Source organism: Curtobacterium sp. MCPF17_011, from assembly GCF_003234145.1.
GTDB lineage: Bacteria > Actinomycetota > Actinomycetes > Actinomycetales > Microbacteriaceae > Curtobacterium.
In genome coordinates, this window is sequence record NZ_QKSK01000009.1 from 57,672 (window position 1) to 115,342 (window position 57,671).

At 70.3% G+C, this 57,671-nt stretch carries 45 protein-coding genes (2 of these 45 cut by a window edge); 11 read left to right on the forward strand and 34 right to left on the reverse strand.

Annotated features, from left to right (window positions below; all coding sequences use genetic code 11):
* From DEJ25_RS12330 to DEJ25_RS12340, 4 genes are all read left to right on the forward strand, one after another.
* Window positions 1–1,340 carry the 3' portion of a glycosyltransferase family 2 protein gene (locus DEJ25_RS12330; protein WP_111044862.1) on the forward strand. The gene continues 100 nt to the left of window position 1, outside the view, so only the last 1,340 of its 1,440 coding nucleotides appear in the window; the start codon falls outside the window, past its left edge; it ends in the stop codon at window positions 1,338–1,340.
* Window positions 1,340–3,913, forward strand: coding sequence for a glycosyltransferase family 2 protein (locus DEJ25_RS12335; protein WP_111044863.1), 2,574 nt, complete (start codon window positions 1,340–1,342; stop codon window positions 3,911–3,913). Before DEJ25_RS12330 ends, DEJ25_RS12335 begins: the two co-directional genes overlap by 1 nt.
* Window positions 3,914–3,991: 78 nt before the next feature.
* The gene (locus tag DEJ25_RS16755) at window positions 3,992–4,147 is read left to right on the forward strand and encodes a hypothetical protein (RefSeq protein ID WP_181421520.1); all 156 of its coding nucleotides are present in this window, start codon (window positions 3,992–3,994) and stop codon (window positions 4,145–4,147) included.
* Window positions 4,148–4,169: 22 nt separating this feature from the next.
* Window positions 4,170–5,240, forward strand: a complete 1,071-nt coding sequence (locus tag DEJ25_RS12340) for a glycosyltransferase (RefSeq protein WP_111044864.1) — start codon at window positions 4,170–4,172, stop codon at window positions 5,238–5,240.
* Here DEJ25_RS12340 and DEJ25_RS12345 read toward each other — a convergent pair.
* A complete protein-coding gene (locus DEJ25_RS12345) occupies window positions 5,226–5,912 on the reverse strand; it encodes an SGNH/GDSL hydrolase family protein (protein ID WP_181421519.1) in 687 nt (228 codons plus the stop codon). The two genes, DEJ25_RS12340 and DEJ25_RS12345, sit on opposite strands and share 15 nt — an antisense overlap.
* A gap of 39 nt (window positions 5,913–5,951) precedes the next feature.
* Complete coding sequence (locus DEJ25_RS12350) at window positions 5,952–7,613, reverse strand: glycosyltransferase family 2 protein (protein WP_181421518.1); 1,662 nt, start codon at window positions 7,611–7,613, stop codon at window positions 5,952–5,954.
* A 114-nt stretch (window positions 7,614–7,727) separates the two neighbouring features.
* Between DEJ25_RS12350 and DEJ25_RS12355 the strand changes: the two genes are divergently transcribed.
* Window positions 7,728–8,837, forward strand: coding sequence for an acyltransferase (locus DEJ25_RS12355; RefSeq protein ID WP_111044865.1), 1,110 nt, complete (start codon window positions 7,728–7,730; stop codon window positions 8,835–8,837).
* A gap of 75 nt (window positions 8,838–8,912) precedes the next feature.
* Here the strand turns inward: DEJ25_RS12355 and DEJ25_RS12360 are convergent, their stop codons facing one another.
* The 3 genes from DEJ25_RS12360 to DEJ25_RS12370 are packed head-to-tail and all read right to left on the reverse strand — an operon-like array spanning window position 8,913 to window position 13,160.
* Entirely contained in the window at window positions 8,913–11,558 is a 2,646-nt protein-coding gene (locus DEJ25_RS12360; RefSeq protein WP_110903109.1) for a CDP-glycerol glycerophosphotransferase family protein, read from the reverse strand.
* A 55-nt stretch (window positions 11,559–11,613) separates the two neighbouring features.
* Window positions 11,614–12,342 carry an ABC transporter ATP-binding protein gene (locus tag DEJ25_RS12365; protein WP_110903108.1) on the reverse strand — a complete coding sequence of 243 codons (729 nt, stop codon included), beginning with the start codon at window positions 12,340–12,342 and terminating at the stop codon, window positions 11,614–11,616.
* Entirely contained in the window at window positions 12,339–13,160 is an 822-nt protein-coding gene (locus DEJ25_RS12370; protein WP_110903107.1) for an ABC transporter permease, read from the reverse strand. Before DEJ25_RS12370 ends, DEJ25_RS12365 begins: the two co-directional genes overlap by 4 nt.
* Window positions 13,161–13,336: 176 nt before the next feature.
* On the opposite strand from DEJ25_RS12370, the gene DEJ25_RS12375 reads away from it, so the two are divergent.
* Together DEJ25_RS12375 and DEJ25_RS12380 are read left to right on the forward strand one after the other, a co-directional pair.
* Complete coding sequence (locus DEJ25_RS12375) at window positions 13,337–14,707, forward strand: glycosyltransferase family 4 protein (protein ID WP_110903106.1); 1,371 nt, start codon at window positions 13,337–13,339, stop codon at window positions 14,705–14,707.
* A complete protein-coding gene (locus tag DEJ25_RS12380) occupies window positions 14,704–16,161 on the forward strand; it encodes a glycosyltransferase family 2 protein (RefSeq protein WP_111044866.1) in 1,458 nt (485 codons plus the stop codon). Before DEJ25_RS12375 ends, DEJ25_RS12380 begins: the two co-directional genes overlap by 4 nt.
* 114 nt (window positions 16,162–16,275) lie before the next feature.
* Here DEJ25_RS12380 and dnaE read toward each other — a convergent pair whose 3' ends face one another.
* The 21 genes from dnaE to DEJ25_RS12485 all read right to left on the reverse strand — a co-directional run bounded on the left by dnaE (window position 16,276) and on the right by DEJ25_RS12485 (window position 41,224).
* Window positions 16,276–19,758, reverse strand: a complete 3,483-nt coding sequence (gene dnaE, locus DEJ25_RS12385; RefSeq protein ID WP_375334561.1) for a DNA polymerase III subunit alpha — start codon at window positions 19,756–19,758, stop codon at window positions 16,276–16,278.
* A gap of 165 nt (window positions 19,759–19,923) precedes the next feature.
* Complete coding sequence (locus tag DEJ25_RS12390; RefSeq protein WP_110903103.1) at window positions 19,924–20,847, reverse strand: RluA family pseudouridine synthase; 924 nt, start codon at window positions 20,845–20,847, stop codon at window positions 19,924–19,926.
* Window positions 20,848–20,871: 24 nt separating this feature from the next.
* The gene (gene lspA / locus DEJ25_RS12395; protein WP_181427433.1) at window positions 20,872–21,561 is read right to left on the reverse strand and encodes a signal peptidase II; all 690 of its coding nucleotides are present in this window, start codon (window positions 21,559–21,561) and stop codon (window positions 20,872–20,874) included.
* Window positions 21,562–21,563: 2 nt separating this feature from the next.
* Window positions 21,564–22,244, reverse strand: a complete 681-nt coding sequence (locus DEJ25_RS12400; protein WP_110903101.1) for a DivIVA domain-containing protein — start codon at window positions 22,242–22,244, stop codon at window positions 21,564–21,566.
* A 216-nt stretch (window positions 22,245–22,460) separates the two neighbouring features.
* Window positions 22,461–22,757 (reverse strand): YggT family protein, encoded by a 297-nt coding sequence (locus DEJ25_RS12405; protein WP_258366247.1) that lies wholly within the window; start codon window positions 22,755–22,757, stop codon window positions 22,461–22,463.
* Window positions 22,758–22,875: 118 nt separating this feature from the next.
* The gene (locus DEJ25_RS12410; RefSeq protein ID WP_110903100.1) at window positions 22,876–23,460 is read right to left on the reverse strand and encodes a cell division protein SepF; all 585 of its coding nucleotides are present in this window, start codon (window positions 23,458–23,460) and stop codon (window positions 22,876–22,878) included.
* Window positions 23,461–23,502: 42 nt separating this feature from the next.
* Window positions 23,503–24,204, reverse strand: coding sequence for a YggS family pyridoxal phosphate-dependent enzyme (locus DEJ25_RS12415; RefSeq protein WP_181421515.1), 702 nt, complete (start codon window positions 24,202–24,204; stop codon window positions 23,503–23,505).
* Window positions 24,205–24,319: 115 nt separating this feature from the next.
* A complete protein-coding gene (ftsZ, locus tag DEJ25_RS12420; protein ID WP_110903099.1) occupies window positions 24,320–25,486 on the reverse strand; it encodes a cell division protein FtsZ in 1,167 nt (388 codons plus the stop codon).
* 177 nt (window positions 25,487–25,663) lie between these two features.
* Window positions 25,664–26,944: an FtsQ-type POTRA domain-containing protein gene (locus DEJ25_RS12425; RefSeq protein WP_111044868.1), complete on the reverse strand. Its 1,281-nt coding sequence runs from the start codon at window positions 26,942–26,944 to the stop codon at window positions 25,664–25,666.
* Window positions 26,941–28,371, reverse strand: coding sequence for a UDP-N-acetylmuramate--L-alanine ligase (murC, locus tag DEJ25_RS12430; protein WP_111044869.1), 1,431 nt, complete (start codon window positions 28,369–28,371; stop codon window positions 26,941–26,943). Before murC ends, DEJ25_RS12425 begins: the two co-directional genes overlap by 4 nt.
* Window positions 28,368–29,480 carry an undecaprenyldiphospho-muramoylpentapeptide beta-N-acetylglucosaminyltransferase gene (gene murG, locus DEJ25_RS12435; protein WP_111044870.1) on the reverse strand — a complete coding sequence of 371 codons (1,113 nt, stop codon included), beginning with the start codon at window positions 29,478–29,480 and terminating at the stop codon, window positions 28,368–28,370. The genes murC and murG overlap by 4 nt, the downstream gene beginning before the upstream one ends.
* On the reverse strand, window positions 29,477–30,796 hold the full coding sequence (gene ftsW, locus DEJ25_RS12440; RefSeq protein WP_111044871.1) for a putative lipid II flippase FtsW: 1,320 nt from the start codon (window positions 30,794–30,796) through the stop codon (window positions 29,477–29,479). The genes murG and ftsW overlap by 4 nt, the downstream gene beginning before the upstream one ends.
* Window positions 30,759–32,288 carry a UDP-N-acetylmuramoyl-L-alanine--D-glutamate ligase gene (gene murD / locus DEJ25_RS12445; RefSeq protein WP_111044872.1) on the reverse strand — a complete coding sequence of 510 codons (1,530 nt, stop codon included), beginning with the start codon at window positions 32,286–32,288 and terminating at the stop codon, window positions 30,759–30,761. The genes ftsW and murD overlap by 38 nt, the downstream gene beginning before the upstream one ends.
* The gene (mraY, locus tag DEJ25_RS12450; RefSeq protein WP_110903093.1) at window positions 32,285–33,388 is read right to left on the reverse strand and encodes a phospho-N-acetylmuramoyl-pentapeptide-transferase; all 1,104 of its coding nucleotides are present in this window, start codon (window positions 33,386–33,388) and stop codon (window positions 32,285–32,287) included. Before mraY ends, murD begins: the two co-directional genes overlap by 4 nt.
* The gene (gene murF / locus DEJ25_RS12455; protein ID WP_111044873.1) at window positions 33,385–34,851 is read right to left on the reverse strand and encodes a UDP-N-acetylmuramoyl-tripeptide--D-alanyl-D-alanine ligase; all 1,467 of its coding nucleotides are present in this window, start codon (window positions 34,849–34,851) and stop codon (window positions 33,385–33,387) included. The genes mraY and murF overlap by 4 nt, the downstream gene beginning before the upstream one ends.
* Complete coding sequence (locus tag DEJ25_RS12460; RefSeq protein WP_110903201.1) at window positions 34,848–36,470, reverse strand: Mur ligase family protein; 1,623 nt, start codon at window positions 36,468–36,470, stop codon at window positions 34,848–34,850. Before DEJ25_RS12460 ends, murF begins: the two co-directional genes overlap by 4 nt.
* Window positions 36,471–36,505: 35 nt before the next feature.
* Window positions 36,506–38,275: a penicillin-binding protein 2 gene (locus DEJ25_RS12465; protein WP_110903091.1), complete on the reverse strand. Its 1,770-nt coding sequence runs from the start codon at window positions 38,273–38,275 to the stop codon at window positions 36,506–36,508.
* 34 nt (window positions 38,276–38,309) lie between these two features.
* Window positions 38,310–38,990, reverse strand: coding sequence for a hypothetical protein (locus DEJ25_RS12470; RefSeq protein ID WP_110903090.1), 681 nt, complete (start codon window positions 38,988–38,990; stop codon window positions 38,310–38,312).
* 1 nt (window position 38,991) lies between these two features.
* A complete protein-coding gene (gene rsmH / locus DEJ25_RS12475) occupies window positions 38,992–39,945 on the reverse strand; it encodes a 16S rRNA (cytosine(1402)-N(4))-methyltransferase RsmH (protein WP_110903089.1) in 954 nt (317 codons plus the stop codon).
* Window positions 39,946–40,049: 104 nt separating this feature from the next.
* On the reverse strand, window positions 40,050–40,481 hold the full coding sequence (gene mraZ, locus DEJ25_RS12480) for a division/cell wall cluster transcriptional repressor MraZ (protein WP_110903088.1): 432 nt from the start codon (window positions 40,479–40,481) through the stop codon (window positions 40,050–40,052).
* 344 nt (window positions 40,482–40,825) lie between these two features.
* On the reverse strand, window positions 40,826–41,224 hold the full coding sequence (locus DEJ25_RS12485; protein ID WP_110903087.1) for a DUF3040 domain-containing protein: 399 nt from the start codon (window positions 41,222–41,224) through the stop codon (window positions 40,826–40,828).
* Between the two features lie 84 nt (window positions 41,225–41,308).
* On the opposite strand from DEJ25_RS12485, the gene DEJ25_RS12490 reads away from it, so the two are divergent.
* Complete coding sequence (locus DEJ25_RS12490) at window positions 41,309–42,427, forward strand: polyprenyl synthetase family protein (protein WP_110903086.1); 1,119 nt, start codon at window positions 41,309–41,311, stop codon at window positions 42,425–42,427.
* A gap of 84 nt (window positions 42,428–42,511) precedes the next feature.
* On the opposite strand, the gene DEJ25_RS12495 is transcribed toward DEJ25_RS12490, so the two are convergent.
* A complete protein-coding gene (locus DEJ25_RS12495; RefSeq protein WP_258366246.1) occupies window positions 42,512–42,868 on the reverse strand; it encodes an Rv2175c family DNA-binding protein in 357 nt (118 codons plus the stop codon).
* Window positions 42,869–43,122: 254 nt separating this feature from the next.
* On the opposite strand from DEJ25_RS12495, the gene DEJ25_RS12500 reads away from it, so the two are divergent.
* Both DEJ25_RS12500 and pknB read left to right on the forward strand, forming a co-directional pair.
* Complete coding sequence (locus DEJ25_RS12500; RefSeq protein WP_258366492.1) at window positions 43,123–44,361, forward strand: LysM peptidoglycan-binding domain-containing protein; 1,239 nt, start codon at window positions 43,123–43,125, stop codon at window positions 44,359–44,361.
* A 104-nt stretch (window positions 44,362–44,465) separates the two neighbouring features.
* On the forward strand, window positions 44,466–46,505 hold the full coding sequence (gene pknB, locus DEJ25_RS12505) for a Stk1 family PASTA domain-containing Ser/Thr kinase (protein ID WP_111044902.1): 2,040 nt from the start codon (window positions 44,466–44,468) through the stop codon (window positions 46,503–46,505).
* A gap of 88 nt (window positions 46,506–46,593) precedes the next feature.
* On the opposite strand, the gene DEJ25_RS12510 is transcribed toward pknB, so the two are convergent.
* The 3 genes from DEJ25_RS12510 to DEJ25_RS12520 form a co-directional block, all read right to left on the reverse strand.
* A complete protein-coding gene (locus tag DEJ25_RS12510) occupies window positions 46,594–47,940 on the reverse strand; it encodes a class II 3-deoxy-7-phosphoheptulonate synthase (RefSeq protein WP_110903198.1) in 1,347 nt (448 codons plus the stop codon).
* A gap of 121 nt (window positions 47,941–48,061) precedes the next feature.
* Complete coding sequence (locus DEJ25_RS12515; protein WP_110903197.1) at window positions 48,062–48,787, reverse strand: 1-acyl-sn-glycerol-3-phosphate acyltransferase; 726 nt, start codon at window positions 48,785–48,787, stop codon at window positions 48,062–48,064.
* A gap of 24 nt (window positions 48,788–48,811) precedes the next feature.
* Complete coding sequence (locus DEJ25_RS12520; RefSeq protein ID WP_110903196.1) at window positions 48,812–49,765, reverse strand: ROK family glucokinase; 954 nt, start codon at window positions 49,763–49,765, stop codon at window positions 48,812–48,814.
* 122 nt (window positions 49,766–49,887) lie between these two features.
* Here DEJ25_RS12520 and DEJ25_RS12525 point away from each other — a divergent pair, with 122 nt between their 5' ends.
* Entirely contained in the window at window positions 49,888–51,792 is a 1,905-nt protein-coding gene (locus DEJ25_RS12525; protein ID WP_258366493.1) for a long-chain fatty acid--CoA ligase, read from the forward strand.
* A gap of 120 nt (window positions 51,793–51,912) precedes the next feature.
* Here DEJ25_RS12525 and DEJ25_RS17060 read toward each other — a convergent pair whose 3' ends face one another.
* From DEJ25_RS17060 to DEJ25_RS12540, 4 genes are all read right to left on the reverse strand, one after another.
* The gene (locus DEJ25_RS17060) at window positions 51,913–52,044 is read right to left on the reverse strand and encodes a hypothetical protein (protein WP_258366243.1); all 132 of its coding nucleotides are present in this window, start codon (window positions 52,042–52,044) and stop codon (window positions 51,913–51,915) included.
* A 155-nt stretch (window positions 52,045–52,199) separates the two neighbouring features.
* Entirely contained in the window at window positions 52,200–54,137 is a 1,938-nt protein-coding gene (locus DEJ25_RS12530) for a hypothetical protein (RefSeq protein WP_111044875.1), read from the reverse strand.
* A 212-nt stretch (window positions 54,138–54,349) separates the two neighbouring features.
* Window positions 54,350–54,844, reverse strand: a complete 495-nt coding sequence (gene def / locus DEJ25_RS12535; RefSeq protein WP_111044876.1) for a peptide deformylase — start codon at window positions 54,842–54,844, stop codon at window positions 54,350–54,352.
* Between the two features lies 1 nt (window position 54,845).
* On the reverse strand, window positions 54,846–57,671 hold the 3' portion of the coding sequence (locus DEJ25_RS12540; RefSeq protein ID WP_111044877.1) for a pyruvate carboxylase. The gene runs 585 nt beyond the window's last position; only the last 2,826 of its 3,411 coding nucleotides appear in the window; its start codon lies off the right edge, out of view — the gene reads right to left on this strand; the stop codon is at window positions 54,846–54,848.

Here is a 57,671-nt window from a genome sequence, read left to right on the forward strand (position 1 = left end):
ACCGCGTGCTCCTCGTGAACGACTGCGGCCCGGACGCGGACGCCATCGAGCGCGCCCTGCTGGAGCGCACCGGCGAGCGCCCCGGGTTCCGGTACGAGCGCAACGACCGGAACTTGGGCTTCGTCGGGACGTGCAACCGTGCCGTCACCGAGCTCGACACCGGCGCTGACGCCGTCCTGTTGCTCAACAGCGACGCGGTGCCGACCGCCGGGTTCCTCGACGCCATGCTCGCGGTCCTCGACGAGGACCGCACCGGTGTGGTGACGGCCCGCAGTGACAACGCCACGATCGCGAGCATCCCGTACCGCCTGGCGAACCGTGGCGCGGCCCGGACCGAAGCCCGGACGCGTGCGGTCTGGGGTGCCCTCGCCCCGCTGCTGCCGGTGTCCCAGGTGATGCCCGTCGCGATGGGGTTCTGCTTCCTCACCCGTCGCGAGCTCGTCGCGGAGCACGGGCTCTTCGACGAGGCATTCGCCCCCGGCTACGGGGAGGAGAACGACTACTGCCTGCGCATCGCGGAGCACGGCTGGCTCGCCAAGATCGCGAACCGGGCCCTCGTCCTGCACGCGGGCGGCAAGAGCTTCTCCGGCAACCGCAACGCCCTCCGTGCGGCACACCAGCGCGAATTGGAACGGCGGTACCCGTTCCTGCCGGACGCGGTCGCTGCGTACCAGCGACACGGCATGACCGCGACGGAGCGGTTCGCCGACGCACTCGTGCCCAGTGGGTCGGCGCCGCGCCTCGCAGTGGACCTGCGGCACGTCGCGGACGCCGGCGCACTGGCCCGCGACGTCGATGCGGTCTTCGGGGACGATTTCGCCCTGGAGGCACGGCTCCCCGCCGGCACGACGGCTCCCGCCACGTGGACCGTCACCACGGCGGACCCTTCGCCCGACGACCTGGTCACCGTCGCCGTGCTCGTGGACCCGACGCCGGCCGAGGTCGTCGCCGCGAACCGTCGCGCGCTGCACCTCGTCGTCGTCCGGTCCGCTCCCCCGGCGGTCCCCTGGTCCTCGCGGGCACACCGGTCCGGTGCCGACACCGTCGCGGCCGTCGTGGACCGTTTCGCCGAGGTCGTCGCTCCCGGCGAGCTCGCCGCGGCGCGGGCGGGCCTCGACGCCCGGATCGCCGCTCCGCTCGCAGACCGGTCGGCGGCGCTCGAGGAACGGTGGTCGGCCCTGCTGCCCCTCGACGTCACCGCCGCCGACGTCGTCGCGGACAGCGACTCCGACGAGGTCGGACGACTGCGCCGCGAGCTCGACGACCTGCGCGGCAGCCGGTCGTTCCGCACCGGACAGGCGATCGCCAAGGTCGCCTCGCGTCTGCCGGGTCGCCGCTGATGGCCGACCGTGGGGGCATCGGCCGGGTCGCACGGCGGTTCGCCCGGCAACTGCGGGGGCCCGAGAAGCCCCTGACCGTCGCCGACCGACTCGACCGCTGGGCACGACGCATCGCCGAGTTCGGCGTGCTCGACCGCGAGTACCTCGAGGCGCAGACGGGACGGACCTTCGCGACCGACGAGGAAGCGACCGCCTTCTACGTCCACAACGACGGGCAGCGGGGTCTGTCGCTCAGCCCGCTCATCGAGCACGAGTGGATGCGCGAGCACCAGCCGGCACCCGCGATGTCCTGGTACGACGCGCTGCACCAGGAGGGACCGGAGCTCTTCCAGACCGGACCGCTCTTCGACGCCGGCGTGTACGCCGCCTCGGTGCCGGCGCCGCACCGCCCGGCGTCCACCCTCGATGCACTGCGTCAGTTCCTGCGGAACGCGACGGACGCGACCGCGCTCCCCGTGCCTCCCGGCCGTCGTGGCCCGGCACCGACCTGGGGAGCCGCACGCGCCGCCGCGATGCAGGGCGCTCGCGAGTTCGCCGCCGCCCAGCACCGGACGCGCCGTCGCTACCGGTCGTCCTGGGACGGGCCCGAGACGCTCGACCTGTCGGCGCGCTACCCACGTGGGGACGCCCGCCGCGACGCCGAGCAGCCGCTCGTCTCCGTCGTGCTGCCGGTGTACCGACGGGCCGACGTCGTCGGCGCAGCGATCGACTCGGTCCTCGCCCAGGAGCACACCACCTGGGAGCTCCTGGTCGTCGACGACGGGTCGGGCGACGACACCGTCGACGTCGTCCGCGCCCGTGCCGCCGGCGATGCGCGCATCCGGCTGCTGGAACGGGAGAACGGCGGAGCCGCCGCGGCACGGAACACCGGACTGGCCGCCGCGACCGGCTCGTTCATCGCCTTCCTCGACGCCGACAACACCTGGCGTCCGCAGCACCTCAGCGCCGCCCTCGCGGCCCTGCTCGAGGGCGACGCACCCGGTGTGCACACGGGGCTCCGGATGACCGGGGCGAACAACGCCGATGACGCCACCGCCCCGGTCGAGACGTTCCGCGGCGAGGACGGCACCCGCGAGGACCTGCTCGCCGGCAACTTCATCGACCTCAACGCCCTCGTGGTGCGTCGTGACGTCGCCGACGCCGTCGGCCCCTTCGACGAGGACCTGCGCCGGTGGATCGACTGGGAGTGGCTGCTCCGCATCGCAGCACACGCTGCGGTCCCCGAGTACGTCCCGGTGATCGGGGTGGACTACGACAACGTCCGCGACCCCCGCCGTGTCTCGTCGGGCCAGCCGGCCTCGTGGCAGGAGGTCGCGCTCGCGCGGCACCGCATCGACTGGGACGCTCTCGCCGCGGCCGCCCCCGACCGGGTGCGTGACCGGGTGTCGGTCGTGATGCCGGTCTTCCGCGACTGGACGATGACCCGGCGGGCCGTCGACACCGTGCTCGGCGCCGCCGACCACGACGGCGACGACGTCGAGGTGGTGGTCGTCGACAACGGCTCACCGCGCTCGGTCTCCGCCGTCCTCGACGCCTGGTTCCGCGGCGACCCGCGGGTGGTGCTCCAGCGGGAGGACCGGAACCGCAACTTCGCGCTCGGCAGCGACCTCGGACTCGCACGCACCACCGGCGCGGCCGTCGTGATGCTCAACAACGACACCGAGGTGACACCCGGCTGGCTCCGACCCCTCGTCACGGCGCTCGACGACCCGACGGTCCTCGGTGTCCAACCGCTCCTCGTCTACCCGGACGGTGTCGTCCAGGCCGCCGGCACCGTCTTCGGCGGCGACAAGGTCCTGCCGTGGCACTTCCTCGCCGACCACCCGCGGTACGACGCGGACCGTGCGTTCCGGACCCCGGCCTCCCGGCGGTTCACGGCGATCACCGCGGCGGCCGCGGCCTTCCGGGCCGACGACCTGATCCGCTGGCACGGCTTCGACCCCGTCTACGCGAACGGGCTGGAGGACGTGGACCTGTGTCTGCGCGCCCTCGCCACCGCCGAGCCGGGGGCCGCGTTCGTCGTCGAACCGGCCTCGGTCGTCGTCCACCACGAGAGCCGGACACCGGGACGGGACGACGCGCGGATCGAGAACCGCCGCGTGTTCGACGAGCGGTGGCGCGGGCGCTACCCGGACGCCGATGCGGCCGACCGGTACGAGGGCGTTGGGCTCCAGTACCTCGGAGTCGAGCCGGGCCTGCCCAAGGGACACGCCGTGATGGTGCGGTCGTCGCGGCCGGTCGTCGTCCGCGAGCCGGGCGCCACGGGTTTCCGGGTCGCGCTGAAGCACGACGGGACCCGACCCGCGGACGTGACCGCGCTCGTCGGTGCGCTGGAGAGCGCGGGACATGCCGTGCAGGTCGACATGCCGACGTCCTGGTACCGGGGGGCCAGTGGGCTCGACGACGTGACCGTGCTCGTCGCCGGGAGCGATTCGTCCTGGGTACCGCAGCCGGGGGCTCGCAACGCCGTGTGGCTCGCCGCGGGAGAGCGTGTGGCGGACGGGGACTTCGCGGTCGTCGTGGCGGAGCCCAGCGCGGAGGCGGTCGTCACGGCACTGGCACCCGTCCCCTGAACGCGGGCTTGTCAGACGTTCACCGCGTTCCGAGGACTCTGATGTCTCCCGTTCACCTCGGGCGCGCATCATCGAAGCATGTCGCTCCTCTCCGATGTGATCCGGTCGAACTCCACGACCCAGTGCGTCGTCTGCGGTGCGGTCATCAGCAAGCGCGATGCACTCGGCCTCGACGGACTGGCGTTCTGCTCGGTCCTGCACGAAGCCGAACACATCGTCGCCACGCTCGACTGACCGTCGCCCGTAGGATCGGGCGGTGTCCGATCGCCAGCTCGCGGTGTTCCCCGCCTACCGCGACAACCCCTACCTGAACCTCATGCTGCTCGCGCCACGCGCGCGGAGGTGGCACGTCCGCGAGAGCCTCCGGCTCGAGGTGCTCGAGCAGCACCTCGGCCGACTCGGCGCCGGCGACGTCTTCCACATGCACTGGACCGCGCCGATCGCGCAGCGTGCCGACGACGACCTCGACGCAGCACGGGTCCGGCTCGACCGCTTCCGCTCCGCAGTCGACGCGGCGCGCGAACGTGGCACCCGGCTCGTCTGGACCGTGCACAACATCCTGCCCCACGACGCCCGGCACCTCGACCTCGAAGTCGAGCTGGATCGGTACCTGGCCGAGGTCGCCGACGCCGTGCACGTGATGAACGTCGCGACCGCTGCGGCGGTGGCACCGCACTACTCGCTCGACCCGGCTCGAGTCGTGCACATCCCGCACCCGAGCTACCAGGGCGTCTACCCGAGTTCGATGACGCGGGACGACGCTCGCGCGTCATTCGGCCTCGAGCCCGACGACCACGCCGTCCTGGCGTTCGGGCAGATGCGCCCCTACAAGGGCCTCGACGTGCTCGTCGACGCCGTCCGACGCCTGCCCGCCGACAAGCGCCCCGTGCTGCTGCTCGCCGGCCGGACGTCGGACGAGGATCGGGTCGAGATCGACCGGCTCCTCGGCGACGACCTCCGCGCCGTCCGCGAGCACGACCACGTCGACGACGTCGACGTCCAGCGATGGTTTCGCGCAGCGGACACCGCGGTGTTCCCCTACCGGCGCGTGCTCAACTCCGGCAGCCTGCACCTGGCGGCGTCGTTCGGCGTCCCCGCGGTGCTGCCGGACGAGGCGCACCTGCGAGCGGAGTTCGGGGACGAGGGGTGGATCCGGTGGTTCGACACGGGTGATGCGGCGGGGTCGCTGGCTGCGTTGCTCCGTGAGCCCGGTGTCAGTTCCGAGGGAACTGCGGAGTTCAGCCAGCGGCTGGCGCCGTTCGCACGGTCAAGGCGGTACGCGGAGTTGCTCGACGACGTCTGCGCTGCTGCTTCAGCCTCGCGCTGACAACATCGGCCGGATCTGCAGGATGATCCGGCGGAAGGACTCCCCGAGGACAGCGTATTGTTCGGGGCCCGCGGGGTGCATGCCGTCCACACTGAATCCCTCGACCCAGTCATCACCATCGCGGGCACCACGCCACGGGTCAGCCCACATCCAACCGTGGTCCTCCGTGAAGGCCCGGAGGGCGGTGTTGTAAGCGAGAGCGGCGGGCTCATGCGTCCGGTACGGCGGGATCGCCGACACGAGCACCGCCCCCGGCCGGATCGTCGATGCAATCTGGTCGTAGTAGGTCGCTTCCTCGGCCATCGTCTTCCCTGTCCGCACGGCGTTCGTTCCCGCCAGGATCACGAGGACGTCGACACCGGCGATGGGTTGCACTGCCGACGCCATCTGGCCGGGAAGAGCACCCGAGCGAGCCCATCCGCCGACGAACTCGATCCCGTCGCCTTCGGCGTACGTCATCCAAGACTCGTCGTCCAGTCCGTTCCCGAGGAACAGCGATCGCCCAGCGCTGAGTGAATCGCCCACGACGGCGACTCGCAGCGGCTCAGCCCGGGCCCGGTCCGCGGCCCGCGGTTCGGCTTGCGGCGGGTCGAACACCGGAAGAACGTCACCGGCCAGGAGCAATGTCACGAGGACGACGAAGGCGGAGCCGAAAGTCAGGAAACGCCGCACGTGACCATTGTGGGACACGCAGCTGACCAGTGCGCCACGTCACCTGAGTTTGCGACCCGCCCGTGCGAGTAAAGATGCGAGACCTCGGCGACGAGGAATGCGTCGATCCACGAGGAATCGCCAGCCGTTCTTCCGGTCGGCGAGCGGTTGTATCGGGAATGCCTCCCCGATCGGCGGAAGCGGCATGCGTCCGGTCACGACCGGGAACTCGACCTCGATTCCGGCGGCCCCGACGCCGACGGTCCAGCGGCCGCTTCCCAGCCGCCCGGCCTCGATCGTCGCACGCCACGAACCGGATGTCGTCATGACGGGTACGGAGAGTTCCTCCGGACCGGCTTGGAGCACGAGTGAGAATTGTGGGACCGCTCGATCAGCCGGTAGGTCGCCGCCCACTTCCAACCCGGTCTCGGTGGGCGTGGCGTACCGCACGGTGAGTGGCACGAAGTGTCGGAGACCTGACACCGCTGCGACGGTCTCGACGTCTCCTCGGGCGACTGCGTCCGCCATGGCCGATAGGAGACCTGGTTCCGTGCGGGCGGACGGTAGTGTCCGAAGCTCTTGCACGGCTTGTTCGAGCCAATTTCGCGGTACTGCGTCGGCATCGTTCACGAGAGTCGACATCAGGCCCTGTTCCACCAACGAGCCGAGCGTCGTGTGTGGGGATGCATCGTTCCGGAGCGTCAACAGCGCGCTGCGCCAGGCATCAAGGCGACGGAGTCCGTCCCCGGACTGGACCGCGATGACGAACTCACTGGCCGCGCTCCATTGTCCGGAGAGGACGAGATCCCACAGCAGCCGCCGGGCGGGAGCTGCCTTCGCCAGGGCGGTGCCCGGCAGGGCCTGGACGAGTCCCGTCAAAGCGGCGTCCACCGCCGCGATGTCGACGTCAGACGGGCCAGATGCGACGAAGCGGGCGAGATGTGCCCAGCCGTCCGCGTCGAACACCATCTCGGCGTGTTGCTGCCTGACCGCCGGTCGATTCTCCACGAGTCGCGCACAGGCGAGTTCCTGCTCCAGGTAGAGAACCGTCGCGTGAGCGTCCGCGTTCTGGGAGATGGACGAACCGTCGCTTCGATCCCGGTACAAGTACACCTGATCGGGCACGACGTCTACACGACTCGCGTTCACGAATGCCCGCGTCATCGGTTCGATGTCGTCCACGCTTGCGATCTCGGGGAAGCACAGCCCGACTCGGTCCCAGAACGTTCGCCGGATCATGCGGTTCCAGCAAGCCCGGCCGGTGAGGAGCGCGGTTGCGTCGTCAGGCAACACAGCAGTACGCAGGCCGTCGAACGCTTGCCACCGTGCCGTCGGGCTCCACGTCGCCGTTGGCGAGAACTTCAGGTGGTCCCCGATCACCATGTCCGAGCCACTCGCGTCCAGCGCATCGAGCATCACCTGGTACGCACCATCGGGAACGATGTCGTCCGAGTCGGCGAACACCAGGTACTCGCCCGACGCAGCAGCGATCCCTTCGTTCCGCGCAGCTCCGGCAGAGGTGGCATCAGACTGCACGAGGCGGACGCGGCTGTCGGCGGCGGCGAACTGCGTCACCAGCTCCGCTGTGCCGTCAGTTGAACCGTTGTCAACGACGAGGACCTCGCAATCGACGATGCCTTGCGCGAGCACGCTCTCGAGCAGTTCGCCCACCCAGGGCGCGGCGTCACGACTGGGGACGACGACCGACAGCTTCTTGTTCACACCACTCCTCGATGACTCGCGTGGAACCCCGCCCAACCTTAGGATGTGCTGGGTCTTGGGTCTGCCGAGCACCGCGCACTCGTCCGAACTCTGCAGCAAAGGCGCAACTCGTCGATGGTCGAACTCCAAGCCGCCACTCCGTCTCGAGTGGAGCGGTTCTCCCTGTTGGACGGGCTCCGCTTCGCCGCGGCTCTCGCGGTGGTCGCCTACCACTACCTGGCCTTCCCTGAACCGGGCCTCGGTGCGCCCGTCAGCAGCGTCGGCCCGGAGGTCTTCCGCTTCGCCAAGTACGGAGCCTTCGGAGTCGACCTCTTCTTCGTGATCAGTGGGTTCGTGATCCTGATGAGTGGACTCGGACGAAGCGCTGGTGCATTCGTCGCTTCCCGGATCAGTCGGCTCTACCCCGCTTACTGGCTCGGCGTGCTCTCGACGGCCGTCGTCGTGGCTGTTGCGGCGCCCGGGCACCCGGTCGACCTGCGGCAAGTCCTCGTCAACCTGACGATGCTGCACCCGGCTTTCGGCGTCGGGGACGTCGATCCCGTGTACTGGACCCTGTGGATCGAGCTGCACTTCTACGTCATCGTCGGCGTACTCCTGCTCTTCAAGCCCGCCCCCTCGGTCCTCCTCGCGTTCGCTCTCGCTTGGCCGGTCGTTGCCGCCCTTGCGCAGCTCACCGGTTCAGATCTCCTCGCCACGACGTTGATCGCACCACACGCACCGTTGTTCGCAGCCGGGATGGCCGTCTTCTGCATCTACAGGTACGGGTCGAACTCGATCGCGTGGCTGGTGCTCGCGTTCGACACCGCCTTCGCGGTCGCGGCCTCGACACCGAACATCGGCGCCAGCATCGCGCGGAACACCGACTCATCGATGTCCTCGACGGCCGAGACCGTCATGGGGTTGGCTTGCGTGGGCGTGGTGGTTCTGGTCACACTCACTCCGCTGAGTCGCGTCAGCGGGCGCTGGCTCACCACGCTCGGCGCGCTGACGTACCCGCTCTACCTCCTGCACCAGAACATCGGGGTCCTGATGATCCACGCGATGGAGCCAGTCGAGGGAAGGTGGGCAGCCACGGGGGTCACCACCGTTCTCCTCTGCGGAGTGGCATACGTCGTGAGCCGCTACGTCGAGCGACCGGTGGGCCGGGCCCTACGGCGTCGACTCGAAGGAGACCTCGGTGCCCTGGCCGGCGCCACACGACGGCGCTCACGACGAGCGGCCTGAGGATGGCGTCCGTCCCGCTCGCCGACTGCGATCGACGGGCGGGTCAGGCGAGCACCCGTCCGATGACTCGACGTTTCAGTCGCCGAGCGCACGCATCGCGTCGACGACGCGCTCGCTGGAGCGCCCGTCACGTGTCGTGAACGTCTCAGCCGTGCGCTGGCGGTACTCGACGGGCGACTCGTACGCCTCGTTGCTGAGGTGGGTGAGGGCATCGATGACATCGTCCACGCCTCGGACGACAGGTCCGAAGCCGTGAGCGTCGTAATCGAAGTACCCCGGGCGTCCGACGTGCTGCCCGTCGAAGAACGCCTCCTTGTCGAACTGGAAGTACGCGAGTGGGATGTCCAGGAAAGCGGCGTCGAAAGCGAGTGACGAGTAATCCGTGACGAACGCCGCCGTCCGGGCCAGGACGTCCTGCACCCCGTCCTTGGAGAAGTCGAGGAGACGGACATGATCGGGCAGATCGAACTCGGCGAGGTACACGCGCATGTTGGGGTGCGGCATGAACGCGAGGGTCTTCCCGGACTCGCGGGCGAGTGCCTCGAGCCGAGGAGATCCGAGGAGCGCCCGGTACTGCTCTGCGTACTCACTGTTCCGGAAATTCGCGAGCTTCTTCCGCTCGTTCGAGCCTTCCACGCGTTCCCCGAGCAGGTTCTGCCGCCAAGTCGGCATCACCAGGATGATGTCCCGGTCCGCCGCCCCCACCGCCCGCCGTTTCGCGAGCAAGCTGTCGTGCCGAGGGAGTCCGGTCAGTGCGACCTCGTGGGATGAGAACGAGTAAGGCCCCGGTCCGGCGATCGCCCGGTACTCCGCCGGGGTCGTCGTGACGAGTACGTCGATCTGCTTCCAGCTCAGCCACCGAGAGAGGTCGTTGTGGATGACGCCGTGCTGCAGGAAGGTGTACTTGAAGCGTGAACGTCCGTACCGGCGCTGCGGAAGCGGCTGCGTCACGTAGACGTCGGCATGAGACGACGCCAGGTGATCGGCGTGCAACATCAGGAGCTTCCACTCCCACGTGCCGTGCGCGACGAGCCGGAACCCCTCCCGTTCCAGGCGGTCCCAGTCGTTCGAGTCCCTCTTGAGGACGAACCACGCGTTGATCTCCGGCCGGTTCTCACGCACCCATCGGTACAGGTGCTCCGCGTTGTCGTTCGCGTCCGTGTCGCGGTCCATGAACGCCCAGGCGTGGAGGTACTTCCTCCGAGTCGATCGGCTCCGAAGGGCGAACTCGAGCGCCTCGTCGTACAGGTTCGTCTTGCCGACGGCGACCCGGGCACGACGCAGGCTGGCGCGGGCTCGACCCTTCGCATGAGCGAGGAGCCCGTCTTCGTCAGGAGCGTACCGCGCGCTCACATGCCTCCGCTGGCGCATGATGAGCGGGTTGATCTGGCGATTCGACAACCCCTCGGGATGCCCGAGGTCGTCGCCGCGCGCGACGCGCATCATGACTCCGTCGAGGATGATCTTGGTCCGGAGTCCCCGAGCGAGCCAGATGTGACGCTCCCGGATGAGCACACGACCGTAGAACTCGTAGTCGCGCACAGTCTCATGCTGCGCACTTGCCTCGACTCCGTCCACTTCGAAGTGTTCCGTCGGCAGATTCCCGGAGAACCAGTACGAGATCTTGACCAGCTGTCGACCTTCGTCGACCCCGGACAAGCGGACGTAGTCGTGTCGGATCGGAGCGGGCTCGTAGCCTCGGCGGAACGCCTCGCGGACGGGGAAGTCGACCCACATGAGGTCGAAACTGCGGATGGCGTCGTCATCGAGCAGGGAGCGGATGCGCTGTGCGAGTTCATGGAACCGCGGGAGCACTTCCACTGGCGCGCTCGCCGAGAGCGATTGCACGGCGAGTTGTTCCTTGTAGTACCAGAACAAGTCGTACAGCACGGTGTTCTGCAGCCACCGTGGGATGGAACCGAGCTGTGCTTGAGCTGTTTCGAGCGCGTCCAGGTAGCCGTACTCGAGGACGTTCGTGTACTTCTCGCGCAGACGGAAGCTCTTCTCGATGAGGGACGTCCCGTCGCCCCTCACTCGGTAGAGGTACTTCGCGGACGCCATGAGTCCCATGTGGTTGCTCTTGGTGGCCAACATGTACTTCGCGATGAAGTGACCGTCCTCGAAGTTCGGGCGCACCCGGTCGTCGAACCGAAGGCCGTGTTCGCGGACGAACTCCGTCCGCATGAACGAGCTGTTCACGCTGAGCTGGATGATCGGATCGGCGTGGAGGTTGACGATCCGAGACCCGAGGCCGAACTTGCGCCGCTGGGGATGGTTGTCCCGGATCTCACCATCCTCCATCAACCGCATCTGGTGAGCAGCGAGCAGGTTCACGGGGTCCTCCCGCTGAGCATCGCCGTAGAGGCCGATGAACTTCGCGACCTCGCTGAAGTAGTCCGGCTCCAGGACGTCGTCCGGATCGGTGAACGTCACCCATTCGCCGCGGACCCGCTCCAGACCAGTGTTCCGGGCCTCGGCGACCCAGGCGTTCGGCTGCGTGAGTACCTCGACGTGGCCAGGACGGCTGGCGGCCCACTCATGCAGCACCGCGAGGCCGTTGTCGGTCGAGCCGTCGTCGACCAGGATCAGCTGGACGTTCTCGACGCCGAACGTCTGGGTCTCGAGAGAACGGAGGAACGCCGGCAGGTACCGCTCGACGTTGTACACCGCGACGACCGCGCTGATCAGGAACTCATGATTCTCGCTCTGCCCTGCGGACATCGAGGTACCTCCATTGGTCGGGCGTGGTGGCACGCCGCCGATCTCGTGGATCGGGTCAGACAGTTTCGTTGTAAGCGGCCACGACGTCCTCCGTCTTGCCGATCTGCTGGAGCTCGCCCTCGTTCAGCCAGGCGACCTCGTCGCACATGTCCTTCACGGTCGCCATCGAGTGGGAGACGAGGATGACCGTGCGGCCCTCTGCCTTCATCTCCTTGAACTTCGTGCGGCACCGCTTCTGGAACGTCGCGTCCCCGACCGCCAGGACCTCGTCGACGACCAGGACGTCCGGCGTGACGGCGACGGCGACGGAGAACCCGAGTCGGACGTACATGCCCGAGGAGTAGTTCTTCACCGGCTGGTCGATGAAGTGGCCGACGCCCGAGAACGACACGATCTCGTCGAACTTCCGCGTCACTTCCTTCCGGCTCATCCCGAGGATCGAACCGTTGAGGAAGACGTTCTCCCGGCCGGAGAGCTCCGGGTGGAAGCCGGAGCCGACCTCGAGCAGCGACGCCTGCTTGCCGCGGGCGGTGATCGAGCCCTCCTCCGGCCACAGGATCTTCGCCAGGCACTTCAGCAGGGTCGACTTGCCGGACCCGTTCTTGCCGATGAGGCCGAAGGTCGTGCCCTGCGGCACTTCGAACGAGACGTCCTTGAGTGCCCAGAAGTCCTCGTGCACGGACTTCTTGCCACGCATGACCATGCTCTTCAGCGAGTCGTTCCGCTCGTGGTACATCCGGAAGCGCTTGGAGACGTTCTCGACGGTGACAGCAGCATCGTTCACAGGAGTTCGGCCAACTTCTTCTCGTTGCGGGAGAAGACGACGTAGCCGATCGCGAGCGAGACGCACCCGGCGAGTGCGCACGCGACCAGGTCGCCCCATTCCGGCAGTCGGTTGTCGTACATGAGGTTGCGGAAGACCTCGGAGAACCGCTCGATCGGGTTGAGCTTGTAGACCGTGATGATCCACGGGTGCCCGGCCTTGTCCGCAGCGTTCTGGACGAGCGACAGGGGGTAGATGATCGGCGACAGGTACATCCACATCTGCAGGCCGATGCCCACCAGGTGCTGCATGTCGCGGAAGTGGACGTTGACGATCGAGAGGATGAGTCCGATCCCGGCGGAGAACATGGCGAGGAAGACCATGGTCAGGGCGATGACGGGCAGGAACACGAACCACTTCGATCCGAAGACCGCCAGTGCGATGAGCAGGACGCCCATCTCGACGAGCCACGTGAACCCGAATGAACCGACGGCTGCGAGCGGCAGCGTCATCCGCGGGAAGTAGACCTTCTTGATGAGCGAGCCGTTCGCGACGATCGACGTCATCCCGGCGTTGATCACGTTGCGGGCGAAGATCCACGGGAGCAGTCCGCACATGAGCCAGAGCGGGTAGATCTGCAGACCGCTCGGGTCCCCGACCTCGAGCCGTGCCCGGAAGATGAACGAGTACACGATCGTGTAGATCAGCATCGTCGCGAGCGGGTTGATCAATGACCACAGCTGCCCGAAGACGGTGCGCCGGTACTTGCCCTTGACCTCGCGTGCGGTGAGGTTGGCCAGCAGTTCGCGCGACGCCATCAGGTCGTTGAAGTACGTCATGCTTCGGTTGCTGACTCCTCCGGGGCGCAACGGAGCGCTCCTGGTGCAGGTTCGGGGACGAGACATTCTCGCACAGTGCCGCAGACAGCCCCGATCAGGCACGGATCGCAATGCCGGCGGAACGGCGATCTGATGGATTCCTGAAGAACTGTCGGTGAATCCAGTAGTGTCGACAGGTGCTCGTCAGCTTCGCCAACCACTCCACCGCGCCGGTGAACCTCGGCGGCGCAGAGCGGTCCCTCCTCCGTTTCGTCGAGGACTGGGCGGCGACCGACCCCGACTTCACCCCGCACTTCGTCACGAAGGCACCCCGCGGCAAGTTCATCGAGGCGCTCGACGAACGCGGCTGGCAGTACGACGCCTTCCGGTACCGCGGGTGGGCCGTGCCGAGCCCGCAACCGGCCCCCGCGGCCGAACGTGCCGCGTTCGCGACCGTCGACTACGCGGCGGTGAGCGCGATCATCCGCCACTACGAGCGTCAGCGACCGGACCTGGTCGTCACCAACACCCTGGTCGCGCCGTGGGCCTCCTTCGCCGCCGCCGTGCTCGGGATCCCCCAGGCCTGGTTCGTCCGCGAGTACGGCGACCTCGACCACGGTCTGCACTTCCAGACCGGACGGGCCGCGACCCTCGGCGACATCGGCCTGCTCGCCGGCGCGGTCGTGACGAACTCCGGCGCCATGCGTGACCACCTGGCCCGCTACATGCCCGCAGAGGAGATCTCGATCGCGTACCCGTCGGTCGACGTCGCCCGGCTCGACGCCACGCGCGCTGCCGAGCCGTCCGTGCAGCCGTTCCCCCAGGCCGACCCGGGCCTCCGCATCGTCGTCGTCGGCCGCGTGGAGCCATCGAAGGGCCAGCACCGGGTGATCGAGGCGCTCGGCCTGCTCCGTGACCGCGACATCACCGCGAGCGTCTGCTTCGTCGGCAGTTGGAAGCAGCCCGGCGAGGACCAGCGATTGACGGCACGCGCGCGCGAACTCGGCGTCGCCGACCACGTCGTCTTCACCGGCGAGCAGAACGCGCCGGCCCCCTACATCGACGCAGCTGACGTGTGCGTGACGGCGTCGACGATCGAGGCCTTCGGTCGGACCACGGCCGAGTACATGGCCCTCGGCAAGCCCGTGATCGCGACACGGGAGGGCGGGAGCGCCGAGCTCGTCGACCCCGGCGTCACCGGCGCCCTGTTCGATGCTGACGACACCGCCGGGCTGGCCGCGGCACTGGCCGACTACGCGTCGGACCCCGCCACGGCCAGGAGGCACGGTGCGGCTGCCCCGGACCGGCTCGCCGCCGTCACGGGCTCCGGACACGACAACGCCGCCGCGATCGCCCGGCTCACCGCCCTGGTGGGCACGGAGGGCTACCGGCTCCCCCAGGTGGCCCGCTACTGGTTCGAGTTGCCCGCTGCGTACTCGTCCCTCGGCGCGACGAGCGCCCGTGCTGCCGCTGGCCTGCTGGCCTCCCGCCTCCGGAGCCGCTCCGGCGCCGTCGGTCGACTGCTGTCCCGACCGGCCGCGGTGGTGCGCAGGGTGACCGGCCGATGAGCGAGCACCGCCGACCGGTGACGATCGTCGTCCCGGTCTACGACGACCTGCCCGGCCTCGAACGCTGCATCGAGGCCCTGCTCGACACGGTCGACTTCGAGCGCGACCGTGTGCTGCTCGCGAACGACGTCGGACCGAACGTCGACGCCGTCGAGCGACGCCTGCTGGAGCTCGTCGGCGAGCACCCGGGCTTCGAGTACGTCCGGAACGAAGCGAACCTGGGCTTCGTCGGGAACTGCAACCGTGCCGTCCTGGAACTCGACCAGACCGGCAACGACGTGTTGCTCCTCAACAGTGACACGGTGCCGATGCCCGGCTTCCTCGACGAGATGACCGCCGTCCTCGGCTCGGATGACACGATCGGCGTCGTCTGCGCGCGAAGCGACAACGCGACGATCGCGTCCTACCCGTTCGCGCGCCGCAACCCCCGGTCGACGATCGCTCCACGGCGGACCCGCGAGCTCCACGGCCGGACGAAGTACCTCCTGCCCCGCTTCACCGTCGCCCCCGTGGCGATGGGGTTCTGCTTCCTCATCCGTCGGGAGATGGTCGACCGGTTCGGGCTCTTCGACGAGGTGTTCTCCCCCGGCTACGGCGAGGAGAACGACTTCTGTCTCCGCATCAACGAGCACGGCTTCACCGCGGTGCTCGCCAACCGGGCACTCGTCCTGCACGCCGGGTCGACGAGCTTCAGCGGCGACCGAGGACCGTCGCTCCGACTCGAACACGAGCGGATCCTGCTCGAGCGGTACCCGTTCTACGCCGGCGCCCTCGCACTGTTCCTGGCGCGGTACCGTGACGCCGTGGACGTCTTCGCCGACACGTTCCTGCCCGACGACGACGTCGTCCGCGTCGCGCTGCACGTCCCCCTGGACCTCTCCGACGAGGTGCTCGCACGCGTCCGCGCGGTGCTCGCCGCCGCCCCCGACCACGTGGTCGTCACCGTGGTCGTGTCGTCGAAGCAGATCCGGCGAGCACGTCAGGAACTCCCCGGCGTGGCGATCGCGGTCGGCGGTCGACCCCGCCAGGTGTTCGACATCGCCGTGGCCCTCGGCGCGCTGACGACGTTCGCTCAGCTCTCAGCGCTGAACGCGAACGCGCCACGGTGGCTCCTCGTCGACCCGGTGGCCCAGGACGCCCGGTGGGCGCACGCGGTCGAGAACCACCGTGCCTCGGCCCTCGACCGGCTGCTGCGCCGCTACGAGAACCGCAGCACCGCCTGGACCGGTGCCGCGGACCTGGTGCGTCTCGTCGAGGTGGTCGCCGAGACCGAGATCGACCCTTCCGCCCTGCGCGCGCGCTGGCAGGCGGTGACCGACATCGCGGAGGCCACGGGCTTGCTGGTGCACCGTTCCACGGTGTCGTTCCGCCGCCTCACGGCGCTCTCCCTCGGCGCACGCAACCCACGGATCGTGGCGCGTCTCCGCGCCGTCACCGGCCGGCGGGGAGCCTGAGGCAGGCTCCCCACCGCGGCACCTGACGCGGAGACCCCCCGGAGGCACGCCACGACGTGACGGGAGGCCCGTGGCGAACCCGCCACGGGCCTCCCGTCACGTCCGTCCCCGGCGCTACACGAGGCAGCGCGGCCCGAGCAGGCTCTTCAGCTCCCCGAACAGGTCCGGCGTCAGGTTCACCGGGAAGGGCAGCTCGAAGGTCCGGGCCACGTCGTCCTTGAGGAGCTTCAACCGCACCTCGGTGTCGCCCTGGTGTCGTCCGAGGACTGCGGCCAGTTCGGTCACCGTCCGGGTGGTCGCCTGCCGCTCGGGCAGGGACAGGGTCAGCGGCCCCGACCCCATCGCGTCGCCGACGTTCGGCTGGAACATGCTCACCGCGTGCAGCGCCTTGCCGTCGTCGCGGACGTTGACCCGGCCGCGCAGGACGACGATCGAGTCCGGCACGAGTGACGGCCCGAACTCCTGGTAGGTCTTGCCCAGGAACATGACGCCGATCTGCCCGCCGAAGTCCTCGATGTCGACGATGCCGTACGGGTTGCCGCTGGTCTTCGCCACCCGGTGCTGCACGCTGGTCAGCAGTCCGGCGACGGTGACCGTCTCACCTTCGATGGAGTCGTCGGCGACGAGCAGGTCCGCGATGGTGACCGACTGGTGCTTGGCGAGCTCGATCTCGAGCCCGGCCAGCGGGTGGTCGGAGACGTAGAGCCCGAGCATGTCCCGCTCGAACGCCAGCTTGTCGCGCTTGGACCACTCCGGTCGCTCCGGGACCTGCGACACCGTGAGGGATGCCGGGTGCTCCTCGGCGACCTCGGCGAACAGCGAGTCGAAGTCGAAGCCGACGTTGCCGTGGAGCTCGTCGCGCTTGACCTTCACCGCGGCTTCGACCGCGCCCTCGTGGATCTCGACCAGGGCACGGCGGCTGTCCCCGAAACCGTCGAAAGCACCGGCCTTGATGAGCGACTCGACCGTCCGCTTGTTCGCGGACGAGATCGGGATCTTCCTCAGGAAGTCGTGGAAGGACTCGAACGCGCCCTTCTCCTGGCGGGCGGCGACGATGTCGTCGACGACGTTGAAGCCGACGTTCCGGATCGCGCCCATGCCGAAGCGGATGTCGTCGCCGACGGCGGCGAAGAACCCGATGGACTCGTTGACGTCCGGCGGCATGACCTTGATGCCCATCCGGCGGCACTCGTTGAGGTACAGCGCGAGCTTGTCGCGGGCGTCGCCGACGCTGGTGAGCAGGGCGGCCATGTACTCGGCCGGGTAGTGGGCCTTCAGGTACGCGGTCCAGAACGAGACCACGCCGTACGCGGCAGAGTGCGCCTTGTTGAACGCGTAGTCCGAGAACGGCAGCAGGATGTCCCACAGCGTCTTGATCGCCGCTTCGCCGTAGCCATTGTCGATCATGCCCTGGTGGAAGCCCGCGTACTGCTTGTCCAGCTCGGACTTCTTCTTCTTGCCCATGGCGCGGCGCAGGATGTCCGCCTGGCCGAGCGAGAAGCCGGCGACCTTCTGCGCGATCGCCATCACCTGCTCCTGGTAGATGATCAGGCCGTAGGTGCCGCCGAGGATCTCCGCGAGCGGTTCTTCGAGCTCGGGGTGGATCGGGGTGATCGCCTGCTCACCGTTCTTGCGGAGCGCGTAGTTGGTGTGCGAGTTCGCACCCATGGGCCCCGGGCGGTACAGCGCGATGAGTGCGGAGATGTCCTCGAAGTTGTCCGGCTTCATCAGGCGGAGGAGGCCGCGCATGGGCCCGCCGTCGAGCTGGAAGACACCGAGGGTGTCGCCGCGCTGCAGGAGCGCGTACGCCTCGGGGTCCTCGAGCCCCATGTGCTCGAGGTCCAGGTCGATGCCGCGGTTGGTCTTGATGTTGTCGAGGGCGTCGCTGATGATCGTGAGGTTGCGGAGCCCCAGGAAGTCCATCTTGATCAGGCCGAGCGACTCCGCTGCCGGGTAGTCGAACTGCGTGACGATCTGGCCGTCCTGCTCCCGCTTCATGATCGGGATGATGTCGATCAGCGGGTCGCTCGACATGATGACGCCGGCGGCGTGGACGCCCCACTGGCGCTTCAGCCCCTCGAGGCCGAGCGCCGTGTCGAAGACGGTCTTGGCCTCCGGGTCGGTCTCGACGACGGTGCGGACGTCGACGGCTTCCTTGTAGCGCGGGTGGTCCTTGTCGAAGATCCCGGTGAGCGGGATGTCCTTGCCCATCACGGGTGGCGGCATCGCCTTGGTGAGCTTCTCGCCCATGCCGAACGGGAAGCCGAGGACGCGCGAGGAGTCCTTCAGCGCCTGCTTGGCCTTGATCGTGCCGTACGTGACGATCTGCGCGACGCGTTCCGACCCGTACTTCTCGGTGACGTACTTGATCGCCTCACCGCGGCGCCGGTCGTCGAAGTCGACGTCGAAGTCGGGCATCGAGACCCGGTCCGGGTTGAGGAAGCGCTCGAAGATCAACCCGTGTCGGATCGGGTCGAGGTCGGTGATGCGCATGGCGTACGCGACCATCGAGCCGGCGCCGGAACCACGGCCGGGTCCGACGCGGATGCCGTTGTTCTTCGACCAGTTGATGAAGTCCGCGACGACCAGGAAGTAGCCCGGGAACCCCATCTGGTTGATGATGCCGACCTCGTAGTCAGCGCGCTCCTGGACCTCGGCCGGGATGCCGCCGGGGTAGCGGTACTCCAGCCCCTTCGCCACCTCCTTCTCGAACCACGAGTGCTCGGTCTCGCCCTCGGGCACCGGGAACTTCGGCATGTAGTTCGCCGAGGTGTCGAACTCGACGTTGCACCGCTCGGCGATGAGCAGCGTGTTGTCGCAGGCCTCGAGGTTGTCGCGGAAGACGTGCCGCATCTGCGCCGGGGTCTTGAGGTAGAACTCGTCGGCGTCGAACTTGAAGCGGTTCGGGTCGTTCAGCGTCGACCCGGACTGCACGCAGAGCAGCGCGGCGTGCGACGTGGCGTCGTGGGCGTGCGTGTAGTGCAGGTCGTTCGTGCCCACGAGTGGGATGTCCAGGTCCTTGGCGAGCCGGATCAGGTCGCTCATGATGCGACGTTCGATCTCGAGCCCGTGGTCCATGACCTCGGCGAAGTAGTTCTCCTTGCCGAAGATGTCCCGGTAGTCGGCCGCAGCCTGGACGGCTTCGTCGTACTGCCCGAGGCGCAGCCGGGTCTGGATCTCTCCCGAGGGGCAGCCCGTCGTCGCGATGATGCCCTGGTGGTACTCCTGCAGCAGCTCGATGTCCATGCGCGGCTTGAAGTAGTAGCCCTCGAGCGACGCCTTCGACGACAGCCGGAACAGGTTGTGCATGCCGGTCGTGTTCTCGGCGAACATCGTCATGTGCGTGTAGGAACCGGCACCGGACACGTCGTCGCCACCGCCGTCACCCCAGCGCACACGGGTCTTGTCGCTCCGGTGGGTCCGCGGCGTGATGTACGCCTCTGTCCCGATGATCGGTTTGACCCCGCCGGCCTTCGCGGTCTTCCAGAACTCGAAGGCGCCGAACATGTTGCCGTGATCCGTCACCGCCACGGCCGGCATGCCCTGCGCGGCGGTCTCCGCCACGAGGTCCGAGAGCCTGGCGGCACCGTCGAGCATCGAGTACTCGCTGTGCACGTGCAGGTGGACGAAGGAGTCGGAATCCGACACGGAACCTCCGGTTCGTACGGTCTGCGGTGGGGTGTGGACAGCCTAACCGCGACCGACGACGATCCCGAGCGTGTCGCAGCGCGGCCCGGCGTGGCCGCTCGTCGTACCCGTTCCTCAGGCCGCGCGGATGCGGTCGAGCGCCAGCTGCAGGTCGTCCGGGTACGACGCCTGGAACTCGACCCACTCCCCCGTGCGCGGGTGCGCGAAGCCGAGGCGGATCGCGTCGAGCCACTGCCGCGTGAGCCCGAGCTCCTCCGCGAGCACCGGGTCGGCGCCGTACGTCGTGTCGCCGACCAGTGGGTGCCGGGTCGCCGCCATGTGCACACGGATCTGGTGCGTGCGGCCGGTCTCGAGGTGGACCTCGAGCAGCGTCGCGGACCGGAACGCCTCGAGGGTCGCGTAGTGCGTGACGCTCGGCTTGCCGTCCGCGGTGACCGCGAACTTCCAGTCGCTCGAGGGGTGCCGCCCGATGGGGGCGTCGATCGTGCCGGAGGTGGGGTCCGGGTGTCCCTGCGCGAGCGCGTGGTAGACCTTCTCGACCGTGCGCTCCTTGAACGCCCGCTTCAGGTGCGTGTACGCCAGCTCGGTCTTCGCAACGACCATCAACCCGGAGGTGCCGACGTCGAGTCGGTGCACGATGCCGGCGCGTTCGGCGGCGCCGGACGTCGCGATCGTGAAGCCGGCGGCGGCGAGGCCTCCGGGCACGGTCGGCCCGTCCCAGCCGGGCGAGGGGTGTGCGGCGACACCGACGGGCTTGTCGACGACGACGATGTCCTCGTCGTCGTGCACGACCGTCATGCCGGGGACCTCCACCGGGATGATCCGCGGGGCTTCCTTCGGGGTCCACTCGACCTCGAGCCACGCGTCGGCGTGCAGGCGGTCGGACTTCTCGGCGACGACGCCGTCGACCCGCACCCCGCCCGCCGCGACGACGTCGGCCGCGAAGGAGCGACTGAAACCGAGGAGCTTGGCGATGGCGGCGTCGACACGCTCACCGGCGAGCCCGTCCGGGACGGGCAGCTGACGCTGCTCGCTCACGTCGCGTCGCTCATGTCGCGTTGCTCACGTCGCGTCGTGGCCGAGCGGGCCGTCAGCGGACGGTCGGGAGGCGCGGCTGGCGCCCGGAGCGTCGGACGCGGTCCCCGACTCGGGAGCCGCAGCGCCGGACCCCGTCGCGGCGGAGCCCGCAACGTCGGTCGCAGAAGCCTCGGTCATCGCGCGCTGCTGCTTCTCGGAGACGGCCCGCGTCCCGTCCAGGTTCACCCCGAGGATCACGAGCAGCACGAAGACGACCATGCTCACGCAGATGAACGAATCGGCCACGTTGTAGATCGCCGGCATCATCCAAGGTGTCGAGATGAAGTCGACGACGTGTCCGCGCCCGAAGCCGGGTTCACGGAACAGCCGGTCGGACAGGTTGCCGAGCGCCCCGCCGAGGAGCATGCCGAGCACGATGGCCCACCACATCGACCGGATACGTCGGGCGTAGACGACGATCGCGACGACGACCGCGGCGGAGATCAGCGAGAAGACCCACGTCATGTTGACAGCGAAGGAGAACGCCGCACCGGGGTTCCGCACAGAAAGGAACTGCAGCGCGTTGCCGAGCACGGGGACGACGACGCCCTCGGGCAGGTTCGCCACGACGAGTGCCTTGGTGACCTGGTCGAGCGTCACCACCACGACAGCGGCGAAGGCCAGTGCCGCGATCGCGCGTGCACTGACCTTCGCTCGTGGGACGGGTCGGTCCAACGTCAGTTGCCGAAGCCCTGCGCCGAGGCCGGGGCCGGCGCGAAGCCGGACTGCTCGGTGCCGGCAGACGAGTCGAGCTCGGAGAGCTGGCTCTGGATGTAGCTCTTGAGCTGCGCACGGTAGTCGCGCTCGAACGTGCGGAGCTCGTCGATCTTGCCCTCGAGCTGCGTGCGCTCCTGGTCGAGCACCGCGACGCGCTGGCGGTTCTGGTTCTCGGTGTCGGCAAGGACCTGGCGCTGCTTTGCCTCGGCTTCGGACACGAGGCGGGCGGCCTGGGCCTGGCCCTCGGCGATGAGCGCATCGCGCTTCTCGACGCCCTCGCGGACGTGCTCCTCGTGGAGACGACGGGCGAGGGTCAGGAGGTTCGTGGTGCCCTCGGTGTCCTCGTCCGGGTTCACCGTGGTGACCGGGGCGGCAGCGGCGACCGGTGCGGGCTCCGGAGCGGCGGCGACCGGGGCCGGCTCGGGCGTCTGGGTCGGAGCGGGCTCGTCGTCCTTGGCGAGCGACGGAGCGGATCCGGCCGACTCGAGGCGCTGACGCAGCTCCTCGTTCTCCTGGTTCAGGCGACGCAGCTCGGCCACGATCTCGTCGAGGAAGTCGTCGACCTCGTCCTGGTCGTAGCCCTCGCGGAACTTGGTCGGCTGGAACCGCTTGTTGACTACGTCTTCCGGCGTCAAAGCCATTGCCGTCACCTCAATAGAACTGCTGAACGTGTGGAACCGGGGGCCCTGCTGGACCGTCCGTGCTGAACGTACCAGCCGGGGTCCCGGTGCGAATGTCCCGCCAGGGCGGGACATCGATCCCGACCACCGTACACCGAGGGCGGCTCCGAACCGTGTCGGCTGCCCGCGTGGCGCGTGTCGCGACCCTGCCGGCCGGATCCCTCGACGGGGTCGGGATCAGATGAAGCGCAGTGCCAGGGACTGCACGACGACCCGCAGGATGATCACGACGAGCATCACGATCGTCCATCCGAAGTCGAGTGCGACGGGTCCGAGCCGGAGCGGCGGCAGGACACGACGTACCGCCTTGATGGGCGGGTCGGTGACCGTGTAGACGAACTCCGCCACGACCAGCAGCGCACGCTGCGGCCGCCATGAACGGTTGAACGACTGCACGATGTCGAGGATGAATCGCCCCCACATCACGTAGAAGTACAGCGTGAGGAGTAAGGAGAGGATCGTGAAGATGAACACGGTTCGGCTCGCTCGTCTCGTGTGACCGGGGCCGGGAGGCACCGGTCACGGGGCGGGTGGGCCTGGGTGCCGAGCGGTCGTCCGGGAGCCGGTCGGGCACCCGTACCGCGCGGGCGGCTCAGGACTGGGCGAAGAAGTTCGCCTCGATGTCGGACTCTACCTCAGCAGGCTCACCGCTCACTGCGATGTGCGCGGGGGAGAGCAGGAAGACCTTGTTCGTGACGCGCTCGATCTTGCCGTAGAGGCCGAGCGACAGGCCGCTGGCGAAGTCGATCATCCGGCGGGCGTCACCCTCGGTCATCTGCGAGAGGTTGATGATGACGGGGATGCCGTCACGGAAGCTCTCGGCGATGGACTGGGCGTCCTTGTACTCGCGCGGGTGGACGGTGAGGATCTCGTTCATTTCCTGGACCGGGGTCGCCTTCTGTGCGGTCGTGTGCGATCGGCGGAGCGGGGTGACCTGCGCGCCGCGCTGGGAGGTGTGCTGGGGCTTCGCGGGTGCGGCGGCCGGGGCGGCAGCTGCGGGAGCGGCGGCGGCCGGGGCGGCAGCGGGCGTCGCGGCGGCCGGGGCCTCCTGCTGCGCTGCCGCGGCCGGGGCCTGCTGGCGCGCCTGCGTGGGCGCGGCCTGCTGCTCGTCCTCGTAGTCGAGTTCCTCGTCGGCGAGGCCGAGGTAGACCATCGTCTTCTTCAGCGGGTTGGCCATGGTTCCTCCGGGGGTCGTGCTCGTTGTTGCCCTGCGACGAGGCTATGGTGCGGCGGGGCGATTCCCGGTGATTGCGGTCCCGATCCGCAGGTGTGTCGCGCCCTCGGCGATCGCGTCGGCGTAGTCGCCGCTCATGCCGGCGGACATGTCCGTCGCCGCGGGGTCGAGCAGGCGCACGCGCTCGGAGATCGCGCGGAGCCGGGCGAAGGCCGCGCGGGGCTCCTCGTCGAGCGGCGCCACCGCCATCACACCGCGGAGGCGCAGGGTCCCGGTGGCCAGGACCCGCTCAGCCAGCGCGTCGACGTCGTCCGGTGCGACCCCGCCACGACCGGGGTCGTCAGTCAGGTTGACCTGCACGAACCCGTCGAGCACGCGGGGGTCCGGCTCGGTCTCGGTCGGGGCGAAGGCGTCCACGACGCTCGCTCGGTCGAGGGACTGCACCACGTGGGCGTACCGGCGGGCCTGCCGGGCCTTCTTCGACTGCAGTTGTCCGACGAAGTGCCAGGTCAGGCCGAGGTCCTCGAGTTCCGCGGCCTTGGCCTGCGCCTCCTGGTGGCGGTTCTCCCCCACGTCCGTGACGCCGAGCACGGCGAGCTGCCGGACCAGGGCGGCCGGGTGGTACTTCGTGACGACGACGAGCGTCAGCTCGTCGACGGAGCGGCCGGCGGCGCGAGCCGCGTCGCCGATGCCCTCCCGGACGGACGCCAGCCGAGCCTCCAGTCCGGTGTCGGACGCTGCGGACACAGGCCGAGCCTCCAGTCCGGTGTCGGACGCTGCGGACACAGGCCGAGCCTCCGGTCCGGTGTCGGACGGGAGGCTCGGCTCACGCTGGTCGGCGTCACTCACGTGCGCGGACGGCTCACTTCAGGAAGTCGGGGACGTCGAGTTCGTCGTCGTCGTCGAAGGCCGGGTCGGCGGCGCGCTGCGCCGGCGGCTCGTGCTCCTGCGACGCCCAGGACGGGGTCGAGTGCCCGGAGTCCTCGATGCGGTTGGACGAGCCGGTGGTGACGGGCACGGTGGCGCCGGCGTCCGGGTCGACGTAGCTCGAGCGACGTTCCTGGTGCTGCTGCTGCGACGGCTCGCCACCGTCGAAGCCCGCGGCGATGACGGTGACGCGCACCTCGTCGCCCAGGGTGTCGTCGATGACCGCACCGAAGATGATGTTCGCTTCGGGGTGCACGGCTTCCTGCACCAGGCGGGCCGCGTCGTTGATCTCGAAGATGCCGAGGTTCGAGCCGCCCTGGATCGAGAGCAGCACGCCGTGTGCACCGTCGATCGAGGCTTCGAGCAGCGGCGACGCGACGGCGAGTTCGGCCGCCTTGATCGCGCGGTCGGCACCCCTCGAGGAACCGATGCCCATGAGCGCCGAGCCGGCACCCTGCATGACGCTCTTCACGTCGGCGAAGTCGAGGTTGATCAGGCCCGGCGTCGTGATGAGGTCCGTGATGCCCTGGACACCGGCGAGGAGCACCTGGTCGGCCGTGGCGAAGGCCTCGACCATGGAGATGCCGCGGTCGGAGATCTCGAGCAGGCGGTCGTTCGGCACGACGATGAGAGTGTCGACCTCGTCCTTGAGGCTCGCGACGCCGTTCTCGGCCTGCGACTGACGGCGCTTGCCCTCGAAGCCGAAGGGCTTCGTGACCACACCGATGGTCAGGGCGCCGATCGACTTCGCGATGCGCGCGACGACCGGGGCGCCACCGGTCCCGGTGCCACCACCTTCACCGGCGGTGACGAAGACCATGTCGGCACCGGCGAGGGCTTCCTCGATCTCCTCGGCGTGGTCCTCGGCGGCACGTCGGCCCACCTCGGGGTCGGCGCCGGCGCCGAGACCGCGGGTGATCTCGCGACCCACGTCGAGCTTGACGTCGGCGTCGCTGAGGAGCAGCGCCTGCGCGTCGGTGTTGATGGCGATGAACTCGACGCCGCGGAGGCCGAGTTCGATCATGCGGTTGACGGCGTTGACACCGCCGCCGCCGACACCGACCACCTTGATGACGGCGAGGTAGTTGTGGTTCGTGGTCACGTCTGTCCGGCCTCCGGTCAAAACCCTCAACCTGTGCTTGAAGTTCAGAGTTCTAGCTGCTACGAATGGTGCTGGCCCCGACGCTACGGGTGCCGTCCTGCTGCTGACGACCCGCCACGCCGCGTGTCGCCGATCACGGCGCAGATCGTGTCGCCGCCGCGCCCGAGCAGCGCGCGGTCACCCCTGCGGTCGGATGATGCCGTTGTCCGGCGCGGACACGTCGTACTCGACCTTCGAGCCCTTGTCACGTGCCGCGTGGTCCTGCACCAGGGCGGCCAAGAGCGTCGCCTTCGCCGCGGACTCGTCCGGGCTCCCCCACACCACGCTCGACCCGTCGCTCATCGTGAGGGTCACGTCGTCCGACGTCGACGCCGCGATGCCGGACACCTGGTCACGCACACTGGCGGGCATCGCCAGCACGACCTCGGTCATCGTGCGGAACACCGTGCTGCCGAGCGCCGCCCGACCGATGTCCGCCACCGGCATGCCGTCCGGCCGCTTCGTCGTCGACTGCACGACGATGCCGGCCGGGTCGACCAGGTCGAACGTCTTCCCGGACTGCACCGCGACGACCGGGGTCCGCTCGGTGACCGTGACGACCAGGGTGTGCGGCGGCTCCTCCTCGGTCACGTAGCTCTCGATCAGCGGGAAGCCCGCGATGCGCTGCTGCACCTCGTCGAGGTCGATGCGGGCGAGTGGCGTGCCGATCTGACCCGACAGTGCCGCACGGACCTGCGCGGCATCGACCCGGTCGGTGCCCTTCACCTCGATGGTCTGCAACGCCATCAACGGCGAGAACACCGCGACGAGGATCGACACCACGAGGACGACGACGACACCGCCCGCCGTGATCCACGCCGCGCGTCGGTGCCGGGAGCGGCGGGTGAACCGACGGACCTCGGCGCGCTCGAGCAGTCGGCGACGCTTGCGGGCGACACGGGCCTCGCGAGCGGTCTCGGCAGCGCGGACGCGGGCACCGATCGGGGTCTCGTGCGGCACGTGGGTGGACACCGGGGCGTCGATCACGTCGGTGCGGGTACCGGCACCCGGACGGGAGGAACGACCCGGCTCCGTCACGTCGGCACCCGTCGCGGCGGCACCCGGCGTGCCGACGGGCGCGGCATCGTGTCCGGTCAGGCGTCGGTCCAGCGGCACCGGAGCGGTCAGGCGGTCGTCCGGCGTGTGGTCGTCCACCGTCAGGTCGACCGCCGGGAGGTCCGGCAGCAGCGCGTCGAGCCGGTCGGGGTGGACGTCCGACCTGGGGGTGGACGCGGCCACGTCGTCGCGGGGAACCGGTGTGCGCGAGGCACGCCGGGCCTCCCGGGCGCCGCTCAGCGCCGACCGGAAGCCGCCGCCGCGAGCCGGACGTCCGCCCCCGGCCACGCCGTCACGACCGTCCGGGCCGGTGGACCGCTCGTCGGCCCCGCCCCGGTCGTCGAAGCCCTCGGGGCGCTTCACCGGCCTGCGGCTCCGGCGTCGTCGGAGGTCTGCAGGGCCGTCAGGACCTGCGGGATGATCCGGTACACGTCACCGCAGCTCAGGGTCATGATGATGTCGCCCTCCCGGGCGACCGCAGCCGCACGGGCCGAGGCCTCGGACCAGTCGGGCAGGTAGTCGACGCGGGCCTGGTCGGCGAAGCGCTCCTGCACCAGGGCGCCGGTGACGCCGGGCTCCGGGTCCTCGCGCGCGCCGTAGACGTCGAGCACCACCGTGTGGTCGGCCAGTTCCTCGTAGACCTTCGCGAAGTCGGCTGCCATCAACCGCGTCCGCGAGTACAGGTGCGGCTGGTGGATCGCGATGATCCGGCCCGCGCCGACCACGTCACGGGCCGCGTGCAGGGCTGCGGCGACCTCCGTCGGGTGGTGGGCGTAGTCGTCGTACACCGAGACGCCGCGCTCGACGCCGTGCAGCTCGAACCGCCGCTCGGTGCCACCGAACGCCTCGATGCCACGGACGGCGTCGGCCGGCTCGACACCGAGGCCGACGAGCACCGCGAAGGCGCCGACCGCGTTGACGGCGTTGTGCCGACCGGGCACACGGAGGGCGATGTGGTGGCTCGCGCCGCCCCAGCGGAGGTCGACCGTCACCCCGGCACCCTCGGTGACGCGCTCGATGCGGACGTCCGCGCCCTCGGCCTCGCCGAAGGTGACGATCTCCGGAGCATCGGGACGGGCCCGGATGCCCTCGGTGACGCGGACCGCGCCGGCGTCGTCACTCGAGACGACGACACGCTCGCGGGCCTTCGCGGCGAACTCGACGAACGCGTCGATGAAGGCCTGCTCGCTGCCGTAGTGGTCCAGGTGGTCGGGGTCGACGTTCGTGATGAGCGCGATCGCGACGTCGTAGAGCAGGAACGACCCGTCGGACTCGTCCGCCTCGACGACGAACAGCTCGCTGCTGCCCGGTGCCGAACTCGTGCCGAGCGACTGGATGACGCCGCCGTTGACGAAGCTCGGGTCCAGGCCCAGCTCGACGAGCGCGGTGACGACCATGCCCGTCGAGGTGGTCTTGCCGTGCGCGCCCGCGACCGCGACCAGGCGGTGCTCGGAGATCAGCGCGGCCAGGGCCTGCGACCGGTGCAGCACCGGCAGTCCGCGACGCTGCGCCTCGAGGAGCTCGGGGTTGTCCGGCCAGAGGGCACTGGTGACGACGATCGTGTCCGCGTCACCGACGTTCGCCGCGTCGTGACCGATCCGGACCTCGGCACCGAGCTCGCGCATCCGGCCGGTCGTCGCGGTCTCGCGGGAGTCGCTGCCGGTGACGCGGTGTCCGGCGGCCAGGAACATCCGCGCGATGCCGCTCATGCCGGACCCGCCGATGCCGACGAAGTGCACCGTGCCCAGGTCGTCGGGGATCGGCTGGGTGAGGTCCGGCTTGATGGTCATGCTTCCTCCGTGGTGCTGCTGGTGCGGCGTCGCCTGCTGGTGCGGGCGGCGCTGAGAACGAGTTCCGTCATCCGGTCGGCTCCGTCGCGGTGTCCGACACTGCCGGAGCGGACGGCCATGTCCGCGATGCCGGCACGGTCCTCCAGGATCGTCAGCAGCTGCAACGTGATCCAGTCCGGCGTGAATTCCTGGTCGGCCACGAGCACCGCTCCCCCGGCGGCGACCACGTCGCGGGCGTTGTGCCGCTGCTCGCCGTTGCCGACCGGGTACGGCACCAGGACGCTCGGCAGTCCGACCGCGGTGAGCTCGCAGACCATGCCGGCTCCGGAGCGCGAGACGACGAAGTCCGCCGCGGCGTACGCCAGGTCCATCCGGTCGCAGTACGGCAGCACGTGGTACCCGTCCAGGTCGCTCGGGCCGATGTCCGACGCGGCACCGACGACGTGCAGGATCTGCCAGCCCGCGCCGAGGATCGTCGCCGCGGCCTGGTTGACGGTGCGGTTGATGCTCCGCGCGCCCGACGAGCCACCCGTGACGAGCAGCACCGGGCGGTCCGGGTCGAGGCCGAACTCGGCGAAGCCCGCCGCACGCTCGGCGCGACGGTCGAGCCGCTCGATCTCCCGGCGCAGGGGCATGCCGACGACCCGGGAGTGCGGCAGCCTGGTGTTCGAGAAGGTCACACCGACGTGGCTCGTCAGGACGGCGGCCATCCGGTTCGCCAGCCCCGGCTTGGCGTTCTGCTCGTGCACGACGATCGGCGTGCCGGTCCGCTTCGCCGCGACGTACGCCGGTGCCGCCGCGTACCCACCGACGCCGAGCACGACGGCGATCTCGCGCTCGCGGATGATCTGTTCGGTGCGCCGCACCGCCGACCAGAAGGCACCCGGGAACCGCAGCGCGGCGCCGTTCACCTTCCGCGGGAACGGCAAGCGCGGGATCGTCACGAGTTCGTACCCGCGCATCGGCACGAGCCGGGACTCGAGCCCCTCGGCGGTGCCGAGGACCAGGACCTCGTCCTCCGGGGACCGCTGGGTCAGTCGGTCGGCGACCGCGAGCAGCGGGTTCACGTGGCCAGCGGTCCCGCCGCCGGCGAAGAGGAAGCGGCTCACCGCAGGGCTCCGTTCCGTGTCCCGGGTTCCGGGACGGTGGTGCCGCGCACACTGCCACCGGAGCGGCTGGGCAGGTCACGTGCGAAGGACAGCACGACTCCGATGGCGACGAGCGTCATGATGAGCGCCGACCCACCGGCTGAGATGAGTGGGAGCGGCACACCGAGCACCGGCAGGAGCCCCAGCACGACCGCGATGTTGACGAGCGCCTGCCCGATCACCCAGGCGAGGACGCCGCCGGTGACGGTGCGGACGAAGGGGTCCGGGGACAGGCGGATGACCCGGATCATGCCGATCGCCAGGACGACGAACAGGGCCAGCACGACGACCGCACCGATCAGCCCGAGTTCCTCGCCGACGATCGCGAAGATGTAGTCGTTGTCCGCCTCGGGCAACCACGACCACTTGAGCTTCGAGTTGCCGAGACCGACGCCGAACACCCCGCCGGACGCCAGCGCCCACATGCCGTGGACGGGCTGCCAGCAGAGGTCCTGCGCCTGGTTCGAGTCGGTGCAGCCGGAGAGCCACGCGCTGATGCGGGACTGCCGCGAGCTGGAGGCCATGGTCACGACCGGCAGCATGACCGCGATCGCCACGACCCCCACCGCGAGGTGCCGCAGGCGGACACCACCGACAAACAGGCTGCCGAAGACCAGGATCATCATGATCATGGCCGTGCCCTGGTCGCCGCCGACCAGGACGAGCCCGATCGAGACGGCGGTCGCGAGCCCGACGGGGATGAAGACCTCACGCCAGTCGTGCAGCTTCTCGCGCTTGCGGAACAGCACCGCGCCGATGCCGAGCACCAGGGCGAGCTTGAGGATCTCGGACGGCTGGGCGGTGAACCCGCCGATGCCGATCCAGTTCCGGTTGCCCTGTACCGAGATGCCGATCGGGCTGAACACCAGCAGCTGCAGGACGAGCCCGGCAAGGAGGATGCGCATCGCCCAGCGGCGCCAGAACTCGGCGGAGAGCCGACTGACCACGAGCATCAACGGCACGCCGATGAGCGCGTACAGGCCCTGCTTCGCGAAGGCGCCGAAGAAGCCGTGCTTGTAGCGGTACTCCTCCACGCTCGACGACGACAGGACCATCACGACGCCGAAGACGACGAGGAAGAGCGTGACGCCGAGGATCGTGTAGAACGTGGTGGACTCGGCCACGAAGACGTTCTTGACGGCCACGACCGCGCCGTTCGAGCGACGGCGGGCGCCGTCCACCCCGGAACTCACACGGGCGCCGGCTGCGGCTCCCGCTGCTCCGGCACGGGCTCGGGCACTACGGCCGTTCGCCGGCAGATCCGTCGGTGTCGCCATCGGCGTCGCCTCCCAGGTGCTCGTGGACCGCTGCCGCGAAACGTTCGCCCCGGTCGGCGTAGGAACCGAACTGGTCGAAGGACGCGGCGGCCGGGGCGAGGAGGACCGTGTCGCCCGGCCTCGCGACCGATGCGGCATGCCGGACCGCCTCGGGCATGACCTGTCCAGTGTCCAGCGCTTCCACCTGCAGCAGCGGGACCGTCGGCGCGTGTCGTGCGAATGCCTCCAGGACGGGGGCGCGGTCGGTGCCGATCACGACGACGCCTCGGACCCCGGGCCCGAAGCGCTCCACCAGGCCGTCGATGTCGACGCCCTTGAAGAGCCCGCCGACGATCCACACCACGGAGTCGAACGCCGACAGCGAGGCGGTGGCGGCGTGCGGGTTCGTCGCCTTCGAGTCGTCGACCCAGGCGATGCCGCCGGCGGTGGCGACGGACTCGGTGCGGTGGTGGTCCGCGCGGAAGGCCTGCACGGCGGAGCGGATCGCGCTCGGCGGGACGGACCCGGCGCGGGCGAGCGCCGCGGCGGCCAGCACGTTGGCGGTCATGTGCGGGCTGTCGAGCCCGGCGGTCTCGAGGTCCGCGACGGTCGCGAGCTCGAGCGCGCTGTTCCGGCGGTCCTCGGTGAAGGCGCGGTCGCAGAGCACGTCCTCGACGACCCCGACGTCACCGGGGGCCGGCACGCCGAGCGAGAAGCCGACCGCGCGGCAGCCCTCGACGACGTCGGCGTCCTCCACCATGCGGCGGGTCACGTCGTCGGCGGTGTTGTAGACGCAGGCCATCACCGTGCGCTCGTAGACCTTCGCCTTCGCCGCGCGGTAGGCCTCGGCCGACCCGTGCCACTCCAGGTGGTCGTCGGCGATGTTGAGGCACGCCGAGGCGAGCGGCACGACGGCACCGGGGCCCTCGGAGGCCATCGAGTGCAGCTGGTGGCTGGACAGCTCGACGACGAGGACGTCGAAGCCCTCCGGGTCGCGGACCACGTCGAGCACCGGGACGCCGATGTTGCCGCAGGCCACGGCGCGCAGTCCGGTGGCGGCGTACATCGCCGTGGTCAGCTGCGTGGTGGTGGTCTTGCCGTTCGTCCCGGTGATCGTCACCCACGGAGCGGCGACCGGGCCCTTCACGACCTTGTCGCGGACACGCCAGGCGAGCTCGATGTCGCCCCAGACCGCGCCGTGCTCGTGTGCCCATACGACGGTGGGGTTGTGCGGCGGCAGGCCCGGCGACACGACGACCAGGTCGGGTGCCTGCTCGACGAGTTCCGCGGGCACCGTGTCGAGCGGCGTCTGCACGAAGCGCGCGCCGATGACGTCCAGCAGTTCGACGCTGTCGGCGGGGGCGTCGGTCGAGTAGACGACGACGTCGCTGCCGAGCTCGGCGAGGGTGTCCGCCACCGAGAACCCGGTGGCACCGAGGCCGAGCACGGCGACCCGCAGCCCCTTCCAGCCCTCGGAGTGCCAGCTGTCGAGACCGTTCAGGCGTTCGCTCATTGGACTCGTGCGATCCATTCCAGGTAGAACAGTCCGACCCCGGCCGCGACGCAGAGCCCCGCGATGATCCAGAACCGGACGACGACGGTGACCTCGGCCCAGCCCTTGAGCTCGAAGTGGTGGTGCAGGGGGCTCATCCGGAAGATGCGCTTGCCGTGCGTGATCTTGAAGTACGCCCGCTGCAGGATGACCGAGCCGGTGACGATGAAGAACAGGCCGCCGATCAGGATGAGCAGCAGCTCGGTGCGGCTGAGGATCGCCAGGCCGGCCAGCGCGCCGCCGAGCCCGAGGGAGCCGGTGTCGCCGAGGAAGATCTGCGCCGGCGACGTGTTGTACCAGAGGAAGCCGATCAGGCCACCGCAGACCGCGGCCGCGACGACCGCCAGGTCGAGCGGATCCGTGACGGTGTAGCAGGCGTGCTTCGTGCTCTCGTCGATCCGGGCGCCGCCACAGATCTGGTTCGACTGCCAGAACCCGATGATGACGTAGGACCCGATCGCCAGGATGCTCGATCCGGTCGCCAGGCCGTCGAGCCCGTCGGCGACGTTGACGCCGTTCGAGGTCGACACCGTGAGCAGCACGATCCACGCCAGGAACAGGATCGTGCCGATGACCGTGCCGAGGGCCATGAAGTCGAGCCACGGGACGTCCCGGATCGCCGAGATCATGGTCGATGCCGGCGGCTTGCCGCTGTCCGCCGGGACGACGAGCGCGATGGTGGCGAAGACCACACCGACGATGACCTGTCCGAGCACCTTCGCCCAGCCGCCGAGCCCGAGACTCCGCTGGCGGCGGACCTTGAGGAAGTCGTCGACGAAGCCGACGACACCGAGCCCGACCATGAGGAACAGGACGAGCAGCCCGGACAGCGTCAGCGGGTCCCGACCGACCAGGTGTCCGACGAAGTAGCCGAGCACCGCGCCGAGGATCAGGACGATGCCGCCCATGGTGGCGGTGCCACGCTTCGTGTGGTGCGACTGCGGACCGTCGTCACGGATGAACTGCCCCCACCCGAGTCGGTGGAACAGCTTGATGAACAGCGGCGTGAGCAGCAGTGTGAACACCAGCGACACAGCGCCGGCGACGAGGAGCGCGATCATTCGGGGACACCTCCGAGGCGGTCGCCGAGGAACCGCAGCCCGGCCGACTTCGAGGACTTGACCAGGACGACGTCACCCGGACGCACGAGTTCCTGGAGGGCACGGACGGCGTCGTCGACGTCCTCGATGAACACGGACTCGCCGTCCCACGATCCCTCGAGGGTGGCGGCCTGGTGGATGGGCATGGCACCGCGGCCGACGACCACGAGCTGTCCGATGCCGAGGCGCACGACGAGTCGACCGATCGTGTCGTGCTCCTCCACCGAGAACTCCCCGAGCTCGGCCATCTCGCCGAGGACGGCGACGGTGCGCTCCCCCGGTCGGACGACCTGCGCGAGCGTCCGCAGTGCGGCGGCGGTCGAGTCGGGTGAGGCGTTGTAGGCGTCGTTGATGACGGTGACCCCGTCCGGGCCCTGCAGCAACTCCATGCGCCAGCGCTCGGCACGCGTCATCGACGCGAGGGCCTCGGCACCGTCGGCGAGCGGCACACCCCAGAGGTGCGCCACCGTCAGGGCGGCGGCCGCGTTCATCGCGTGGTGCTCGCCGAGGATGGCGAGGCGGACGTCGACGGTCTCGAGGACGTCGGACGGGCCTCCCGTCACGTCGTCGGGTGTCGGCGCGGTGTCACCGACGGGAGGCGCGGTGAGCGTGAAGCGGGTGCCCTCGCGGTCCGTGGTGACACCGCTGATGCGGTAGTCCGCCGCGGCGGACGTGCCGAAGCCGACCACGCGGGCGTCCGTGCGCTCGCGCATCCGCGCCACGCGGTCGTCATCGACGTTGAGGAGTGCGGTCGCGGTGGCCGGGAGGTCGGTGACCATCTCGGACTTGGCGCGCTCGGTGGCCTCGATCCCGCCGAACTCGCCGGCGTGGGCGAGACCGACCTTCAGCACGACACCGACGTCCGGCTCGGCGATGCGGACGAGCTTCGCGATGTGGCCGATGCCGCTCGCGCCCATCTCGACGACCAGGAACCGGGTGTCCGTCGTGATGCGGAGCATCGAGACCGGGGCGCCGACGTGGTTGTTGAACGAGCCCTCCGGCGCGACGGTCTCACCGGCGCGGGACAGGATCGTGCGGAGCATGTTCTTCGTGCTCGTCTTGCCGTTCGAGCCGGTGATGCCGACCACGCGGAGTGACCCGCCGGCGCGGACGCGTGCGACGACCTCGTGCGCCAGGGCGGCCAGTGCGGCGTACCCGTCGGCGACGACGATCTGTGCGGTGGCGGAGTCGGCGGGCAGGTCGACGGCACGCTCGGTGACCACCAGTGCGGCACCGGCGGCGGCGGCGGACGGCACGAAGCGGTGTCCGTCCGTCTCCTCGCCGAGCAGGGCGAAGAAGACGCTGCCGGGGGCGACGAGCCGCGAGTCCGTCTCCACCGAGCCGTCGACGGTGGAGTCGGCGGCACCGTCGACGAGCTCGCCGTCGACCGCGGCGGCGATCTCGGCGAGGGTCAGCGCGATCATCGGGCGTCCTCCGCCGGGCCGGAGTTCGGTTCCCAGCCGGCTTCGCGGAGTGCGGCGCGGGCTTCGTCACGTGCCGAGTACGGCGTCCGCACGCCCTGGATGTCACGGTAGTCCTGGTGGCCGGGGCCGGCCCAGAGGATCGAGTCCCCCTCGCCGACCAGGGCGACCGCGGCGCGGATGGCGGCCTCGGGCGGGCTCACCTCGTGGATCTCGTGCTCCGGGTACGCGGCGCGGGCGGCATCGACCAGGGTCTTCCGGATCGACGCGGCGTCCTCGAACCGCGGGTGGTGGTCGGTGACGACGAGGATGTCGGACCCCTCGGCGGCCACCCGGGCCATGTCCGCACGCTTCGTCGTGTCGCGGTCGCCGTCGGCGCCGAACAGCATGACGACCTTGCCGGGCGTGAACTGGCGCACCGCGGCGAGGGTGTTGAGGAAGGCGTCCGGACTGTGCCCGAAGTCGACGTAGACGCTCGGGCCGGAGTTGCCGGAGACGCGCTCCGTGCGACCGGGCAGGTAGCACTCGATGGCGCTGACGACGGTGCCGTCCCGCTCGTCGGCGTAGGTGCGGTGGTTGGTCTCGAGCGCGTGCGCGATCGCCCCGAGCTCGAACCCTCCCTCGACGAGCATGACGATGGCGAGGGCGGCGTTGGCCGCCATGTGCCACCCGATCAGCGGGACGCGGGTGATCAGCTCGCGGCCCTCCGGTCCGGTCAGGCGGAACTCGGTGTACGCGGCGTGGGCCTCGACGATGTCGACGTGCCACTCGGCCTCGACCTCGGGGTGCACGGTGATGGTGGTCACCGGGATCCGGCAGTCCTGGACGACGCGGTGGCCCCAGTCGGTGTCGAGCGAGACGACACCGCGCCGGCCGTGCTCGGGCTGGAACAGCGGCAGCTTCGCCTGGAAGTACTCCTCCATGTCGGCGTAGTCGTCGAGGTGGTCGTGGCTGAGGTTCGTGAACGCCACGACGTCGAAGACGATGCCGTCGACGCGGTGCCGGCTGAGGGCCTGGGCGCTGACCTCGACGGCCACGGCGCGGACCTCGCTCTCGCGCATCCGGGCGAGGAGCGCGTGCATCTCGCTGGCCTCGGGCGTGGTGAGACGGCTGGTGACGCTGAGCGAACCGATGTGGCGCTCGGCGGTCGAGCTCAGACCGGTGACCAGGCCGAGCTGCCTGAGGATGCCTTCGAGGATGTACGAGGTGCTCGTCTTGCCGTTCGTCCCGGTGACGGCGAAGAGCTGCGGGAGCTCGGCCTCGTCCGGGTTCGTGCGGTACACCCACGCGGAGACGTCCCCGAGCGCTGCCCGGGGGTCGTCGACGACCAGGACCGGCAGGCCGGACGGCTCGGCGACCGCCACGCCGTCGGCATCGGTCAGCACCGCGACAGCACCGCGCTCGGCGGCGTCAGCGGCGAACTCTGCGCCGTGGCGGTTCGCGCCGTGGACGCCGACGAACAGGTCACCGGGCTGCACCTCGGCGGCACTGAGGGTGACGCCGGTCGTCTCGACGCCGTCGAGCGACCCGACGACCCGGAGCCCGAAGGCGTTCGCGAGTTCGGCGACCGGCCGCGGGGTCGGGTGTTCGGGCCGGAGGACCGGGGGGATCCGTGCTGACAAGTGCTCCTTCTTCCTCACCACGTGGACGGGTCGGCCTACCAGGTCGACGGGTAGGTCCGTGCCTGGGTCGTGGAGGGGGCGACTCGGTACTTCTCGAGCACCTGGGACATGAGTGTGCGGAACGCCGGAGCCGCTCCGCTCGACCACTTGGTGGTCTGCGGCTTCGTGAACGTCACCGTGACAACATACTGGGGGTCTTCGGCGGGGGCCATTCCGGCCACCGAGATGATGCGATCCGCGCCGTAGCCCTTCGCACCGTCGGCGACCTCGGCCGTTCCGGTCTTCGCGGCGATGTTGTAGCCCGAGATCGGCTTCATGCCGACCAGGGTGCCGCCGGTCACGACGCTCTGCAGCATGTCGACCGTCTGGGTCGCCGCGGCGGCCGACACGACACGCTTGCTCTGCACGTCGGGCGCGTCGATGGTCGTGCCGTCCTCGGTCTGGCAGCCCTTCACCATGTGCAGCGGGATCCGCACACCCTGGTTCGCGAGCGTCTGGTAGACGCTCGAGACCTGCATGGCCGTGGTCGAGATGCCCTGGCCGAACATCGAGTTGATGTCGGTCTGCTTGTCCCACTGCGGGCTCGCGCCGTAGTCCATCGTCGGCTGGCCCGGGTAGTCGATCGCCGGCTCGGGCTCGAACAGGCCGAACTCGCGCATCACGTCGTAGCGCTGCTGCGTCGTCAGCTTCGAGCCGAGCTCCGTGATGCCCACGTTCGAGGAGTCCCGGAGGATGCCGGTGAGCGTGAGGTTCTCGGTGGGGTGGAACTCGGAGTCGTGGATGGTGCCGCCCCAGGGGAACGTCCGCGAGTACGGCACGACGGCCTGGGTCGTCGGGCTCGCCAGCCCCTTGTCGATGAGGGCGGCGGCGATCGCGGCCTTGATCGTCGAACCGGGCTCGTAGGCGGCGGTCAGGGCACGGGAGCCGTAGGCGCCCGGGTCCTTCGTCGCGTCGACGTCGTTCGGGTCGACCGTCGGGTAGTCGGCGACGGCCAGGACCTCGCCGGTCTTCGCGTTCACCACGGTGGCGGTGGCGGACTCGGCCCTGAGCTGCTGCGCGGCGTCGGCGATGTCCTGCGACGCCATGTACTGCAGGTCGCTGTCGATCGTGGTGACGAGCGTGCCGCCGTCCTTCGCGCGCTTCTGCGTCACGGTGCTGCCCGGCAGCTGCACGCCGTCCTCACCGCGCTCGTACGTCTCGGAGCCGTTCGTGCCGGCCAGGCACTTCTGGTACGCCAGCTCGAGGCCGGCCTGGGCACCGTCGGTCCCCATGAAGCCGGTCACGTTGCCGGTGGCGGCCCCGGTCGGGTAGGACCGTGCGGCCTGCTGCTCCGGGTAGAGCCACGGCACCTGTAGGGCGCGGACGGCCTCGTAGTGCGCGACGTCGATCCCCTTGACCAGGTAGGCGAAGTCGGACTTCGGGTCGGCCGCGATGTTCGCCTGCATCGTGGCGACCTCACCGCCGGAGGCCTTCGCGATCGCGCTGAGCGCCTGGTCGACCGAGATCTCCTTGACGCGGGTCCCGCCGAGCTTGCCGTCGAAGGCCTTCACCAGTCGCGGCGACGTCGTGATGTTGTACCGGACCACGCTCTCGGCCAGGGCCGTGCCGTCGCGGTCGACGATCGTGCCGCGGGTGCCGTAGAGCGTCACCGGGATGCTGCGCTTCGACTCGGCGGCCTTCGACAGCTCGTCGGCCTGCACGACCTGTATGTCGACCAGTCGGACCACGAACACCGCGACGAGCGCGATCACGGCGATCATCACGACGCTGTAGCGCAGTCGTCGGTTGCGGAGCGTCTTCGTCACGAGCGGCCTTCCCGGGGTGGTGCTGAGCCCTCGGTCACCGGGTCGTGGGTGCCTGGAGCTGGTTCGCGTCGGACTCTACGGAGGACTTGGTCGAACCCTGGTCCGACGCGCTGGACGCCCCGGCCTTCCCAGTGTCGGCGGGGGCCGTCGCAGCCACCGCACCAGCGGCCGGAGCAGTCGTGCTGTTCTCCTTGCTCGTCGCGGTGTCGCCCTGCTTCGCGGCGAGCGGCACGTCGCCGAGCAGGGAGTTCGGGACCTGGTTCGCGGTGTTGCCGGTCGCCTCTTCCGGTGTCGCCGGCGTCGGCGTGCCGTAGACGGTGCCGGTCTTCGGGTCGAGGTACACCGGCGTCGAGTTCGCGATCATGCCGAGGGCCTGCGCGTTGCGGGCCAGGTTCTGCGGCGACTCGAGCACCTTGAGCCCCTCGGACAGGGACGCCTGGGTCCGCGTGAGTCCGGTCTGCTCGGTCTTCAACGAGCTGAGTGTGTAGGCGCCCTGGCTGAGCCCCATGCTGATGCCGAGCTGGGCCAGGAGCAGCAGCCCGAGCGCGGCGATCGCGACGATGGCGTAGGCCACCCGCGGTCGGGCACGGCGCTGCGCCTTGGTCGGGGTGACCTCGACGAGCTCCGGGCGCTTCCGCTCGGGTCGGACGTGGTCCGGACGCGGCGCGCGCGACGGGGCGACGGCAGGGTCGACGAGTGCGAGGTTCGTGCTCATGTCACTTCCGGATCCGCTCGGCCGCGCGCAGGCGCACGGGGGTAGCTCGGGGGTTGGCGGCGCGCTCGGCCTCGTCGGCCTGCTCGGCGCCCTTGACGACCAGGGCGAAGGTCGGTGCGTGCTCGGGGAGCTCCACCGGCAGGTCCGCCGGGGCGCTGGAGGTGGTCCGTTCGACGAGGGCGCGCTTCACGATGCGGTCCTCGAGCGACTGGTAGGACTCGACGACCAGGCGGCCGCCGACCCGGATGCGGTCGAGCGCGGCGGGGATCGCCCGCTCGAGGACGCTGAGTTCGGTGTTGACCTCGATCCGGAGCGCCTGGAACACCCGCTTCGCCGGGTGCCCCTGCCGCTGGATCGCGACCGGGGTGGCGTCGTGCAGCACCTGGACGAGGTCGCCGGACATCGTGAACGGGCGCTCGGCCCGGCGTTCGACGATCGCCTTCGCGTACCGGCCGGCGAGCTTCTCCTCGCCGTAGCGCTGGAAGATCCGGCGCAGCTCGCGCTCGTCGTAGTCGGCGAGGACCTCGGCGGCGGTGATGCCCTGCGTCCGGTCCATGCGCATGTCGAGCGGGGCGTCCTGGCTGTAGGCGAAGCCGCGCTCGGCACGGTCGAGCTGCAGCGACGAGACGCCGAGGTCGAAGAGCACACCGTCGACCGCGTCGATGCCGAGGCCGTCGAGCGCCTCCGGCAGTTCGTCGTACACGGTGTGCACGAGGCGCACGCGGTCGCCGAAGCGGGCGAGCCGCTCCCCCGCGATGCCGAGGGCGTCGGTGTCGCGGTCGAGCCCGACGAGCGTGAGCTCCGGGAAGCGCTCGAGCAGGCCCGCCGAGTGCCCGCCCATGCCGAGCGTCGCGTCGACGACGACCTTGCCCGGGCCGTCGAGCGTCGGCGTGAAGAGGTCGACGATCCGCTCGAGCATCACGGGGGTGTGCGGGAACTTCTCCGGTGCTGCCATGTGCGCCCCTGGACTCCTGGGCCGTGGGTCCGGATCCCCATCCATGCGACCTGACACCGGGGAAGGGGTGTCAGGGCGGACGGCTGGGAGTCTCGATCCACGGATCAGAAGATCCCCGGGATCACCTCCTCGTCGTTCTCGGCGAAGGCCTCTTCGGTCTCCGCGTAGTAGGCCTCCCACGCGCTGGTCGACCAGATCTCGGCGCGGTCACCGCTGCCGATGACCGTCAGGTCCCGCTCGAGCCCCGCGTACTCGCGGAGGTTCTGCGGGATCGTGACGCGGTTCTGCTTGTCGGGTTGTTCGGCGCTCGCTCCGGAGAGGAACAGGCGCATGTAGTCACGGGTCCGCTTCGACGTCATCGGCGCCTGGCGGATCCGCTCGTGGAGTTCCTCGAAGGTCCTGGCGCTGAAGACGACCACGCACCGTTCCTGGCCGCGGGTCATGACGAGACCGCCGGAGAGTTCGTCCCGGAACTTGGCGGGCAGGATCACGCGACCCTTCTCGTCGAGCTTCGGGGCATGGGTACCGAGCAGCACTCGGGGCCTCCCCTCAGCTCCACCGGTCTTCGTCTCGCCCCACGCTACTCCACTTCCCTCCACTTCGCTGCTCTCGCGCCCCACTCTCAGGCTCCGACACCCCTACTGGGGGCACCCGCGCGCGGCTGCACCCCGCCCGATCCGCGCAACCACGCGCCTCCCGTCCGAGTGGAGCGCAGTGGAGGGATCCGGGCGCGCAGAACACCGGTGTTCGTCCAACACGCCGCGTCATGCGGCGGCGTCGAAGACGAACACCGGTGTTGCGCAGCCAGCAAGGTCTGCGGGGGCACGAAAAAAACGGGGCCGGCCTGGGAAGGCCGACCCCGCGGAGGGATGTGGAGGAGCTAGTCCTGCTGGTTGCGCTTGTCCCAGCGCTCGTTCATCCGGTCGATGAAGGAGCCGCCGGAGGATCCGCGAGCCGGTCGCGCTCCGGTCCGGGCGGAGCGCGCGGACGCGGCACGCGCTGGACGGGCCGTCGGGGTCCGACCACCCGGGCGGAGGGCGAAGAGCACCCCGGCCAACATCACGACGAAACCGAGCACACCGATCAGGGGCTGCTTGATGACGAGCCCGAGGACGATCACACCGACGCCGACGAGGCCGATCAGGACACCGATCGTGATCGCGGTGTACGTCGGACGACCCTGGCGGCGGGTGACGCGCGCCACGAAGTCGGAGTCGTTCTGGTAGAGGCTCCGCTCCATCTCTTCGAGGAGGCGCTGCTCTTGCTCCGAGAGTGGCATCTTGGTTCCCTCTGGTTCCTGGGATCGACGCGGTGGAAGGGGTGGATCGATCTTACGACCGGACCACCCACTAAGGTAAGGACCGTGGCTGAGAGTACGCGATTAGTGGACCTCGTCTCGGCGCGGATCGATCGGGCTCTCGACGAGCAGCGCGACCGCCTCGCGGCGATCAGTCCCGACCTGGTCTCCTTCGACACGTTCGCCCGGGACCTGCTGTCCGGGGGGAAGCGCTTCCGGGCACTGTTCTGCTACTGGGGTTGGCAGTCCGTGGCGGGCCGTTCGGGCTCGTTCGACCCGCTGTCGGAAGGCGCCCGACAGACCACGGCCGAGGCGATCGTCACCGCCGCCGCCGCGCTCGAGGTCTTCCACGCCGCAGCACTGGTGCATGACGACATCATGGACCGTTCGGACACCCGTCGCGGGCGTCCGGCAGCGCACCGCCGTTTCGAGTCGCAGCACGCCGACTCCGGCTGGGTGGGCGACCGCGCGCTCTACGGCACGAACGCCGCACTGCTCCTCGGCGACATGCTGCTCTCACTCAGCGACTCCCTCTTCGACGAGGCCCTCGCGCTGCTCGACCCGGTGCGCGCGCGGATCGTCCGCCAGGAGTTCCACACGATGCGGCTCGACGTGACCGCGGGTCAGTACCTCGACATCCACGAGGAGACCGCCTGGCCGACGGTCGACGACGCCGAACAGCTCGTCCGGGCGCAGCGGGTGATCGTCTTCAAGTCCGCGAAGTACTCGGTCGAGGCACCGCTGCTCATCGGCGCGCTCATCGCGGGCGCCAGCGAGAGCCAGCTCGACGGCCTCCGGTCGTTCGGACTCCCCCTCGGCGTGGCGTACCAGCTGCGCGACGACATGCTCGGCGTGTTCGGAGATCCCGAGGTCACGGGCAAGCCCGCCGGTGACGACCTCCGCGAGGGCAAGCGCACCGTGCTCGTCGCGACCGCCCGCAAGTCCCTCCCGGTCGGCGCGCGCCAGCTGCTCGACGAGCTGCTCGGCGACCCGGACCTCGACGACGACCAGGTGCAGATGCTCCGTGCGACCCTCACCGACTCGGGTGCGGTCAGTGCGGTCGAACGATCCATCGAGCGGCACGTCCAGCGGGCGAAGGCCGCGCTCGACGCGTCGCCGCTGACGCCGTCGGCGCGCGAACAGCTCGCGTCGCTCGCGGACACGGTCAGCCGCCGCTCCGCCTGATCGGGCGCGACCCCGGACGGACGGGAGGCCCGACACCAGCTGGTGTCGAACCTCCCGTCCGTCGGTCGGTCGCGTCGGCCGGTGCTACAGCAGCGACTGCGCGGCGCGCCGAACCTCGGCCTTGCGGTTCGCCCGGAGCGCGGCGATCGGCGTCGTCCCCATCGCGTCGTCCTCGGTGAGCATCCACCGGACGGCCTCGTCGTCGGTGAGCCCGTTGTCGCCGAGGACGATCAGGGTGCCGCGCAGCGAGGGCAGAGGTTCGGTGTCGTCGAGGAACTCGCTCGGGACGCGGAGGACGCCGTCCACGCGGGCGGGTAGCAGGGTCCGCTCCTCGAACAGACGATGGACGCGGCCGGGGCTCACCCCCAGGAGGTCGACCAGGTCGGGCACGGTCAACCAGCGTTCGGACAGGGCGTCGTCTCCGGGAAGGGCAGCACTCACGGGTCCCATCGTGCCAGAGCCGGGCGGACCCGCGCAGCACCTTGGCGCGCGAGCCCGTGGAGCACGCCCGATCCGGCTCGATTGAGTCACATCAGTCACGGAAGTCACACCAGTCACGAGCACAACTTCCGGCGCTCTGGTTGACTTGGGAATCACAGCATGTCAGCGTGTGGTCACCTGGGTGTGCCGTGTGTGCGCACACGGCCGACAGACCAACCCCGTACCGACGACGTGCGCCAGACAGGAGAACGACCGTGGACAGGGACACGACCCCCGACGAGGCAGCCCGACGCCTCCGATCGTCGCGCTTCGCGACGATGCCGATCGTCCTCGCCGGCACGATCGCGGTGACGGCCGGCCTGACCGGACCGATCGCCCACCTCGAACAGCGCCACGACGACGAGTCCGGCCGCCGACACGTCGACGAGGACCGGGACCTCGGTTCCGGGCCGGTCTTCGCCACCGCGGTCGCCCGCCAGCAGAAGCCGGTGGTCAGCACCGTCGCCGCCACGCGCTCCGCGGCCCCCACGACCTACACCGTGCGCCAGGGGGACACCGTCTCCGGCATCGCCGCACGGTACGGCCTGTCGGCGCAGGAGATCCTGGTCCGCAACGGCCTCGGCTGGAACACGATCATCCACGCCGGACAGACCCTCCGGCTCGCCTCGACCCCGGTCGGCGGAGCGGTCACGTCGACCGCCACGACCGCGAGCTACCACGTCAAGCAGGGCGACACCGTCTCCGGCATCGCGGCGAAGGTCGGCGTCTCGACCGCCGCGCTCCTCACCGCCAACGAGCTCTCGCAGCGCAGCGTGATCTACCCCGGTCAGTCTCTGCGCGTCCCGGCCGGACGGTCGAGTGCCACGAAGACCGCCACCACCGCCGGGCCGTCGGCACCCAGTGGCGCGCCCACCACGACCGCCACCGTGCGTCGCGCCGGCTCGGTCACCATCGGCAACGGCGACACCATCGTCTCGGTCGCCACCACGCACGGGGTCTCGGTCTCGTCACTCCTCGCGGCGAACGGCCTGACCTACACGAGCACGATCTACGCCGGCAGCACGCTCGTCCTGCCCTCGAGCGGCCCGTCGCTCTCCACCGAGCAGCGCACGAACGCCGCCACCATCGTCCGCGTCGGCCGCTCACTCGGCGTCTCGGACCGGGGCCTCGTCATCGCGCTGGCCACCGCGATGCAGGAGTCGAACCTCCGGAACCTCGCACACGGCGACCGGGACTCCGTCGGCCTGTTCCAGCAGCGTCCGAGCCAGGGCTGGGGCACGCCGGGCCAGCTCCAGGACACCGTGTACGCGTCCGAGCTCTTCTTCGGCGGCTCGCGCAACCCGAACCCCGGCGTCACCGCCGGTCTGCTCGACATCCCGGGCTGGTCGTCGATGAGCGTGACCGAGGCGGCGCAGGCCGTCCAGCGGTCCGCGTACCCGAAGGCCTACGCCCAGTGGGAGCAGTCGGCCCACGCCTGGCTCCGCTCGCTCTGACCTCCGGTCGATCCGCAGCGCCGGGTCATCCCTCCGGTCGAGATCGTGTAACGACCGGTGCGCCGGTGCCGGTCCTCCCCGTCCGGATTCGTAGAATGCCGCAGATGACCACGAACGCCGCCACGGACCCGATGATCGGTCGCATGATCGATCAGCGGTACCGCGTCCGCTCCCGCATCGCGCGCGGCGGCATGGCGACGGTGTACCTGGCGACCGACGTCCGGCTGGAGCGCCGGGTCGCGGTGAAGATCATGCACGGGCACCTGGCGGACGACCAGGCGTTCCGGGAGCGCTTCATCCAGGAGGCCCGCTCCGCCGCCCGCCTGTCCCACCCGAACCTCGTCGGCGTCTACGACCAGGGCGCCGAGGACGACTGCGTCTACATCGTCATGGAGTACATCCCGGGCATCACGCTCCGGGACCTGCTGCACGAACACCGCGCGCTGACGCCCGAGCAGGCGACGGACATCCTCCGCGCCGTGCTCGCCGGCCTGGCCTCGGCCCACCGCGCCGGCATCGTGCACCGCGACCTCAAGCCGGAGAACGTCCTGCTCGCCGACGACGGGCGCATCAAGCTCGGCGACTTCGGGCTGGCCCGGGCCACCACCGCGAACACCGCGACCGGCGCCGCACTGCTCGGCACGATCGCGTACCTCTCCCCCGAGCTCGTCACCCGCGGCGCCGCCGACTCGCGCAGCGACATCTACGCGCTCGGCATCATGCTCTACGAGATGCTCACCGGCGAGCAGCCCTACAAGGGCGAGCAGCCGATGCAGATCGCGTACCAGCACGCGAATGACACGGTCCCCGCGCCGAGCGCGGCACGGCCGGGTGTCCCCGCCGAGCTCGACGACCTCGTCCTGTGGGCCACCGCCCGGGACCCGCGCGACCGTCCCCTCGACGCCCGCGAGATGCTCGACCACATGGCCGGCGCACAGCAGCGCGCGACCGGGCAGTACCGGACCGCCGTGCTCCGCCCCGAGAACGCGACCGCGATCCTCCCGTCCGGTGGCAGTCCCGGAGCCGCGGCCTTCGGGGACGACGTCGAGGACGCCAGCGAGCACGACACCACGGTCCTGGACCGCCGGGGCACGCAGGAGACGCCGTCGCGCCCCCGCAACCGCAACGCACCCGGGCCGCGCCGCACCGGCGCGGTGACCGCGACCCTGTCGCCGGCCGGACAGCGCTTGGCCGACAAGTCCGCCAAGCGGCGGAGGCGCGGCTGGATCGCCCTGGTCATCGTGCTCGTCCTGGCCGTCGTCGGTGCCGGGATCGCCGCCTGGTACGGCCCCGGGCCGGGCGGCAACGTCCGGATCCCCGCCGTCGCGGGCAAGACCGTCTCGCAGGTCCGCCAGGCGCTCGTGTCGAACGGTCTCCGTTCCGCCGAGGCCACCACGAGCCGTCCCGACCTGCAGGTGGCCGCCGGCCTGGTCACCGCGACCCAGCCGCCCGCCGACCGCGAGGTCCGGAAGGGCACCGCGATCCGCATCGTCGTGTCGAGCGGCCCGCGGATGATCAGCCTGCCGACGATCGTCGGGCAGTCCGTCTCCACCGCCCGCGCGGCGCTCGACGACGACTTCGACCTCCAGGACCCGCAGTACCGGTTCTCCGCCGATGTCCCCACCGACACCGTGATCGCCGCGACCGGACGCGACAGCTCGGGCGCGGTCGACCTCACCACCGTCGAGCAGTACCCGGAGCGCGGCCCGGTCACGCTCACCGTCTCGCTCGGCGCGGTCCCGGACGTCGCCGGCGAGACCGTCGCCGACGCGACCGCCACGCTGCAGGGCGTCGGCCTGGTGCTCGGCAGTCAGACACAGCAGTTCAGCGAGACGGCACCGGCCGGCCAGGTCATCTCCGCCGCCCCCGCCGACGACCCTGTCGTCAAGGGCACGGCCATCGACGTCGTCGTGTCGAAGGGGCCCGCGCCGATCACGATGCCGAGGGACCTCGAGGGGAAGACCATCGACGAGGCGACCGCGACCCTGCAGGCTCTCGGGCTGAAGGTCAGCTACCCGGACTGCACGAACATCCTCTGCGGGTTCTACGACTGGAAGAGCAAGCTGCCGGTCACGACCACGAACCCGGGCGCCGGGGCCACGGTCCACAAGGGCGACACGATCGCCCTCTCCTACGACCAGTAGGGCCCGCTGCGCGTCACGGTCCGACGACGGACGGGAGGCCCGACACCGGACCGGTGTCGGGCCTCCCGTCCTGCAGGCGGTCCAGCGGTCAACTGCGGGTGACCGACGGGTGCGAGCGGAGCTCCTCGGCCACCAGGAAGGCGAGCTCGAGGGACTGCATGTGGTTCAGCCGCGGGTCGCAGAGCGACTCGTAGCGGGTGGCCAGGGTGGCCTCGTCGATGTGCTCCGAGCCGCCGAGGCACTCGGTGACGTCGTCGCCCGTGAGCTCGACGTGCATGCCGCCCGGGTACGTGCCGACCGCGCGGTGGACCTCGAAGAAGCCGAGGACCTCGTCCACGACGTCGTCGAAACGGCGCGTCTTGTAGCCGTTCGGGGTCGTCAGGCCGTTGCCGTGCATCGGGTCCGTGACCCACAACGGGGTGGCGTCCATGCCCTTCACCGCTTCGAGCAGCTTGGGCAGCTCGTCGCGGATCTTGCCGGCTCCCATACGCGTGATGAAGGTGAGGCGGCCCGGCTCGCGCTCGGGGTCGAGCTTCTCGATGAGGGCTTCCATGTCGGCGACCGTCGTGGTCGGGCCGAGCTTCACGCCGATCGGGTTCCGCACGCGGGACAGGAAGTCGACGTGGGCGCCGTCGAGGTCACGCGTGCGCTCCCCGATCCAGATGAAGTGGCCGGACGTGTCGTAGGGCTGGCCGGAGCGCGAGTCGATCCGGGTCATCGGGCGCTCGTAGTCCATGAGCAGGCCCTCGTGCGAGGCGTAGAACTCGACGTGCTTGAGCGCTTCGAAGTCGGCACCGCAGGCGGCCATGAACTGGATCGCGCGGTCGATCTCGGCGGCCAGGTTCTCGTAGCGGGCGTTCGCCGGGTTGGCGGCGAAGCCCTTGTTCCACGAGTGCACCTGCCGCAGGTCCGCGAAGCCGCCCTGGGTGAACGCGCGCACCAGGTTCAGGGTCGACGCGGCCGTGTGGTACCCCTGCACCAGTCGACGCGGGTCCGCCTGGCGGGACTCCGGCGTGAAGTCGTAGCCGTTGACGATGTCACCGCGGTACGCCGGCAGCGTGACGTCCCCGCGGGTCTCGAGGTCGCTCGACCGGGGCTTGGCGAACTGGCCCGCCATCCGGCCCATCTTGATGACCGGCGTCGACGCCCCGTAGGTGAGGACGACCGCCATCTGCAGGATCGTCTTGACGCGGTCGCGGATCGAGTCGGCGGTGGCACCGGCGAAGGTCTCGGCGCAGTCACCCCCCTGCAGCAGGAACGCCCGTCCGGACGCCGCGGCGGCCAGGCGGTCGCGGAGCTGGTCCACTTCCCCCGCGAAGACGAGCGGCGGCAGCGTGGCGATCTCGGCCGAGGCGGCTTCGGCGGCCGCGGGGTCCGGCCACGTCGGCTGCTGCTTGATCGGGAGCGTGCGCCAGTGGTCGAGGCCCGCGATCAGGTCCGGATCCTGCAGGGTGAGGGAGTCGATCGACTCGGACAAGGCTGCACCTCGGTGTTCTGGTTCGCGCACGGCCGTCGGCGGGCCGACGGCGTCCCGACGGATGCGGGACCGTCCGAGCCTACCGTCCGGCGGTGGTGCGACGCTCGCGCATGACGCTCTCGCGGGCCGTGGTGGCCCGCTCCTTGACGCTCGTCGCGTAGACGTCCTCGTACTCCTGCCGGCTCAGCCCGCGGAGCTCGTGCATGATCTCGTCCGTGACGCTCCGCAGGATGAAGCGGTCGGTCTCCAGGCCCTCGAAGCGCGAGAAGTCGAGCGGCTTGCCGAAGACGACGCCGACCCGCTTGAACTTCGGGAACTTCTGGCCGATCTGCTGGACCTCGCGCGTGCCGACCATGGCGACGGGGACCACCACGACCCGGCCCTCCAGGACCATCCGAGCGATGCCGGTGCGGCCACGGTAGAGCTTGCCGTCCGGGCTGCGGGTGCCCTCGGGGTAGATGCCGAGCTGCTCGCCGCGGGCCAGGACCTGCAGGCCGGTGCGGAGCGAGGCCTCGGACGCCTTGCCGCCGGAGCGGTCGATCGGCAGCTGTCCGATCGCGTTGAAGAACGTCTTCGTCGCCCAGCCCTTGAGGCCACGCCCGGTGAAGTAGTCGCTCTTCGCCAGGAACGACATCCGGCGGTCGAGCACGGCCGGCAGGATCACCGAGTCGATGAACGACACGTGGTTCGACGCGAAGATGACCGGGCCGGAGGCCGGGACGTTCTCACGTCCGATCACCCACGGCCGGAACAGGGTCAGGATGAGCGGGCCGAGCACGAAGTTCTTCAGCAGCCAGTAGAGCATCATCGACTCCGTCGGGTGGGGGTGTCAGGCCGTTCGGGCGTGGATGCGGGCGAGGTCGGCGGCACCGACGACGCCGGCGTCGTTGACGAGCTCGGCGATCACGAAGTCCGGCTCCGGGTGGTAGCCCCGGGCCGGCAGGTTGTTGAGGTACGCCTGCTTGATCGGTTCGAGCAGCCGGTCCCCCGCGCTCGCGACACCGCCGCCGAAGACGAACAGCTGCGGGTCGAGCACGGCCGACAGCGACGCGCAGGCCTCGCCGAGGTGTCGGCCGAGACGCCGGAGGGCCGCGAGGGCACCCGGGTCGTCGGCGAGGATGAGCTCCCCCACGACGGCGCCGTCGAGGTGCCCGCCGTTGGCGTCACGCGCTTCGGCCAGGGCGACACCGATGCCGCCGGCGTCCGCGACGTCGTTCGCCATCCGCTGCAGGGCGCGGCCGGAGCCGTACTGCTCGATGCAGCCGCGGGCACCGCAGCCGCAGGGCAGGCCGTTCGGGACGATCCGCAGGTGGCCGATCTCGCCGCCGGTGCCGAAGCCACCGCGGAACAGCCGGTCCTCCGTCACGATCGCGCCGCCGACACCCGTGCCGATGGTGAGCATGGTCATGTCGGACACGAGCCGTCCGGCGCCGAAGCGGAACTCCGCCCATCCGGCGGCGTTCGCGTCGTTGTCGACGGTGATGTGCAGGTCGCCCAGACGCTCCTGGAGCTTCTGGCGCAGCGGCTCGTTCCGCCAGCGGATGTTCGGCGTGTAGTACACGATCGACTGCGAGGCGTCGATGAAGCCCGGGGCCGCGACCCCCACCGCACCGACCTGGTGCTGGAGTCTGAGGCGCTCGACCATCGACACGACGTCGTCGAGCATGGCGACCGGGTCCGCAGCGTTCGTGGCGACGCGGTCCTCGGCGAGGATCTCGCCGAGCTCCGTGACGACCGCTCCCGCGATCTTGGTGCCCCCGATGTCGATTCCGATGGCATGCACGAACACGGAGCCTACCGGTTCGGCGGCGACTCACCGAACGTCCCGGCAGGCGTCCTATGCTGAGCGCGAGCCGTCTCGAAGATGAGCGGACTCACATCGAACGGGACAACGAGGGAGTTGCCGTGACCGATCAGCGTGCCGACCGCACGACGTCCACCAGCACGGGCGGATCGCCCGCCGCGCACGAGGCAGTACCGGCCGGTGACACCGGCCCGGTCGCCCCCGACCACGGCTCCGCCGCCCGCCTGCTGTCCGACCGCGCACGGCTGACCCCCGCGCGACCGATCCTGGCCGAGCGCACCGGCGACACGTGGACCGGCATCGCCGCCGCGGACGTCCTGGCCCGGGTCCGCGCCATCGCGAAGGGCTTCGTCGCCGCCGGTCTGCAGCCCGGGGCGCACGTCGCGATCCTCTCCCGCACGCGCATGGAGTGGACACTCGTCGACTTCGCGGTGTGGACCGCGGGCCTGGTGTCCGTGCCCGTCTACGAGACGAGCTCCCCGGACCAGATCCGCCACATCCTGTCGGATTCCGAGTCCGTGGCGATCGTCGTCGAGAAAGAGGAGCACGCGCGCCGCGTCGCCGGCATCGCGCCCGAGCTGCCCCACCTCGGGCAGCACTGGACCATCGACGGCGGTGGCCTGGACGACCTGGCACGCCTCGGTGAGGAGATCGCCGACGACGAGCTCGACGCCCGCACCGCCGCCGTCTCCGGCCGCGACGACGCCACCATCATCTACACCTCGGGCACCACAGGCCGGCCGAAGGGGTGCGTGCTGCGCCACGACAACTTCACCGCCACGGTGGAGGGCTCGACCGAGGCGATGTCCGAGATCGTCGCCGGGGACGCCTCCACGCTGTTGTTCATCCCGATGGCCCACGTCTTCGCACGGTTCATCGCCGCGATGTCGGTCTCGGCGGGCGTCCTGGTCGGCCACGAGCCGGACACGAAGGACCTCATGCGGGCGGTCTCCACCTTCAAGCCGACGTTCCTGCTGGCGGTCCCCCGGGTGTTCGAGAAGATCTACAACTCGGCCGAGCAGAAGGCCGACCTCGGCGGCAAGGGCCGCGTCTTCCGCGCCGCCGCCGCCACCGCCGTCGCGCACTCCGAGGCCGTGGCCGCCGGACGGGTCCCGCTCGGGCTCGCCCTGCGTTTCCGCCTGTTCGACCGGCTCGTCTACAGCAAGCTCCGGGACGCGATCGGCGGCCGTGTCCGCTACGCCATCAGCGGCTCCGCGCCGCTCTCCCCGCGGCTGTCGCACTTCTTCCGCTCGATCGGTGTGCAGATCCTCGAGGGTTACGGGCTCACCGAGACGACCGCCCCCGCGACGGTGAACCGGGCGACCGAGCTCCGGATCGGGTCGGTCGGCCGGGCACTCCCGGGCGTCGAGGTCCGGATCGCGGACGACCAGGAGATCCTGATCCGCGGCGTCGACGTCTTCGACCGCTACTGGCAGAACCCGGAGGCCACCGCCGCCGCCTTCCGCGACGGCTGGTTCCGCACCGGCGACCTCGGTCGGCTGGACGGCGACGGGATCCTGTCCGTCACCGGCCGCGCCAAGGAGCTCATCGTCACCGCGAGCGGCAAGAACGTCGCGCCGGCCCCGCTCGAGGACGCGATCCGCGAGCACCCGATCGTCGGGCAGGTCGTCGTCGTCGGTGAGGGCAAGCCGTTCGTCGCCGCGCTCGTCACGCTGGACCGCGAGATGCTCCCCGGCTGGTGCGAGGCACGCGGCATCACCCCGCCGCTCAGCCCGCAGCAGGCGGCACACGACGAGCGGGTGCAGCAGGCCGTCCAGGAGGCCGTGGACACCGCGAACGGACGGGTGTCCCGTGCCGAGTCGGTCCGGTCCTTCTCGGTCGTCGACGCGGACCTGACCGAGGCCTCCGGACACCTGACGCCGAAGCTCACGATCAAGCGTTCGGTCGTCCTCCGGGACTTCGCCGCGGACATCGAGTACATCTACTCGGGCTCGAAGGTGCAGACCAGGGCGACGCCGGTGGTGCAGTCGCGACGGCGGCACTGAGCGCCCGGCACCGGCCGGACCGCCTGGAGGCCCGCCACCCGTCCGTCGGACGGGTGGCGGGCCTCCAGTGCGTGGCCGGTGTGGCCGGTGGCTGACTGACCGACGTCGCGGTCGGGCCGATCAGGCCTGCGGGGCCTCGGGAGCGTCGATCGGGTCGAGGACCGCGGTCGATGCGGTGCTCGTCGAGACCTGCTCGGGGCGGCGGTTGGTGCGGGTGCGGTGCGAGCTGAGCTCGTCGTTCTGGGGTGCCATCGTGCTCGTCCTGGGAGAGTGGGAACCGCCGGCGGGTGACCGACTGCGGAACACCGTACCTCGCGATGAGGACAGTGCGACAATCCCGCGTCCGGGTGTCACGTTCCGTCCCCCGAGGGCGTCCCCCGGTGCGACGACCGGAGGACGCGACGAGGTCAGCGGACGGTGACCGACCGACAGCCGAGCAGCGGGTTCGTCGACCCGGCGCCGACGTTGATCCCGTAGGCGCAGACGTCGTGCGTGCCCGCCGACAGCCGGACCGTCGTGGAGTACCCGGACGCGGCCGGAGCGGCGGGGTGTGCCCGGACGACGTCCGGACGGGCGAGCGACGTGGACACCCGTCCGAGGCTCTTCGTCCCGGTCTTCCCGTCGTAGAGGGCGACCGCGAGCGGGTTGCGCGTGTCCGGGTCGTACGCCCAGCCCGTGACGGTGACGCCACCGCTGCCGGCGGTCGCGGAGTCGAGGCGGCCGACGGGGTCGTGCGAGCGGTCCACCGAGGCCACCGGACCGGCCTTCATGACGACCGGCGCGCCGGCGGTCTCGTTGTCCGAACTGCCGTCCGGGTGCCGCAGCGTGACCTGCACGGCGTACTTGCCGGCGGGCATCGAGCCGAGTCGGAACGGCACCGAGTTCGCCCCCTTCGTCACGGCGACACCGGTGGCGATGCGCTGCCACGCCCCGCTGCCGGTGCGCACCGTGACGTCCGCGGTGCTGCCCGCCACCCAGGCGTTGTCGTGGAAGGTCACCGTGGTGGACCCGGTCGCCGCAGGGTCCGCACGCAGGTGCACGGACTTCAGGTGCCACACGGCTTTGCCCGGGTCCTCGTTCGGGTCGAAGCGGAGGCCGGTGATCGTCTGTCCGGCCCACCCGGCCTTCGGGGTGAGGGCGTCCTCGTCCAGCGGGTTCTGTGCCGTCAGGTCGACGCTCGTCTCGGCGGCGTTGCCGTTCGAGTAGGTCAGGAGGTCGTTGCCGATCTGCGGTGTGCCCGTCCCCGCGACGTTCCAGATCGCCCGGGCCATCTTGCCGCCGCCGGCCGAACCGGACAGGTCGAACGGTCCGTCGTACCGCATGTCCCACTGCAGGTAGTGGTAGGTGCTCCCCGCCATCCGCGAGACCGGCAGGTGGACCTGCGGGTCGTTCTGGTGCGGGCCGGCGTTCCGGGCGGTGATGCCCCGACTGTCGCGGGACAGAACGGTGGTGTTCGAGTACTTGACGTGCGAGGTCGCCGTCGCCGAGGTGAAGTTCCAGGGGCGACCGGTGGTGGCCGTCGCGTAGTCCTGCCCCTGCGTGGGGTTCGGGGTGTCCACGACGAGCTGGGGTCGCTGGGTCACGGTGTAGCCGGGGTAGGTCCCCGCGGGCATGCCAGCGTGGGGGTGGGAGGCGTCCGGTGCCGCGTGCAGCCGCACCCAGTCGATGCTCGCCTGCTTGCCGGTGTCGCCGGCGTTCCCGGGGAGGACCACCGGGTCGAGGCGGAAGACCACCTTCTTGCCGGACCGCCACGGCACCTTCGCGAGCAGGGTCGACTGCTTCGCGAGGTCGAACGTGTAGACGTGCGGGCCCTGCACGACCGGGAAGGTGAAACCGCCGCCACACGCTGCGGTCTGCTCGCGGCAGGTGAACCAGTACACCGCGCCGATGCGCTTCGTCAGCGGCTGGTCCATCGAGAAGGTCAACCGCGAGTACCGTGCCGGGTCGACCGGCTGACGAGCGCCGTCCCGGCCGGTCGCCAGGCTGCCCGAGATCGAGTGCACCAGGAACAGCTGGTCCCCCGGCGTCAGTCCCACCTTGAGTGCACCGCCGGACACCGTCGCGGGGGTGCCCGAGAAGTCGGTGTTGAAGTCCGCTGCGCTGGTGAAGTCCCAGGCGTCGCCGAACGCGTCGCTGGCGTAGTCGGCCGCCTCGGACTCCGTGGTCGCCGCGCTCGCCCGCACCGGCGCACCGACCACCGCGCCGAGGGTCAGACCGACCGCGACCGCGATCGCCGTGGCGACGGCCGCGGTTCGCCGCTGTCCCGGTGCGCGTGGTGCCCCGGGTGCTCGTGGCACCCCGGGTGCTCGTGGCGCCGGCCGCTGGATGGAGGTGTCGTCGTGCATGTGATGTCCCCTGCCTGGTCGTCCGGCGCCCGGTGACCGGGCGAACCGGGTGGACAGACGACGCGGCCGTTCCGACCCCCGGTTCGGGGTCGGCACGTCGGGAGCGCACGAGGTCGTCGAGCGGAGCCTACGACGCGGTCCGCGGCAGCGGAAGACGGACGGTCCACGGCGCGCAGTCGTACGGTCCTGCGAGCCGCAGGACGTCGTGCGTCCTAGTGGAACCAGTCCTGTGCGCGGATGTCCCGGAGCGCCTGCCGACGGGTCTCCGGGTCGAGGGTCATCACGTAGACGGTGCCGTCCAGGTGGTCGCACTCGTGCTGCAGGGCCTCGGCCATCAGTCCGGTCCCCTCGAGCTCCACCGGCTCGCCGTCGACGTCCACCCCCCGGACCTTGGCGTACGGGAAGCGCTTCGTCGGGTAGGCCAGGCCGGGCACGGACAGGCAGCCCTCGTCCATGAGCTCGGGCTCGCCGGAGGTCTCGACGACCTCGGGGTTGAGGACGTACCCGACCTCCCCGTCGACGTTGTACGAGAAGGCACGGAGCCCGACGCCGATCTGCGGAGCCGCGACGCCGGCGCGGCCGGGCTCCTGGACGGTGTCGATGAGGTCCTGCACGAGTTCGCGGATGCCGTCGGACCCGATGCGGACCGGGTCGGCGGGCGAACGGAGGACGGGGTCGCCGAACAGGCGGATGGGACGGACGGTCACGTTACTGCAGCACCACCAGGAGGTCGCCGGCGTCCACCTGCTGGGTCACCGGGATCGCGAGACGGCCGACGGTCCCCGCGACGGGTGCCGTGATGGCCGCTTCCATCTTCATCGCCTCGATGCTCGCCACGGCCTGACCGGCCTCGACGACGTCACCGACGGCGACCTTGAGCGTCACGACCCCGGCGAACGGGGCGGCGACGTGCTTCGGGTCGGACCGGTCCGCCTTCTCGGCGGCCTTGGTCTCGACGACGACCGAGCGGTCGCGCACGGCCACCGGCCGCAGCTGCCCGTTCATGGTCGTCATGACGGTCCGGATGCCCCGCGCGTCGACCTCGCCGATCGCCTCGAGCCCGACGAGCAGGTTCACGCCCCTGCCGAGCGGCACGACGTGCTCCTCGCCTGCCCGGAGGCCGTAGAGGTAGTCCACGGTGGGGACGATCGACAGGTCGCCGAACTCGTCGCGGACCTGTTGGAACTGCCGGGTCGGCTGCTCGAACAGCAGACGGTTCAGGGCCTGCTGCCGCACGGTCCCCGGGGTGTCGAGCGCGGCACGCTCGTGCTCCGGCACCGGCGTCACGGCGATCCGGACGTCACGGCCGGCCAGGACCTTCGAGCGGAACGGCTCCGGCCAGCCACCGGGCAGGTCGCCGAGCTCCCCCGCCATGAACCCGATCACGGAGTCCGGCACGTCGTACTTCTCGGGGTGCTGCTCGAAGTCCGCCGGGTCGGCGTCGACGGCGGCGAGCTGCAGGGCGAGGTCGCCGACGACCTTCGACGACGGGGTGACCTTGGGCGGGCGTCCGAGGATCCGGTTCGCCTCGGCGTACCAGTCCTCGACCTGCTCGAACCGGTCGCCGAGCCCGAGCGCGATGGCCTGCTGGCGGAGGTTCGACAGCTGCCCGCCGGGGATCTCGTGCTTGTAGACGCGGCCGGTCGGCCCGGCGAGCCCGGACTCGAACGGTGCGTAGACGCGGCGGACCGCTTCCCAGTAGGGCTCGAGGTCGCCGACCGCACCGAGGTCGATTCCGGTGTCCCGCTCGGTGTGCGCGAGCGCTGCCACCAGGGCGGACATGCTCGGCTGGCTGGTCGTGCCCGCCATCGGCGCCGCCGCGACGTCGACCGCATCCGCGCCGGCACGGGAGGCCGCGAGGAGCGTCGCGAGCTGCCCGCCCGCGGTGTCGTGGGTGTGCACGTGCACTGGCTGGTCGAACCGTTCCCGCAACGCGGCGACGAGCTTCTCGGCCGCCCCTGCGCGGAGGAGACCCGCCATGTCCTTGATCCCGATGACGTGCGCACCGGCGTCGACCATCTGCTCAGCGAGCCGCAGGTAGTAGTCGAGCGTGTAGAGGTCCTCGGCCGGGTCGAGGAGGTCGCCGGTGTAGCAGAGCGCCGCTTCCGCGACGGCCGTGCCGGTGGCGAGCACGGCCTCCAGGGCGGGACGCAGCTGACTCACGTCGTTCAGTGCGTCGAAGACCCGGAACACGTCGACGCCGGTGGCGGCGGCCTCGGCCACGAACGCGTCCGTCACCTCGGTCGGGTACGGCGTGTAGCCGACCGTGTTGCGGCCGCGCAGCAGCATCTGGATCGGGATGTTCGGCATCGCCTGGCGCAGCGACGTCAGGCGTTCCCACGGGTCCTCGCCGAGGAACCGGAGGGCGACGTCGTAGGTCGCTCCGCCCCAGGCCTCGACGCTGAGCAGCTGCGGGGTGAGCCGGGCGACGTACGGGGCGACCGCGACGAGGTCCTTCGTGCGGACCCGGGTGGCGAGGAGCGACTGGTGCGCGTCCCGCATCGTGGTCTCGGTGACGGCCAGGGCGGTCTGTGCGCGGAGCGAACGAGCCCACTCGGCCGGTCCGACGCGGAGCAGCAGGTCGCGCTGCCCCTCGGGGAGCGGCGCGGTGAGGTCGGCGGCCGGCAGCTTCAGCGCCGGGTCGACCACGTGCGCGGCCGGCGAGCCGTTCGGCTTGTTCACCGTGACGTCCGCGAGCCAGTTGAGCACCTTCGTGCCGCGGTCCTTCGACACGTGACCGTCGAAGAGCTGCGGACGCTCGCCGATGAACGCCGTGGAGACGTCACCTCGGGCGAAGTCCGGGTCCTCCAGGACGGCCTGCAGGAACGGGATGTTCGTGCTGACGCCGCGGATCCGGAACTCGGCGAGGGCACGACGCGCGCGGGCGACTGCCGCCGGGAAGTCCCGACCGCGGCACGTCATCTTCGCGAGCATCGAGTCGAAGTGCGGGCTGATCTGGGCACCCGTGGCCACCGTGCCGCCGTCCAGGCGGACGCCGGCACCGCCCGGGCTGCGGTAGGTGGTGATGCGGCCGGTGTCGGGCCGGAAGCCCTGCGTCGGGTCCTCGGTCGTGATGCGCGTCTGCAGCGCCGCACCGTGCACCGACACCGTGTCCTGCGACAGGCCGAGGTCGGCGAGGGTCTCCCCCGCGGCGATGCGCATCTGCGACTGGACGAGGTCGACGTCGGTGACCTCTTCCGTCACGGTGTGCTCGACCTGGATGCGCGGGTTCATCTCGATGAAGACGTGCTGGCCGGCCCGCTCGCCCACGGTGTCGAGCAGGAACTCGACCGTGCCGGCGTTGACGTACCCGATCGACCGGGCGAAGGCCACGGCGTCCCGGTGCAGTGCCGCGGCGACGGCGGGGTCGAGGTTCGGCGCCGGGGCGATCTCGACGACCTTTTGGTTGCGGCGCTGCACCGAGCAGTCCCGCTCGAACAGGTGGATCGTGCCGGCGTCGGTGCCGGTGGCGTCCGCCAGGATCTGGACCTCGATGTGGCGCGGCCGCAGCACCGCCATCTCGAGGAACATCGT

Bases quoted from the DNA above. Each gene is read 5' to 3' on its own strand.
- DEJ25_RS12370 (WP_110903107.1), bottom strand. From the start codon at position 13,160: ATGACGTACTTCAACGACCTGATGGCGTCGCGCGAACTGCTGGCCAAC.
- DEJ25_RS12470 (WP_110903090.1), bottom strand. From the start codon at position 38,990: ATGAGCACGAACCTCGCACTCGTCGACCCTGCCGTCGCCCCGTCGCGC.
- DEJ25_RS12515 (WP_110903197.1), bottom strand. From the start codon at position 48,787: ATGCTCTACTGGCTGCTGAAGAACTTCGTGCTCGGCCCGCTCATCCTG.
- murD (WP_111044872.1), bottom strand. From the start codon at position 32,288: ATGAGCGAACGCCTGAACGGTCTCGACAGCTGGCACTCCGAGGGCTGG.
- pknB (WP_111044902.1), top strand. From the start codon at position 44,466: ATGACCACGAACGCCGCCACGGACCCGATGATCGGTCGCATGATCGAT.
- DEJ25_RS12485 (WP_110903087.1), bottom strand. From the start codon at position 41,224: ATGCCACTCTCGGAGCAAGAGCAGCGCCTCCTCGAAGAGATGGAGCGG.
- rsmH (WP_110903089.1), bottom strand. From the start codon at position 39,945: ATGGCAGCACCGGAGAAGTTCCCGCACACCCCCGTGATGCTCGAGCGG.
- DEJ25_RS12380 (WP_111044866.1), top strand. From the start codon at position 14,704: ATGAGCGAGCACCGCCGACCGGTGACGATCGTCGTCCCGGTCTACGAC.
- DEJ25_RS12400 (WP_110903101.1), bottom strand. From the start codon at position 22,244: ATGGCTTTGACGCCGGAAGACGTAGTCAACAAGCGGTTCCAGCCGACC.
- DEJ25_RS17060 (WP_258366243.1), bottom strand. From the start codon at position 52,044: ATGGCACCCCAGAACGACGAGCTCAGCTCGCACCGCACCCGCACCAAC.
- murF (WP_111044873.1), bottom strand. From the start codon at position 34,851: ATGATCGCGCTGACCCTCGCCGAGATCGCCGCCGCGGTCGACGGCGAG.
- murC (WP_111044869.1), bottom strand. From the start codon at position 28,371: ATGACCATCAAGCCGGACCTCACCCAGCCGATCCCCGACGACCTGGGC.
- DEJ25_RS12360 (WP_110903109.1), bottom strand. From the start codon at position 11,558: ATGTCCGCAGGGCAGAGCGAGAATCATGAGTTCCTGATCAGCGCGGTC.
- DEJ25_RS12410 (WP_110903100.1), bottom strand. From the start codon at position 23,460: ATGGCCAACCCGCTGAAGAAGACGATGGTCTACCTCGGCCTCGCCGAC.
- DEJ25_RS12355 (WP_111044865.1), top strand. From the start codon at position 7,728: ATGGTCGAACTCCAAGCCGCCACTCCGTCTCGAGTGGAGCGGTTCTCC.
- DEJ25_RS12530 (WP_111044875.1), bottom strand. From the start codon at position 54,137: ATGCACGACGACACCTCCATCCAGCGGCCGGCGCCACGAGCACCCGGG.
- DEJ25_RS12335 (WP_111044863.1), top strand. From the start codon at position 1,340: ATGGCCGACCGTGGGGGCATCGGCCGGGTCGCACGGCGGTTCGCCCGG.
- mraY (WP_110903093.1), bottom strand. From the start codon at position 33,388: ATGATCGCGCTCCTCGTCGCCGGCGCTGTGTCGCTGGTGTTCACACTG.
- ftsW (WP_111044871.1), bottom strand. From the start codon at position 30,796: ATGGCGACACCGACGGATCTGCCGGCGAACGGCCGTAGTGCCCGAGCC.
- dnaE (WP_375334561.1), bottom strand. From the start codon at position 19,758: ATGCTCGACGGTGCCGCCAGGCTCTCGGACCTCGTGGCGGAGACCGCC.
- DEJ25_RS16755 (WP_181421520.1), top strand. From the start codon at position 3,992: ATGTCGCTCCTCTCCGATGTGATCCGGTCGAACTCCACGACCCAGTGC.